At 75.1% G+C, this 57,671-nt stretch carries 45 protein-coding genes (2 of these 45 running past the window's edge); 18 read left to right on the forward strand and 27 right to left on the reverse strand.

What is annotated here, in order from left to right:
• The 6 genes from GA0070609_RS09075 to GA0070609_RS09100 form a co-directional block, all read left to right on the forward strand.
• Nucleotides 1-713: the 3' portion of an LLM class flavin-dependent oxidoreductase gene (locus tag GA0070609_RS09075; protein WP_157748090.1), read on the forward strand. It extends 187 nt beyond the left edge of the window; only the last 713 of its 900 coding nucleotides appear in the window; its start codon lies off the left edge, out of view; its stop codon occupies nt 711-713.
• A 397-nt stretch (nt 714-1,110) separates the two neighbouring features.
• Nucleotides 1,111-2,301 carry an acyl-CoA dehydrogenase family protein gene (locus GA0070609_RS09080; RefSeq protein WP_172899315.1) on the forward strand — a complete coding sequence of 397 codons (1,191 nt, stop codon included), beginning with the start codon at nt 1,111-1,113 and terminating at the stop codon, nt 2,299-2,301.
• A gap of 34 nt (nt 2,302-2,335) precedes the next feature.
• Nucleotides 2,336-2,575 carry an acyl carrier protein gene (locus tag GA0070609_RS09085; RefSeq protein ID WP_157748092.1) on the forward strand — a complete coding sequence of 80 codons (240 nt, stop codon included), beginning with the start codon at nt 2,336-2,338 and terminating at the stop codon, nt 2,573-2,575.
• Nucleotides 2,576-2,606: 31 nt separating this feature from the next.
• Nucleotides 2,607-5,033: an alpha-L-rhamnosidase-related protein gene (locus GA0070609_RS09090; RefSeq protein ID WP_088993404.1), complete on the forward strand. Its 2,427-nt coding sequence runs from the start codon at nt 2,607-2,609 to the stop codon at nt 5,031-5,033.
• Nucleotides 5,030-5,434, forward strand: coding sequence for a hypothetical protein (locus GA0070609_RS09095; RefSeq protein WP_088993405.1), 405 nt, complete (start codon nt 5,030-5,032; stop codon nt 5,432-5,434). Before GA0070609_RS09090 ends, GA0070609_RS09095 begins: the two co-directional genes overlap by 4 nt.
• Before the next feature lie 4 nt (nt 5,435-5,438).
• Entirely contained in the window at nt 5,439-6,629 is a 1,191-nt protein-coding gene (locus tag GA0070609_RS09100) for a cytochrome P450 (RefSeq protein ID WP_088993406.1), read from the forward strand.
• Between the two features lie 7 nt (nt 6,630-6,636).
• Here GA0070609_RS09100 and GA0070609_RS09105 read toward each other — a convergent pair whose 3' ends face one another.
• From GA0070609_RS09105 to GA0070609_RS09115, 3 genes are all read right to left on the reverse strand, one after another.
• The gene (locus GA0070609_RS09105) at nt 6,637-7,884 is read right to left on the reverse strand and encodes a cytochrome P450 (RefSeq protein WP_088993407.1); all 1,248 of its coding nucleotides are present in this window, start codon (nt 7,882-7,884) and stop codon (nt 6,637-6,639) included.
• A 3-nt stretch (nt 7,885-7,887) separates the two neighbouring features.
• Nucleotides 7,888-9,093 (reverse strand): cytochrome P450, encoded by a 1,206-nt coding sequence (locus tag GA0070609_RS09110; protein WP_157748093.1) that lies wholly within the window; start codon nt 9,091-9,093, stop codon nt 7,888-7,890.
• 125 nt (nt 9,094-9,218) lie between these two features.
• Entirely contained in the window at nt 9,219-10,043 is an 825-nt protein-coding gene (locus GA0070609_RS09115) for a thioesterase family protein (RefSeq protein ID WP_157748094.1), read from the reverse strand.
• A 68-nt stretch (nt 10,044-10,111) separates the two neighbouring features.
• On the opposite strand from GA0070609_RS09115, the gene GA0070609_RS09120 reads away from it, so the two are divergent.
• The 4 genes from GA0070609_RS09120 to GA0070609_RS09135 all read left to right on the forward strand — a co-directional run bounded on the left by GA0070609_RS09120 (nt 10,112) and on the right by GA0070609_RS09135 (nt 14,400).
• Nucleotides 10,112-10,579 (forward strand): VOC family protein, encoded by a 468-nt coding sequence (locus tag GA0070609_RS09120; RefSeq protein ID WP_088993410.1) that lies wholly within the window; start codon nt 10,112-10,114, stop codon nt 10,577-10,579.
• A complete protein-coding gene (locus GA0070609_RS09125; protein ID WP_088993411.1) occupies nt 10,576-11,697 on the forward strand; it encodes a class I SAM-dependent methyltransferase in 1,122 nt (373 codons plus the stop codon). Before GA0070609_RS09120 ends, GA0070609_RS09125 begins: the two co-directional genes overlap by 4 nt.
• A 116-nt stretch (nt 11,698-11,813) precedes the next feature.
• Nucleotides 11,814-12,878, forward strand: a complete 1,065-nt coding sequence (locus tag GA0070609_RS09130) for a methyltransferase (protein ID WP_088993412.1) — start codon at nt 11,814-11,816, stop codon at nt 12,876-12,878.
• A gap of 4 nt (nt 12,879-12,882) precedes the next feature.
• A complete protein-coding gene (locus GA0070609_RS09135) occupies nt 12,883-14,400 on the forward strand; it encodes an amidase (RefSeq protein WP_088993413.1) in 1,518 nt (505 codons plus the stop codon).
• On the opposite strand, the gene GA0070609_RS09140 is transcribed toward GA0070609_RS09135, so the two are convergent.
• Genes GA0070609_RS09140 through GA0070609_RS09160 form a run of 5 tightly spaced genes read right to left on the reverse strand, consistent with a single transcriptional unit; the run spans nt 14,362 to nt 19,606 of the window.
• Complete coding sequence (locus tag GA0070609_RS09140) at nt 14,362-14,724, reverse strand: MmcQ/YjbR family DNA-binding protein (protein ID WP_197700241.1); 363 nt, start codon at nt 14,722-14,724, stop codon at nt 14,362-14,364. The genes GA0070609_RS09135 and GA0070609_RS09140 overlap by 39 nt on opposite strands.
• Nucleotides 14,721-16,061: a condensation domain-containing protein gene (locus tag GA0070609_RS09145; protein WP_088993414.1), complete on the reverse strand. Its 1,341-nt coding sequence runs from the start codon at nt 16,059-16,061 to the stop codon at nt 14,721-14,723. Before GA0070609_RS09145 ends, GA0070609_RS09140 begins: the two co-directional genes overlap by 4 nt.
• A complete protein-coding gene (locus GA0070609_RS09150) occupies nt 16,058-17,482 on the reverse strand; it encodes an MFS transporter (RefSeq protein WP_088993415.1) in 1,425 nt (474 codons plus the stop codon). The genes GA0070609_RS09145 and GA0070609_RS09150 overlap by 4 nt, the downstream gene beginning before the upstream one ends.
• Nucleotides 17,483-17,531: 49 nt before the next feature.
• Nucleotides 17,532-18,011 (reverse strand): PaaI family thioesterase, encoded by a 480-nt coding sequence (locus GA0070609_RS09155; RefSeq protein ID WP_088993416.1) that lies wholly within the window; start codon nt 18,009-18,011, stop codon nt 17,532-17,534.
• A complete protein-coding gene (locus GA0070609_RS09160; RefSeq protein WP_231928596.1) occupies nt 18,008-19,606 on the reverse strand; it encodes a (2,3-dihydroxybenzoyl)adenylate synthase in 1,599 nt (532 codons plus the stop codon). Before GA0070609_RS09160 ends, GA0070609_RS09155 begins: the two co-directional genes overlap by 4 nt.
• A gap of 156 nt (nt 19,607-19,762) precedes the next feature.
• Here GA0070609_RS09160 and GA0070609_RS09165 point away from each other — a divergent pair, with 156 nt between their 5' ends.
• Nucleotides 19,763-21,073, forward strand: coding sequence for an acyl-CoA dehydrogenase family protein (locus GA0070609_RS09165; protein ID WP_088993418.1), 1,311 nt, complete (start codon nt 19,763-19,765; stop codon nt 21,071-21,073).
• Here GA0070609_RS09165 and GA0070609_RS09170 read toward each other — a convergent pair.
• Complete coding sequence (locus GA0070609_RS09170) at nt 20,955-21,647, reverse strand: GNAT family N-acetyltransferase (RefSeq protein ID WP_088993419.1); 693 nt, start codon at nt 21,645-21,647, stop codon at nt 20,955-20,957. The two genes, GA0070609_RS09165 and GA0070609_RS09170, sit on opposite strands and share 119 nt — an antisense overlap.
• 47 nt (nt 21,648-21,694) lie before the next feature.
• On the opposite strand from GA0070609_RS09170, the gene GA0070609_RS09175 reads away from it, so the two are divergent.
• Nucleotides 21,695-22,270 carry an NAD(P)H-dependent oxidoreductase gene (locus GA0070609_RS09175; protein ID WP_088993420.1) on the forward strand — a complete coding sequence of 192 codons (576 nt, stop codon included), beginning with the start codon at nt 21,695-21,697 and terminating at the stop codon, nt 22,268-22,270.
• A gap of 9 nt (nt 22,271-22,279) precedes the next feature.
• Here the strand turns inward: GA0070609_RS09175 and GA0070609_RS09180 are convergent, their stop codons facing one another.
• The gene (locus GA0070609_RS09180) at nt 22,280-22,504 is read right to left on the reverse strand and encodes an HAD family hydrolase (RefSeq protein WP_088993421.1); all 225 of its coding nucleotides are present in this window, start codon (nt 22,502-22,504) and stop codon (nt 22,280-22,282) included.
• 163 nt (nt 22,505-22,667) lie between these two features.
• Between GA0070609_RS09180 and GA0070609_RS09185 the strand changes: the two genes are divergently transcribed.
• The gene (locus tag GA0070609_RS09185) at nt 22,668-24,371 is read left to right on the forward strand and encodes a carbamoyltransferase N-terminal domain-containing protein (protein ID WP_088993422.1); all 1,704 of its coding nucleotides are present in this window, start codon (nt 22,668-22,670) and stop codon (nt 24,369-24,371) included.
• Between the two features lie 104 nt (nt 24,372-24,475).
• Here the strand turns inward: GA0070609_RS09185 and GA0070609_RS09190 are convergent, their stop codons facing one another.
• From GA0070609_RS09190 to GA0070609_RS09215, 6 genes are read right to left on the reverse strand one after another with little or no spacing between them, the layout of a single operon-like run.
• Complete coding sequence (locus tag GA0070609_RS09190) at nt 24,476-26,872, reverse strand: CaiB/BaiF CoA-transferase family protein (protein WP_088993423.1); 2,397 nt, start codon at nt 26,870-26,872, stop codon at nt 24,476-24,478.
• On the reverse strand, nt 26,869-27,843 hold the full coding sequence (locus tag GA0070609_RS09195; RefSeq protein ID WP_088993424.1) for a hypothetical protein: 975 nt from the start codon (nt 27,841-27,843) through the stop codon (nt 26,869-26,871). Before GA0070609_RS09195 ends, GA0070609_RS09190 begins: the two co-directional genes overlap by 4 nt.
• On the reverse strand, nt 27,821-28,891 hold the full coding sequence (locus GA0070609_RS09200) for a phosphotransferase (RefSeq protein ID WP_157748095.1): 1,071 nt from the start codon (nt 28,889-28,891) through the stop codon (nt 27,821-27,823). The genes GA0070609_RS09195 and GA0070609_RS09200 overlap by 23 nt, the downstream gene beginning before the upstream one ends.
• On the reverse strand, nt 28,888-29,517 hold the full coding sequence (locus GA0070609_RS09205) for a 4'-phosphopantetheinyl transferase family protein (protein ID WP_088997600.1): 630 nt from the start codon (nt 29,515-29,517) through the stop codon (nt 28,888-28,890). Before GA0070609_RS09205 ends, GA0070609_RS09200 begins: the two co-directional genes overlap by 4 nt.
• A gap of 4 nt (nt 29,518-29,521) precedes the next feature.
• Nucleotides 29,522-30,568 (reverse strand): acyl-CoA dehydrogenase family protein, encoded by a 1,047-nt coding sequence (locus GA0070609_RS09210; protein WP_088993426.1) that lies wholly within the window; start codon nt 30,566-30,568, stop codon nt 29,522-29,524.
• A gap of 12 nt (nt 30,569-30,580) precedes the next feature.
• On the reverse strand, nt 30,581-31,735 hold the full coding sequence (locus GA0070609_RS09215; protein ID WP_088997601.1) for an acyl-CoA dehydrogenase family protein: 1,155 nt from the start codon (nt 31,733-31,735) through the stop codon (nt 30,581-30,583).
• A gap of 38 nt (nt 31,736-31,773) precedes the next feature.
• Here GA0070609_RS09215 and GA0070609_RS09220 point away from each other — a divergent pair, with 38 nt between their 5' ends.
• Together GA0070609_RS09220 and GA0070609_RS09225 are read left to right on the forward strand one after the other, a co-directional pair.
• Entirely contained in the window at nt 31,774-32,529 is a 756-nt protein-coding gene (locus GA0070609_RS09220; RefSeq protein ID WP_269459291.1) for a class II aldolase/adducin family protein, read from the forward strand.
• Between the two features lie 2 nt (nt 32,530-32,531).
• The gene (locus tag GA0070609_RS09225) at nt 32,532-34,160 is read left to right on the forward strand and encodes an AMP-binding protein (protein ID WP_088993428.1); all 1,629 of its coding nucleotides are present in this window, start codon (nt 32,532-32,534) and stop codon (nt 34,158-34,160) included.
• Between the two features lie 26 nt (nt 34,161-34,186).
• Here GA0070609_RS09225 and GA0070609_RS09230 read toward each other — a convergent pair whose 3' ends face one another.
• Nucleotides 34,187-35,581: an acyl-CoA synthetase gene (locus tag GA0070609_RS09230; RefSeq protein WP_088997602.1), complete on the reverse strand. Its 1,395-nt coding sequence runs from the start codon at nt 35,579-35,581 to the stop codon at nt 34,187-34,189.
• 376 nt (nt 35,582-35,957) lie between these two features.
• On the opposite strand from GA0070609_RS09230, the gene GA0070609_RS09235 reads away from it, so the two are divergent.
• The gene (locus GA0070609_RS09235; RefSeq protein WP_157748096.1) at nt 35,958-44,165 is read left to right on the forward strand and encodes a protein kinase domain-containing protein; all 8,208 of its coding nucleotides are present in this window, start codon (nt 35,958-35,960) and stop codon (nt 44,163-44,165) included.
• Between the two features lie 39 nt (nt 44,166-44,204).
• On the opposite strand, the gene GA0070609_RS09240 is transcribed toward GA0070609_RS09235, so the two are convergent.
• The 6 genes from GA0070609_RS09240 to GA0070609_RS09265 all read right to left on the reverse strand — a co-directional run bounded on the left by GA0070609_RS09240 (nt 44,205) and on the right by GA0070609_RS09265 (nt 50,732).
• Nucleotides 44,205-45,074, reverse strand: coding sequence for a hypothetical protein (locus tag GA0070609_RS09240; protein ID WP_088993430.1), 870 nt, complete (start codon nt 45,072-45,074; stop codon nt 44,205-44,207).
• A 144-nt stretch (nt 45,075-45,218) separates the two neighbouring features.
• Nucleotides 45,219-45,791, reverse strand: coding sequence for a GNAT family N-acetyltransferase (locus tag GA0070609_RS09245; protein WP_088993431.1), 573 nt, complete (start codon nt 45,789-45,791; stop codon nt 45,219-45,221).
• 1 nt (nt 45,792) lies between these two features.
• On the reverse strand, nt 45,793-47,820 hold the full coding sequence (locus tag GA0070609_RS09250) for a penicillin acylase family protein (protein WP_088997603.1): 2,028 nt from the start codon (nt 47,818-47,820) through the stop codon (nt 45,793-45,795).
• 97 nt (nt 47,821-47,917) lie between these two features.
• Complete coding sequence (locus GA0070609_RS09255; RefSeq protein ID WP_088997604.1) at nt 47,918-48,697, reverse strand: ABC transporter ATP-binding protein; 780 nt, start codon at nt 48,695-48,697, stop codon at nt 47,918-47,920.
• A gap of 59 nt (nt 48,698-48,756) precedes the next feature.
• Nucleotides 48,757-49,785, reverse strand: a complete 1,029-nt coding sequence (locus GA0070609_RS09260) for a FecCD family ABC transporter permease (protein WP_088993432.1) — start codon at nt 49,783-49,785, stop codon at nt 48,757-48,759.
• The gene (locus GA0070609_RS09265; protein ID WP_231928855.1) at nt 49,782-50,732 is read right to left on the reverse strand and encodes a FecCD family ABC transporter permease; all 951 of its coding nucleotides are present in this window, start codon (nt 50,730-50,732) and stop codon (nt 49,782-49,784) included. Before GA0070609_RS09265 ends, GA0070609_RS09260 begins: the two co-directional genes overlap by 4 nt.
• Before the next feature lie 218 nt (nt 50,733-50,950).
• Here GA0070609_RS09265 and GA0070609_RS09270 point away from each other — a divergent pair, with 218 nt between their 5' ends.
• Nucleotides 50,951-51,982, forward strand: a complete 1,032-nt coding sequence (locus GA0070609_RS09270; protein ID WP_088993434.1) for an ABC transporter substrate-binding protein — start codon at nt 50,951-50,953, stop codon at nt 51,980-51,982.
• Between the two features lie 116 nt (nt 51,983-52,098).
• Here the strand turns inward: GA0070609_RS09270 and GA0070609_RS09275 are convergent, their stop codons facing one another.
• From GA0070609_RS09275 to GA0070609_RS09290, 4 genes are all read right to left on the reverse strand, one after another.
• A complete protein-coding gene (locus GA0070609_RS09275) occupies nt 52,099-52,611 on the reverse strand; it encodes a GNAT family N-acetyltransferase (RefSeq protein WP_088997605.1) in 513 nt (170 codons plus the stop codon).
• 153 nt (nt 52,612-52,764) lie between these two features.
• On the reverse strand, nt 52,765-53,409 hold the full coding sequence (locus GA0070609_RS09280) for a C39 family peptidase (RefSeq protein WP_088997534.1): 645 nt from the start codon (nt 53,407-53,409) through the stop codon (nt 52,765-52,767).
• Between the two features lie 997 nt (nt 53,410-54,406).
• On the reverse strand, nt 54,407-55,414 hold the full coding sequence (locus tag GA0070609_RS09285) for a phosphotransferase family protein (RefSeq protein ID WP_088993435.1): 1,008 nt from the start codon (nt 55,412-55,414) through the stop codon (nt 54,407-54,409).
• 290 nt (nt 55,415-55,704) lie between these two features.
• Entirely contained in the window at nt 55,705-57,318 is a 1,614-nt protein-coding gene (locus GA0070609_RS09290) for an NAD(P)/FAD-dependent oxidoreductase (protein ID WP_088993436.1), read from the reverse strand.
• A gap of 151 nt (nt 57,319-57,469) precedes the next feature.
• Here GA0070609_RS09290 and GA0070609_RS09295 point away from each other — a divergent pair, with 151 nt between their 5' ends.
• Nucleotides 57,470-57,671: the start of a hypothetical protein gene (locus GA0070609_RS09295; RefSeq protein WP_231928598.1), read on the forward strand. 1,040 nt of this gene lie beyond the right edge of the window; 202 of the gene's 1,242 nt are visible here — the first part of the coding sequence; it begins with the start codon at nt 57,470-57,472; its stop codon lies off the right edge, out of view.

Consider the following 57,671-nt stretch of genomic DNA (forward strand, 5'->3'; position numbering starts at 1 on the left):
TGCTGGCCCACCTCGCCGCCGTCACCCGGCGGGTCGAGCTGGGCACCCTGACCACCGGCGGGCACCACCGCCACCCGGGGCCGCTGCTGAAGATCGTCACCACCCTGGACGTGCTCTCCGGCGGGCGGGCCTGGCTCGGCGTCGGGCCGGCCTGGAACGAACGGGAGCAGCTCGCCCTGGGCATCCCCACGTACAGCTGGCCGGAACGGTTCGCCCAGCTGGAGGAGCTGCTCCAGGTCGCGCACCGGGCCTTCGCCGGCGACCGCAGCCCGTACGCCGGTGAACACCTGCGACTGGCGGAACCGGTCTTCTCGCCCCCGCCGCTGCGCCGCCCCCCGATCCTGGTCGGCGGCGCCCACGAGCGCCGGGTCTTCCCGCTGGTCGCCCGGTACGCCGACGCCTGCAACCTGTTCGAGGCCGGCGGCCTGCCGATGCTGCGGCTCAAACTCGACCTGCTGCGCCGCCGCTGCGAGGAGATCGGACGGGACTTCGCCACCCTGCGTAGGACCTCGTTCGGCCCGCTGCACCTGACCCGCACCGGCGCCGGCGACTCGCAGACCGTCCCGGCCGCGCTGGAACGGTTCGCCACCCTGGCCGGCGAGGGCTTCGAGCTGGCCATCGTGGCGCTGGCCGACCCGCTCGACCCGGCCGCGTTCGAGTTGCTCGCCGAGCTGGTCGAGGCACTCGCTCCGGTCACCGCCACGCCCCGGTAGCCCGCCCGCGCCGGTCGCCGCCACACCCCGGTAGCCCGCCCGCGCCGGTCGCCGCCACGCCCCGTGGCCGGCCCGCCCCGGCCACCGTGCGTTGAGCCCCAGCACCTCGGCGTCGGCCATGGTGGCGTGCACCGCGTCCGGGAAGAGCGCGTCGCGGCCGGGCGGACCTGCGCGCCCGGCGGTGTCGCGACCCGAAATGCGGCTCGCGCTGGGCGGTGTCGCGACCGGGAATGCCGCTCGCAGCGGGCGGTTCGGCGGGCCGGTGGGCCGCCAGCGCCGGGCGGCCCCGGTGTGCAATCCGCGCTCCTTGTCGGTCTCCGCGGGCCGTTGGGAGACTGGCTGCGCCGTGACGGTGGGCGACGAGTCGCGTGCCATCTGCGTACACATTGGAGGTCCGATGAGCGTGACCGGTGAAGCGGCGCGGGACACCGCCCGCAGCGGCGCGGACGTCGTCAAGGCCACCGAGCTGCTGGCCCCGGAGTTCGCCGAGCGGGCCGCCGAGGGCGAACGGCTGGGCCAGCTGCCGGCGGATCTGTTCACCAAGGCGCAGGACGCCGGCCTGATCGACCTGATGCTGCCGCGCGCGCTCGGCGGGCTGGAACTGGACCCGCTCACCGTGGTCGAGGTGATCAGCACGATCTCCGCCGCCGACGGGTCGGCGGGCTTCACCATCCTCACCCTGAACGCCACCTGCTACGTCGCCTGGCTCGCCGAGGACGCGGCCCGCACCGTGCTGGCCGGCGAACCGCGGGCGGTGGCCACCGTCTTCACCCCCCGGGGCAGCGCGGTCCCGCAGGACGACGGCAGCCTGCTGGTGACCGGCCGCTGGCCGTTCAACACCGGCTGCCGCAACGCGTCCTGGTTCTGCAACGGGGTGATGGTGCTCGACGGCGACAAGCCGGCCGTCGTACCGCCCGGCCGGCCGGACTGGCGGCTGGTGTTCGCCCCCCGCGAGCAGTGCGGGATCCTCGACACCTGGGACGTCGCCGGGCTCAAGGGCACCGGCAGCAACGACACCGTGATGGAGCGGGTGCGGGTCACGCCGGAGTTCACCGCCAACCCGATCTTCGAGCCGCCCCGGCACGACGGTCCGCTGTACCGGTGGTCGTTCTTCGCCCTGATGGGGGTGCAGTTCGCCGGGTTCCCGCTGGGCATCGCCCGCCGGGCGCTGGACGAGTTCGTCGCGCTCGCGCCGAAGAAGTCCCGCGGCAGCAAGCCGCTGGCCCAGGAACAGTCGGTGCAGCTCGCCGTCGCCCGGTGCGAGGCGGACCTGCGCTCGGCGAAGGCCTTCGTCACCGACGTGATGGGCGCCGCCTGGGAGCGCACGCTGCGCGGCGACGAGATGAGCATGGACGACCGGGTGGCGGTGCGGCTGGCCACCGGCCGGGCGATTCGGGCCGGCGTCGAGGTGGTCGACACCGTCTTCCGGCTCGCCGGCGGGGGCGCCCTCTACGGCAGCTCGCCGCTGCAACGGTGCTGGCGGGACATCAACGCCGGCAGCCACCACGGCTACTTCTCCGAGTACCACGAGACGCGGGTCGGGCGGGCGCTGCTCGGGGTGCCCGTGCCGGACCCCTGGATGATGTGAAGGGCGGTGGCCGATGAGCCAGTCGGATGCCAAGGTGAGCGAGGTCGAGGACCCGGCCGCGGTGGTGCAGTCCATCGTCGACGAGATCGCCGGCAGCCCGGTCTCGCCGGAGCTGAGCTTCTTCGACCTCGGGCTGGACTCGATCCAGCTGATGGACATCTGCAACCGGATCAACGACCGGTACGGGGAGGTGATCGACCTCTTCCTGCTGTTCGAGAGCCCGACCATCAACGAGTGCGCCGACATCGTCCGGGCGCACGGCCACGGCGCCTGATGCGCCACCGCCGCCGCCCGCCGGTGACCCGATGAGCCGCGCCTGGGCCGCCCAGTGGATCTGGTGCCACGACAGCGGCATCGACAAGCTCGGCGAGTTCTCCACCGACACCCGGATCGCGGCCGGCGCGCACGACCGCCGGGTGCTCTTCCGGCGGGTGTTCGACCTGCCGGAGCCGCCGGTGACCGCCCCGCTGCGGATCACCGCGGACTCCCGGTACGTGCTCTGGGTCAACGGGCGGGAGCTGGCCCGGGGACCGGCCCGGTCGCACCCGGCGCGGCTGCCGTACGACACCGTCGACGCCGGCCCCGCCCTGGTCGGCGGCCGCAACGTGCTCTGCTGCCTGGTCCGCTTCTACGGCGAGCCGAACGCCCGGTGGATGCCAGCCGGCCCGACGTTCAGCCACGGCGCCGGCGCGCTGCTGGCCGAACTGGCGCTGCCCGACGGGCCACTGGCCACCGACCGCGCCTGGCGCTACCGGATCGCCGACGCCTGGACCCCGCACCGGCCGGAGGGCGTCGGCGGCTCGGTGCCCGAGGTGCTCGACGGCCGGCGACTCGACCCGGACTGGCTGGCCGTCGACGCCGACGAGACCGGGTGGCGCCCGGCCCGGGTGATCACCGCGCTGCACATCGGCGGCACCGCGCGGACCACCCCGCCGACCGACCCGTACGGGCCGCTGCCGCCCGGTCCCGGCCCGGCCGCGCCCGCCGTGCCGCGACCGGCGCCCCGGGCCCGGCTCCGGCTGGCCCCGCCGCCGGCCGGTGACCCCGGCCCGGCCCGCTACGTGGCCGCCGCCGACGCACAGGCCGGCCCGGTACGCGGCGAGCTGACGTTTCCGGTCGAGCTGGAGCTGACCGCCGACGTGGTCGCCGTGCTGACCGTCGACTGGGGGCAGGTGGTGGCCGGCACCCTGGACCTGCGCCTGCACGCCCCGGCCGGCACCCGGGTGGACGCCCGGATGTGCGAGGAGCTGGACGCCGACGGGCGGATCCCGGCGCACCACCACCCGCACGGGGTGCGCTACGTCGCCCGCGGCCACGCCGACCGGTTCGAGTCCGCCGACCCGGCCGGCGGCCGGTACGCGATGCTGGTGCTCACCGGCGTCGGCCGGGTACGCCTCGACCCGCCGGTGGTGCGCGAACGGCTCCGCCCCCGCCCGCCGGGCGCCTACTTCACCTGCTCCGACGAGCTGCTCGACCGGATCCACCGCACCGGGCTGCGGACCGTCGACCTGAGCGCCCAGGACGCCTACCTGGACTGCCCGACCCGGGAGCAGCGGGCCTGGGTCGGCGACTCGGTGGTGCACCAGTCGGTCGACCTGCTCACCAACCCGGACTGGGGGCTCGCCCGCTGGCACCCCCGGCTGTGCGCCAGCCCCCGCCCGGACGGCCTGCTGCCGATGGCGGTGGCCTGCGACTACGAGCACCGGGGCGACACCTACATCCCGGACTGGTCGCTGCACTGGATCCGGTCCGTGCACAACCTCTACCGCTGGACCGGCGACCGGGACCTGGTGGCGGAGCTGCTGCCGGTAGCGGAACGGGTGCTGCGCTGGTTCGCCGACTTCGCCCGCGGCGGGCTGCTGCACGACGTGACCGGCTGGGTCCTGCTGGACTGGGCCAGCGTCCAGGGCTCCGGCGCCAGCGCGGCGCTCAACGGGTTGTGGGGGCGGGCGCTGCGCGACGTCGCCGAGATGTCGTCCTGGCTGGGCGACCAGGGCCGGGCCCGGTGGGCGGCGGCCCGGCACGCCGAGCTGGCGGCCGCGTACCCGGTCTTCTGGGACCAGCGACGGGGCGCGTACCGCGACTGGTTGCGCGACGGGGTCACCGCCCCGCAGGTCTCCGACCACGCCACCGCGGCGGCCGTGGTGGGCGGCCTGGTGCCGGCGGCGCTGCGCCCGGCCGCGCTGCGTTTCCTGCTGCGGCGCGCCGACCGGGTGTGCCGGGCCTGGTCGTTCCGCACCATGCCGCTGCGGGCCGCGATGGGGCCGCCCCCGCCGGACTGGGACGTGGCGCGCGAGGTGGTCGAGGCACAGCCGTTCTTCCGGTACGTGGTGCACGACGCGGTGGCCGAACTCGGCGCCGCCGAGCGGGTGGCGGCGCTGTGCCGGGACTGGACGCGGCTGTTCGACCTGGGCGACGGCACCTGGCCCGAGACCTGGCTGGGCGGTTCGCACTGCCACGGCTGGTCGGCCACCCCCAGCCGGGACCTGCCGCTGTACACCCTGGGGGTCAGCCCCGACCTGCCCGGTTTCGCGCGGGCCCGGATCGCGCCCCGGCTGGGCGACCTGGCCTGGGCGCGCGGGGCGGTGCCCACGCCGCACGGGCTGATCGAGGTGGCGGTCACCGACCGGGTGGAGGTCACCTCGCCGGTGCCCTTCGTGCTCGACCTGGCCGGCCGGCGCGAGTCGCGCCCCGCCGGCAGCTTCAGCGCCGCCCTGGTGGGGGCGCGATGACCGGTCCCGAACCGGACCCCGGTGCGGTGCGTGACCTGCTCCGGCAGGCGTACGCGCTGGTCTGCGACCGGCTGGACGGTGACATCGCGATCAACGCCGCGCTGCTGACCACGGTGGAGGCCGCGCTCGGCCTGGCCGAGCTGCGGGCGGACCGCTGCGCCGACGCCGAGCAGCGCAGCGAACGGCTCAGCGAGGTCTACCGGTGCGCCCGGGCGGCGGCCACCACTGTCCGGTTCGCCGTGGTGGAGGCCGACGACCGCCGGCGGATCCGCGGGGTCCGGCGGCCGGAGCCGCGGCCGGCGCCACCGGCTCAGGCCGCGTCGACGACGTACGACGGTGGGAACGGGCGCCGGCCGCGGGCCCGGCAGGAGCAACCGGCGGTGGCCGGCGGGGAGGGGTGAGCAGATGCCCGGTGGCGAGCGGGTGGCGGAGCGGGTGACCTTCGACCGGTCCGACCCGGCGTTCCTGCACGACCCCTATCCGACCTGGACCCGGCTACGCGACGCGGATCCGCTGCACCTGACCGCCGGCGGCACCTACCTGGTCACCCGGTACGCGGACGTGACGGCGCTGCTGCGCGACCGCCGGTGCGGCCGGTCGGTGCCGCCCCGGCTGGTGCGCCGGGTGGCCGGCACCGGCCCCACCCTGACCTCGTTCCTGGCCAGCGTGCTCAACCTGGAGGGGGAGCGGCACGGGCGGATCCGCCGGCTGATGCTCACCCCGTTCACTCCCCGGCCGGTGGCCGGGCAGCGCGAGCGGATCGGCGCGCTGGTCGACGGCCTGCTCGACCGGGCCGGGGACCGCTTCGACCTGATCGAGGCGGTCGCTGCCGACCTGCCCATCCTGCTCGTCTCCGACGTGCTCGGCCTGCCGCACACCGACGCCGCCGAGCTGAAGCGGGGGATCGCCGCGCTGATCGACGCGTCCGCGGTCTTCCCGCCGCCGGAGGCGCTGGCCCGCAGCGACGAGGCCAACGCCTTCTTCGCCGACTACTTCGCCCGGATGGTGCGTCGGCCGGCGGCGGACGGCCTGCTGGCCGGGATGGCGGCGGCCTGGCGGGCCGGCCGGATCACCGCCGAGGAACTCTCCGCCAATGCCACCCTGCTGCTCTTCGCCGGCAACGAGACCACCACCAACAGCATCGGCAACGGGGTGCTGGCGCTGCTGTCCCGTCCTGAGCTGCTCGACCGGCTGCGCCGTACGCCGGAGCTGGTGCCGACCGTGGTCGACGAGCTGCTGCGCTACGACAGCCCGGTGCAGACCACCATCCGCTGGACCGAGGCGCCGATCGACCTGCCGTCCGGCCGGTTGCCGGCGCGCCGCTTCGTGGAGGTGTCGCTGGCCGCCGCCAACCGCGATCCCCGGGCGTTCGACCGGGCCGACGAGGTGGTGCCCGACCGGCAGCCGAACCCGCACCTGGCCTTCGGTCACGGCATGCACCTGTGCCTGGGCCTGCACCTCGCCCGGCTCGCCGGCGAGCTGGTGCTGCGCCGGCTGCTGGCCCGCTACGCCACGGTGGAGCTGGACGGGGAGCCGGTGCGCGCCGCGTCGCTGTGGAACCGCGGCCTGCACCGCCTGCCGCTGCGGGTGAGCTGAGCGGGGTTCAGCCGAGGTGGACCGGGAGGCTGGTCAGGCCGCGCAGCGTGAAGCAGGGCACCCGGCGGCGCGCTGGCCCGGCGACGCTCATCCCGGGATACCGGCGGACCAGCGCGGCCAGCGCGGCGCCGACCTCGATCCGGGCCAGGGTGCCGCCGAGGCAGGAGTGCATGCCCCGGCCCAGCCCCAGGTTGCGCGGCGCCTCCGGGCGGCGCAGGTCGAGCCGGTCCGGGTCGGCGAAGACCCGCTCGTCGCGGTTGGCCGAGCCGAGCAGCAGCATCACCTGGCGGTGGGCCGGGATGTCCACCCCGTCGACGTGGTAGACCCCGGTGGTGACCCGGGTGGAGGTCTGCACCGGGCTGTCGTAGCGCAGCAGTTCCTCGACCGCGTTGGGCATCAGCTCCGGTGAGCGGCGCAGCAGGTCGAGCTGGTCCGGGTGCTCCAGCAGGGCGAGCATCCCGTTGGCGATCAGGCTGACCGTGTTGTGGTGCCCGACGATCAGCAGGAAGACCCCGTTGACCAGCAGCTCGGCCAGGGACATGGTGCGGTCGTCGCGGCTGGCCGCCAGCCAGCGGCCGAGCAGGTTGCCACCGGGCACGGTGTCGCGGCGGCGCACCAGCCGGGCGAAGTAGGCGCCGGCCTCCCGGGTCGCCTCCGCGGCCTGCTCGCGCTGGGCGTCGGTGAGCACCGCGTCCGGGTCGGAGGCCACGCCGAACTCGTGCGACCAGCGGCGCAGCAGTGGCTGGTCCTCGCGCGGGATGCCGAACAGCCGGCCGATGATGGCGACCGGGATCGGGTACGCCACGTCGTCCACCAGGTCGATGTCGGTCCGTCCCCGCGCCTCCAGCTCGTCGAGGACCTCCTCCACCGTCTCGGTGATCACCGGGCGGAGCGCGTCCACGGCGGCCGGGTGGAACTCCGGGGTGATGGCCGAGCGGATCCGCCGGTGGTCCGGCGGATCCAGCGCGTTGAGCGGCAGCGGGAACCGGTTGTCCACGCCGCGCGCCCGAAAGTAGCGGTCGTAGTGCTCCAGCCGGGCGAAGTCGCAGCTGAGCGCGGGGTCCTTGAGGCCGCGCACCACGTCGGTGTACCGGGGGACCACCCAGATGTCCGAGCCGGCGTGCAGCGCCGGCGCGGTCTCGCGCAGCCGCCGCAGGAACGGGTACGGGTCGGCGACGTACTCGGGGGTGCCGACCACCGACAGGAAGTCCTCGGCGGCGGTGACGGCCGGGCCGTGGTGGTGCCGGGCGGCCATCGGTCAGCCGACGCTGACGGGAAGCTTCGAGTAGCCCCGCTGGGCGGGCCGGTCGAGCCGGGTGGGTTCCTCCGCCACGGCCAGGTCGGGCAGCCGGCGCAGCAGCTGGGGGAAGGCGATCCGGCCCTGCAACCGGCCCAGCGCCTGGCCCAGGCAGATGTGCGCGCCGGCGCCGAAGGTCAGCGGGTGGTTGTTCGGCCGGTCCGGGTCGAACCGGTCCGGGTCGGGGAAGCGGTTCGGGTCCCGGTTCGCCGCGCCGAGCATCATCTGCACGTGCTGGTTGGCCTTCACGTTCACCCCGGCGACGGTGATGTCCTCGGCCGCCCAGCGCAGCGTCCACTGGATCGGCGACTCCATCCGCAGGATCTCGTCGACGAAGCCGGGCGCCAGGGACGGGTCCTCGCGCAGCCGCCGGGCCTGCTCGGGGCGCTCCAGCAGGAGGACCAGCCCGCTGCCGAGCATGTTCGCCACCGTCTCCCAGCCGGCCATCAGCAGCAGCACCAGGTTGGCGATCAGCTCGTCGTGGTCGAGCCCTTCGACGGCGGTGTCGTTCGCCTCCAGCAGGGCGGTGAGGAAGTCGTCGCGCGGCTCGGCGCGCCGCTCGGCCACCAGCCGGTCGAAGTAGCGGGACAGCTCGGCGGTGGCGTGGTCGGCGCTGAACAGCGCCTCGCCGAACTGCATGTTCTGCACCTTCACCAGCTCGTCCCAGTGCGGGCGCAGCCACTCGCCGTCGGCGTCGGGCACCCCCATCAGGTCGCAGAAGATGCCCAGCGGCAGCGGGTAGGCGAAGGTCTCCATGAACTCGACCGACCCGCCCCGGCTCTCCAGCAGGGTGTCGATGAGCCGGTCCACCCGCTGCTCGATCTTCTCCTGCATGGCGGCCACCCGGCGGGCGGTGAACGCGGCCCCGAAGACCCGGCGGACCCGGGTGTGGTCCGGCGGGTTCACCGAGTGCAGCGAGTTCGCCATCATCCGCATCGACGGGTGCTCGCGCCAGTTGCGGACGTACCGGTCCAGCGACACGGTGCCGTCGAGCAGCAGCCGGGAGTCGCGCATCATCGCGTCGACGTGGTCGTACCCGACGATGATGTGGACCCGTCGGCCGAAGGGGATCACCGGTCCGTGGGCGTGCATCGCCGCGTACGCCGCGTACGGCTCGGCGCGGCCCTCCGGACTGTTCAGCACCTTCAGCGCGCTCGCGATGTCCACGTCCTCCACCTCCGCACTCGGGGCATCCGGGTTGCAAGGTAGACCGAAGGCCGGGACGCGTTCGACTGTGCAACCTCGCCACTTGGACCCCGCCGGGCGCCGGCCGACCCGGCCCGCGGCGGCGGTCAGCTGCCCCGGGAGAACGCCGCCGGTCGGCTGAGCTGGTGCAGCAGCATCTGCTGCTGACCGGCGGCGATCAGCTGGCCGTCGTCCGACCAGACGGCGGCCGTACCGCCGACGAAGCCGTGCGCCGCGGCGGCGCCCCGAGCGTCGACCAGCAGCCACTCCGCGTCCCCGGCGTCGCGGTGGAAGGTCACCGCCAGGTGCGTGGTGAGCGCCAGGGTGCGGTCCCGGTCCGGCATCAGCATCCGGATCGCGGGCCACTGGAGACTGTCCACCAGGATCAGCGCCCGGCAGGCGTCCAGCCACGGTTCGTCGAACGCGGGCACCGGCCGGAACCGGGCCCAGGTGAGCTCGGGCGTCGGGCCGGGCACCACCCGCAGGGTGACGCTGTCGTGCCAGCGCGGCACCCACGCGCCGGCGGCGGCCAGTCGGTCCTTCAGGTCGGGCAGCCGGTCCGGGCCGGGCGCCGCCGGCATCTCGTGCCAGGCCACGGCGGGCCCCTCCGGATGCTCCGGGGTGGCCCACACCTGCGCCTCCAGCAGCTGGTCGCCGCCTTGGAACATGGCCACCCGCAGCGCGGTCGCCCGTTCGGTGACCCGCAGCACGGTGCCGGTCAGCTCCACCCGGCCGAACCGGGCGGGGGCCAGGAACTGGCAGGACATGCTCGCCGGCCGGTACCGATCGGCCAGCCGCTGGCCGGCTCGCAGCGCAACCGCCGCCAGGTACCCGCCGTTGGGCCCTACGAGCTGCCAGTCGGCGGAGAGCGTCGCGGCGAACCGGCCCGGCGCGACGGACTGCACCTCGGTGTCGGACGCGAGATCGCCCACGATGTTCACCTCCGTGTCCGGTTGCTCACGCTAATGTGACTGTTCCATCGAGCGGAATCGAGGACGGCATGGACCGACAGCCGGTGCGGTACGTGGGTGTCAGCCCCTACCTGTACTACGAGGACGCGGCCGCGGCGTTGGACTGGCTCGCGCGCACCTTCGGCTTCGAGGAGCAGGTGCGCTGGGTCGACCCCGACGGCGTGGTCCAAGAGGCCGAGATCCGGGCGGGTGACACCGTCTTCCAGGTGTGCGGGTGCCCCGGGTTCTGGGCCGAGCGGGGGGTGGCCGGGCCGCTGGGCCAGGAGAACATCCTCTACGTCGACGACGTGGACGCCCACTGGGCCAACACCCGGGCGGCCGGCGCCGACCCGCAGGACCCGGAGGACAAGCCGTACGGGGTGCGCGCCTACGGCCTCAAGGACCCGGGCGGGCACTCCTGGGTGTTCTGGCAGCGGTTGACCGACACCGTCGAGCTGCAGCCGGGGTGGCGGGAGATCCGCGGCGGCCAGGTCACCCGGGAGGCCGTGGCGACATGACCCCGGGGGGCGGGGCGCGCGCCCAGGCGCAGGCCCTCGGCGGGCGGCTGTTCCAGGCGAGCCTCGCGGCCGCCGAGCTGATGACCGTCTACCTGGGCGTCCGGCTGGGCCTCTACGAGGCGCTGGCGAAGGGGCCGGCCACCGCCGCCGAGTTCGCCGACCGGGCCGGCATCGCTCCCCGGTACGCCACCGAGTGGCTGGAGCAGCAGGCGGCGGCGGGGATCGTGACGGTCGACGACGTCACGGTCCCCGCCGACCGGCGCCGGTACACCCTGCCGGAGGGGCACCGGATGGCGCTCACCGACACCGGCGGGCCGTGGGCGGTCGCCCCGCTCAGCGTGCTGCCGGTCGGCGGCATCGCCCCCGCGCTGCCCCGGCTGGCCGAGGCGATGCGGGCCGGCACCGGGGTGCCTCCGGACGCGTACGGCGAGGCGCTGCGGGCGGCGCAGGCCGGGATGAACCGGTCGGTCTTCACCGACCTGCTGCCCGGCTGGCTGCGGGGTGCCCTGCCCGACGTCCACCAGGCGCTGCGCCGCCCCGGCGCGGCGATCGCTGACGTGGGCTGCGGCACCGGCACCTCCACGCTGGTGCTGGCCCGCACCTACCCGCTGGCCCGGGTGCACGGCTTCGACCGGGACGCCGACGCGCTGGCGGCCGCCCGGGCCGCGGTACCGGCGGCCGCCGCCGATCGGGTCCGGTTCACCGCCGTCGACCTCGCCGCCTCCGCCGTCGACCCCGCCGAGCACGCCGATCCCGCCGGGGCCGCAGGGTTCGACCTGGTCTGCGTCCTCGACGCGCTGCACGACATGGCGCGCCCGGTGGAGGTGCTCGCCGCCTGCCGGGCCATGCTGAAACCGACCGGCGCCGTGCTGCTGATGGAACCCCGGGCGGCCGAGCGGTTCACCGCGCCCGCCGACGAGACGGAACGCTTCATCTACACCGTCAGCCTGCTGCACTGCCTGCCGCAGAGCCTGGTGGACGAGGGTTCGGTGGGCACCGGCGCGGTGCTGCGCCCCGAGACGGTCCGCCGGCACGCCACCGCGGCCGGCTTCGCCCGCGCCACTGTGCTCGACGTCGCACACCGGTTCCACCGGCTCTACCGACTCGACCTCCACTGAGGACGGTCAACTGCGCGCTGCTCGCAGTTGTGCCCCCGCGTCGATCCCAGCATGGTGCTCAGGGAGAAGTGTCGTCGGCCAATGGATGAGTGAGGTCCGCGGTGTCAGAGACGGTCGTGAGTACCCGGCAGCCAGCCCAGAGCAGTTCGATCGGGAGCATCCGCAGCCAGCAGAACTCGCAGTTCGGGCTGGAGAACGTGGCGAACCTCGTCACCCCGTACGCGGTGCGGGTCGCCGCGACGTTGCGCCTGGCCGACCACATCACCGACGGTGCGACCGACGTGCCGACGCTGGCGCAGCGTTGCGGCGCGAATCCGAAGGCGCTGCGCCGCCTGCTCGTGCACCTGGCGAGCTACGACGTGTTCACCGAGCGGGCCGACGGCGGCTACGACGTCGGGCCGGTGGGTCAGCAGCTGCGCAGCGACCACCCGATGAGCATGCGGGTGCTGCTCGACCTGGACTCCTTCAGCGGCAAGGCCGATCTGTCCCTGTCCGGCCTGCTGGAGTCGGTCCGCACCGGGGAGCCGGTCTACCCGGCGCAGCACGGCAAGCCGTACTGGGAGGACCTGGTCTCCTCGCCGGCGATGGGGGACAGCTTCGAGACCGCGCTGGACACCATCGTCAACTTCTCCTCCCGGTCCCTGCTGCGCGGCTACGACTGGTCGACGGTGAAGCGGATCGTGGATGTCGGCGGCGGCAGCGGCGCCCCGCTGATCCGGCTGCTGAAGAAGTACGAGCACCTCCAGGCGACGCTGGTCGACTTCCCGCAGATGATCGAGCGGGCCCGGCGCAACTTCGAGGCGGCCGGGGTGGCCGACCGCGCCTCGGTGACCCCGGGCAGCTACTTCGACCCGCTGCCGCCGGGCGCCGACGCGTACCTGCTCTCCGAGGTCGTCGACCAGGAGTCCGAGGAGAACGCGGTGCGGATCCTTCGCCGCTGCGCCGAGGCCGCCGGCGACACCGGCAAGGTGATGCTGCTCCAGACGCCGGTGACGAAGTCCAACCGGGCCGTGATGACCGCCCTCGACCTGCGGATGCTCACCAGCGTCGGCGGGCAGGAGCTCAGCGTGGAGCAGTACCGCGAGCTGTTCGCCAAGGCCGGGCTGAAGCTCGACACCACCTACCCGGCCAGCAACATCACCACCTTCTCGGTGATGCTCTTCGTCTGCTCCGCCGCCTGAGCCGATGGTCGCTCTGGCGACCGCCACCGGCGCCCGGCTGGTCGCGGCGCTCGCCGCCGGGGAGGTCGGCAGCGCCGAGCTGCTGGAGGCGTGCCTGGCGCGGGTGGCGGCGTACAACGACGGGTTGAACGCGGTGGTCGCGACGGACCTGGACCGGGCCCGCGCCGAGGCCCGGGCCGCGGACGACGCCCGCGCCCGGGGCCGGCCGCTCGGCCCGCTGCACGGGCTGCCGATGACGGTCAAGGACGTCTTCGAGACCGCCGGCCTGCGCACCACGGCGGGCGCGGCGGAGCTGGGCGAGCACGTGCCAGCGCGGGACGCCGACGCGGTGGCCCGGCTGCGGGCCGCCGGCGCGATCGTCTACGGCAAGACCAACGTGCCGCGCTACGCCGGCGACTTCCAGACCTGGAACGAGCGGTACGGCCTGACCGTGAACCCGTGGCGGCCGGACCGCACCGCCGGCGGCTCGTCCGGCGGCTCGGCGGTGGCGGTGGCCGCCGGGATGAGCCCGATCGAGCTGGGCAGCGACATCGCCGGCTCGATCCGGGCGCCGGCGCACTACTGCGGGGTCTTCGGTCACCTGCCGAGCTGGGGCGCGGTGCCCGGCCGGGGGCACCTGCCGCCGCCACCCGGCGCGCTGGCCACCCCCGAGCTGGGCACCGCCGGCCCGCTCGGCCGCGGCGCCGACGACCTGGAGCTCGCCCTGGACGCGCTGGTCGGCGCCGACCTGGCCGGCGTGCCCGGCGGCCGGCTGCCGGCCAACCGACTGCCCGAGCTGCGCGGGTGCCGGGTGGGGCTCTGGCTGGACAGCCCGCTGGCCCGCACCGACCGGGAGCTGCTGGGCATCCTGCGCCGGCTGGCCGACCGGCTCGCCGACGCCGGCGCCGTGCTGGTCGAGCGGCTGCGCCCGCCGCGGCCGTTCTACGAGATGCACGAGGTGTACGTACGGCTGCTCATCGGCGTGCTGTCGGCGCACTTCACCCCGGACGAGTACGGGCAGTTGCTCGCCGTCGGCGCGGACGACCCGCTGGCCCAGGCGCTCACCCAGTCCTACCGGGACTGGGCCGCCACCCAGGAGCGGCGGGCCCGGATCGAGGCGGCCTGGCCGGCGGTGTTCGACCGGGTCGACGTGGTGCTCACCCCGGTGACCCCGTTGCCGGCGTTCCCGCACGACCTGGACCGCCCCGCCCCGGAGCGGATGCTGGAGATCGACGGTCGGTCGGTGCCGTACTTCGTGCACATGGTCTGGACCAACCTGGCCAGCCTGGCCCGGCTGCCGGCCACCGTGGTGCCGGTCGGGCACACCGCCGCCGGCCTGCCGGTCGGGGCGCAGATCATCGGGGCGCGTTGGGACGACCGTTCCACCATCGGCTTCGCCCGCCTGGTGGAACGGCTCACCGGTGGCTTCGTCGCCCCGCCGTTGCCCGCCGGTTCCGCCGCTCCGCCACCGGCGCGGGGGCCGCACCCGGAGCGGGCCGGGACGTCACTCGACCTCGGCCGCGAGGCGCTTCGGCGCGGTTAGCCGGTACGCCTCGCGGACCAGCTCGCTGACCTCGGCCCAGTCCAGCCCGGGCGCCTCCAGGTCGACCCCCACCCAGCCCCGCGCGCCCAGGTAGCTCGGCACGTGGAACCGGACCGGGTCGGCGCCGACCAGTGCCTGCTGCGCGCCCGGCGCCGCCTTGACGTGCAGCACCACCCGGCCGTCGCCGTGGTGGTCGTCGAGGAACCACAGGAAGGTCTTCTTCCGCACCCGGTAGCCGACGTGCGGGCCCTCGCCGTCGGCTGTCACCTCGGGCAGGGCGGTGGCGATCCCGCGCACCCGTTCGCGCAGCCGGTCGCCGGTCACGACGCGGCCCGTTCCGCGGGGCGGAGCTGGCCCAGCAGCGCCGGCAGCGACCGCCCCGGGTCGGCCAGCACCGCCCGGGCGGTGGCCGCGAAGTCGGCCAGGAAGCGCTCGACCCACTCCGGCGCGAACTGGTTACGGGCGTACGAGAGCCGGGCCTCGATCCGGTCGCCGCGCGGGATGACGGTGAGGTTCAGCCCGAACCGGCTCAGCGCCTGGGGCGGCCGGAAGGTGCCGACCTCCAGCCCGGAGGGGAGGGTGGCCGCCTCCCACGCCTCGGGGCTGCGGTCGGGCAGCATCTGGAACACCACGTCGTTGAGCCGGCCGGGCGAGTGCACCAGCGAGGGCAGTGAGAGCATCTGCGCCGGCACCGCCTGGTGGACCACCGCGTCCAGCACCGTGCGGCGGGTCTCGGCGAGCAGGTCGCGGAACGACCCGGCGGGCGCGACGGTGGTGCGCAGGGCCAGCATGGTGGCCAGGAAGCCGACGGTGTGCTGCAACTCCCGGCGGGTGCGGTTGGCGAAGAACGAAGCGACGGTGAGGTCGCCCTGCCCGGTCCGCGAGTGCAGCAGCAGGTAGTACAGGGCCAGGAAGACCGAGAAGAGCGTGGTGCGCTCGGCCCGGGCCAGCTCGCGCAACCCGTCGCCGACGGGGCCGGGCAGTTCGGCGACGGCCAGCGCCGGCTCCGGCCGGGCCAGGTCGACGACGTCGGCGCGGCCGGGCAGCACCGGCAGCCGAATCCCAGCCAGCCGCGCCTGCCACCACTCCTGCTGGCGGCGCAGCTCACCGCCGTCGGCCGCGGCCCGCTCCCAGCGGCAGAAGTCGAGGTACTGCCAGTCGACCGGACGCAGCGCGGGGTCCGTCCCGGGCGCCGCGCCGAGCAGCCGCACCACGTCGTCCACCACCACTCCGCAGGACCACGCGTCGGAGATCAGGTGGTGCATGTTCACGCACCAGACGGCGTCGCGGTCGCCGAGGCGCCACAGCGTGAACCGGACCGGCGTGGTGTCGACCGGGATCGGCGCGGTCAGCTCGGCGCGCAGTTGCCGGGTCAGCTCGGCCTCCGCGCCGGCCGGCAGCGCCACGGTGCGTACCGGGGCGGGCAGCCGGTCGTGCACCCGCTGCACCAGCTCCCGGCCCCGCCGCACGAGGGTGGTGCGCAGCGACCCGTGCCGGGCGGTGAGCAGCTCCGCCGCCGCCCGGACCCGTCCGGTGTCCAGGTCGCCCCGGATCCGGAACAGGGCCGGGCAGCTCACCGACGAGGATTCGGAGCGGTAGTGCTCGAGGAACCAGACCAGCCGCTGCCCGATCGACGCGGGCGCCTCGTCGGTCACCGTCATGGCGTGCCCGCGCCCTCGGGGAGGGCCCGGGGCGCGGAGAACGCCGCCACCCCGGCGAGCAGCACGACCCCGGCGGCGAGCAGCATGGCGTTGGTGTAGCCCGCCGCGGCGGTGGCGAACGAGGCGGCGAAGGTGGCCAGCACCGCCACGCCCAGCGCGCCGCCGAACTGGTTGGCGGTGTTGACCAGGCCGGAGGCCAGGCCCGAGCGCTCCTCGGCGACGCCGGCGGTCGCCGTGCTGGTGGCCGGCACGAAGATGGCGCCGATGCCGATGCCCATCAGGATCGTCGGCACCAGGACGTGGACCGGGTAGCTGCCGCCGTCGGGGGCGAGCGACAACCAGACCTGCCCGGCCGCGGCGATCGCGGCGCCGGCCAGCATCGGCGGCCGGGGGCCAACCTTGGGCAGCAGCATGCTGCCGGCGAACGAGCCCATCACGATGCTGAACGACAGCGGCAGAAAGGCGAGCCCGGCCTGCAACGGGCTGAACCCGTAGACGTCCTGGAGGAAGAGCCCGAGCAGGTAGTACATCGGCAGGCTGGCGGCGTTGGCCAGGAACGCCACCGCGTTGCCGGAGGACACGGTGCGCAGCCGGAAGATGTCCAACGGCACGATCGGGGTGCGTACCCGCCGCTCGATCGCGACGAAGGCGACCAGCAGCGCGACGCCGGCCAGCAGCGGCACCAGGGTACGCGGCGAGCCCCAGCCGTAGCTGCTGGTGGACGCGGCGCCGAGCACGACGAGCAGCAGACCGGCGGTGACCGCCGCCGCGCCGGCCAGGTCGAACCCGGGTCGCTGCGCCGGCCGGCGGGTCTCCCGCAGGCCGACCAGCGTGCCGGCGAGCAGGAGCAGTCCGACCGGCACGTTGATCCAGAGCACCCAGCGCCAGTCGAGCAGGTCGGTGAGCAGCCCGCCGATCAGCGAGCCGAGCGCCGCGCCGACCACCCCCGCGGTGATCCAGGCGCCGATCGCGCCGGCCCGCTGCTTCGGGTCGGTGAAGTAGGTGGTGAGGATGGCCAGCGTGGTGGGCGCGATGATGGCCGCGCCGACGCCCTGCCCGGCGCGGGCCGCCACCAGCCAGGCGCCGTTCATCGCCAGCCCGCCGAGCAGCGACGCCACGATGAACACCACCAGCCCGACGACCAGCATCCGGCGGATGCCGAACATGTCGGCGGCTCGGCCGCCGAGCAGCAGCAGGCCGCCGAACGCGAGCAGGTAGGCGTTGACCACCCACTGCAGGCCGAGGTCGCTGAGGCCGAGGTCGTTGCGGATGGTGAACAGCGCGACGTTGACGATCGAGGCGTCGAGCAGTTCCGTGAAGGAGGCGCCACAGGCGATGAGGAGCACGAGCCAGGCGCCACGGGCCCGCAGCGGCGGGGTGGGCGGGGCGGAAACCGTGCTGGTCGATTCGTCAGTCGTCACCGGGCTCCTCCGAGGACAGTGCGGACAATCGCCATCCGTGTCGGATGGCTCACGGTAGGTTACTCGACGTCCCCTCCGGACGGCTGACCCGCGCGCGCAGCCGCGCCGCGGTCTTCTCCGAGATCACCCGGAAGGTGCCGGTGGCGGTGGCGAGCACCTCGGCGTCGGCCCGGAACACCGCCGTCGCGCGCACGTCCGTCCCGGCGACCTGGCCGATCTCGGCCCGGGCCAGGTACGGCACGTCGACCCGCAGCGGCCGGTGGAAGTCGGTGGAGCTGGCCAGCGTGATCGCGATCCGGCCGGTGGTGGTGACCACCGCCCAGGCCATCGCCTCGGCCAGCACGGCCATCGCCAGTCCGGAGTGGACGTACGTCGGGGCGCCGCAGTGCAGCTCGTCGAAGCGCACGGTGGCCTCGACGTGGCCGTCGGCGTCGTCGTACCAGAGCGGGACCGCCAGGCCGCGCGGGTTGCCGGGCGCGCAGACGAAACACCGGGATCCCGGCGCCTCCCGCAGCCGTCGCAGCGTCATCCCCGGGCCCCGGCCCCGAGCTCGCGCAGCAGCCGTTTGTCGACCTTCCCGACGCTGGTGCGCGGCAGTTCGTCCACCACCTCCAGCCGGTCCGGCAGCTTGTAGCCGGCCAGCCCGCGCCCGGTGAGGAAGGCGCGCAGCTCGTCCAGCCCGACCGGTTCGCCGCGCGGCACCAGGTAGACGCAGATCTTCTCGCCGAGGGTGGCGTCCGGCACGGCCACCGCCGCGCACGCGCGCACCGCCGGGTGGGCGCCGACGTGGTCCTCCAGTTCGGTGGCGCCGATCTTCTCGCCGCCGCGGTTGATCACGTCCTTGATCCGGCCGCGGACGGCGAGGTTCCCGTCTCCGGTGATCCGGACCAGGTCGCCGGTGCGCAGGAAGCCGTCGGGCGTGAACGCCTCGGCGTTGTACGCCGGCGCCCGGTAGTAGCCGCGCAGCGTGCACGGGCCCCGGACGAGCAGCTCGCCGACCTCCCCGGGCGGCAGGGCCACGCCGTCGGCGTCGACCACCCGGTACTCGTCCGCGGCGGCCAGCGGCCGGCCCTGGGTGTGCGCCACCACGTCCGGCGGGTCGGTGAGCCGGGTGTAGCTGAGCACCCCCTCGGCCATCCCGAACCAGTGGGTGAGCCGGCAACCCGCCGCCATCACCCGGTACGCCACCTCGGGTTGCAGGTTGGCGCCGCCGACCTGCAGCAGCACCGGCCGCAGGTCCACCTCGAGCAGCGGGGCCAGGTCCACCCAGACCGGCAGCAGCGGCGGCATCAGCGTGGTGAAGGTGACGCCCTCGGCGGTGATCAGCCCGAACGCGTCGTCCGGGCTCGGCGTCGGGCTGAGCACCACGGTGCCGCCGACGGCCAGGGTGCCGAGCACCCCGGGGCAGCCGAGCGCCGCGTTGTGCGCCGCCGGCAGCGCCGCCAGGTAGACCGAGCGCTCGTCCACGCCCAGCGCCTCGGCGCAGGCCCGCAGCTGGAAGGCGTAGTCGTCGTGGGTGCGGGGGATCAGCTTGGGCAGTCCGGTGGTGCCCCCGGAGAGCAGGAAGAAGGCGATGTCGTCGGGCGCCGGCCCGGGCAGCGCCAGCGGCTCGGCGTCCACCTCGGACAGTGCCTGGAACTCGCCGGGCTCGCCGACGATCAGCACGTGCGCCAGGGCCGGGTTGGCGGCGCGCAGTTCGGCGGCCAGCGGTCGGTAGTCGAAGCCGGCGAACCGGTCCGGTGCCACGTAGGCGCGGGCGCCGGTCAGCTCGGCCAGGTGGCCGAGCTCGGCCATCCGGTGCGGCGCCAGCGCGTACACCGGCAGCGCGCCGAGCCGGAACAGAGCAAGGGAGAGTTGCACCAGCTCGGCGACGTTGGGCAGCTGCACCAGCACCCGGTCGCCGCGGCGGATGCCGAGCGCCGCCAGGCCGGCGGCGGTGCGGTCGGCCCGCCGGTCCAGCTCCGCGTAGCTCCACCGCCGGTCGCCGTGCACCAACGCGGTGCGGTCCGGGTCGGGCACGGTCCGCCCGATGGCGCCGAGTGTCTCGCCCCGCCAGTAGCCCTCGGCCCGGTAGCGCCGGGCGAACTCCGCGGGCCAGGGCACGAAACCGTCCAGTGCGTCCACGCCCCGCACTATCGGCGGCGACCGTCGGGGCCGGCAAGGGTGGTCATTGCGCGGCGGTCGGACGCGGCCGCGGGCGGCAACGGCGCTCGTTGCGCCGCTCGCCGGTGCGTCCGTAGGGTCCGACTCGCCCGCGTCCCGAGTCATTGGAGGTACGCCATGACCCGACCGCTGTCGGCGAGGACCCCGGCCGGTGCCCGGATGGTTGAACTGGCCGAGGAGCACGCGGCGGACTTCGCCACCCGGGCCGCACGCTATGACGCGGAGAACACCTTCGTCCGGGAGAACTTCGCCGCGATGCGGGCCAGCGGTTTCCTCGCCGCCACCGCGCCGGCCGAGGCCGGCGGGCTCGGCGTCGACTCGCTGCACGACCTGACGGTGGCGGTGTCCCGGCTGGCCCGCGGCTGCCCGGCCACCGCCATCGCCGCGAACATGCACCTCGGCTTCACCTTCGACATCAGCCGCACCCTGCGCCGGTCCGCGGACGACGCGCCGTTCACCGCCCAGCTGCGCATCCTGGTCAAGCTGCTGGGCCGGGGCCGGCTGGTGATGTCGCACGCCGGTACCGAGCCGGGTGGCGCGTTCTCCTTCCCGACCACCGAGGCCCGGCCGGCCGAGGGCGGTTACCTGATCAGCGGCCACAAGACCTTCGCCACCAACTCGGCGGTCGCCGACGCGTTCACGGTCTTCGTCCGGGTGCCCGACGGCGCCGGCTGGTACCGGATGGGCAGCGCGGTGATCCGGCGCGGCACGCCTGGCCTGACCGTGCTGGACAACTGGGACGCGGTCGGGATGCGCGGCTCGGGCAGCAACGACGTGGTGCTCACCGACTGCTTCGTGCCGGCCGACATGGTGCAGTTGGGCGGTCGGGTGGGTGAGCCGACCACGGCGATGTGGCCGGGGCTGGTCGCGGTGAACTTCCCGCTGGTCGGGGCGTACCTGGGCATCGCCGAGGCGGCGCACGAGCTGACCGTGACGGCCGCCCGGACCCGCAAGCGCAAGCCGTACGACCACCTGCTGGCCGAGCGCCCGGCGGTGCAGGTGCAGCTCGCCGAGATGGAGGTGGCGCTGGCCACCGCCCGGGCCACCCTGGGCCGCACCTGCGAGGCGATGGACGAGTTCCTGACGCTGCCCGAGGACGAGCTGACGATGGACGCGGTGCACCGGGCGGTGATGGATTACCAGTGCACCAAGCTCATCGTCAACCGGGCCGCCACGGAGGTGGTCGACCAGGCGATGACGGTGGTCGGCGGCGGGTCGTACCTCACCGGGCACCCGCTCGGCCGGCTCTACCGGGACGTGCGGGCCGGCGGGTTCATGCAGCCCTACTCGCCGATCGAGGCCCGGGAGTTCATCGGCCGGGTGTCGCTGGGTCTGGATCCGTTCGCCGAGCTGCGGACGCTGGTGCCGCCGGCGCCGGCGCCGGACGCCGCCCCGGCCGCTGCAGGAACCACAGCGGAATCCCGATGACCCGCACGGTGCGCACCACCTGCCAACCGAGCGCCTGGTAGAACCGCACGTTGGCTTCGGTGTCGGTCTCGCACCAGCCGTCGTGCCCGTCGGCGTCCAGCACGGCGGTCAGCTCGCGTACCAACCGCGCGCCGACGCCCCGGCCCTGGAACCCGGGCTCCACCGCCACCGGCCCGAGGTGCCAGTGCGGCTCCGGCAGGTCGTTGACCGCGTACGTCGCCTGCACGTAGTCGGCGCGGCCCGGGTCACCGGGCGGCGGCTCCGGCCCGCCCGCCACCTGGGCGGCGCGCGGGCCGTAGGTGCTGCCGACGCAGGCGCCCGGCGGGGTGGCCCCGGCGACGCCGACCAGGCAGCCGCGGTGGAAGGCGCCGACCGCCGGGCCCGGCGGCCGGTGGAAGAAGGCGGTCCAGATCGGTTGCATGTGCGCCAGCCGGTCGAACGGGTCGGCGCCGCACATCGCCAGCGTGGTGGGGTTGTCCCGCATCGCCCGGGCGACCAGCCCGCCGGCCAGCCGGCGCTCGTCGGGGCGCAGGCCACGGACCTCCAACCGGGGCGGGTCGCCGTGGTCAGCCATGTCGCGGAACGTAGCAGCGCCGCGTCGGGCCGTGCCAATGTGTGGCAATGACGTCTGTCGACAGTGGCCCGGTCCCGTTCACCGTCCTGGTCGGCAACCCGCGGCCCCGGTCGCGCACCCGGGGCGTGGTGCTGACGGCGGCGGAGCTGCTGCGCGAGCGGCTGGCCGAGACCGGGGTCGGGTTGGCCGCACCGACCCTGGTCGACCTCGCCGAGCTGCCGGCCGGGCTGATCGTGGCCGAGGACCGGTGCACCGCGGTGCGCGAGGCGTACGCGGCGGTGACCGGCGCGGCGCTGCTGCTGGTCGCCTCGCCCACCTACAAGGGCAGCTACACCGGGCTGCTGAAGCTCTTCCTTGACCTGCTGCCCCGGCACGGCCTGGCCGGCACGGTGGCGGTGCCGATGATGACCGCCGCCGACCGCGGCCACCGGCACGCGGTGGAGAGCTACCTGCGCCCGCTGCTGGTCGCGCTCGGGGCGGCGGTGCCCACCGCGGGGCTGTCCGTGCTGGAGTCGGAGTTCGGCGCCGTCGAGCGGGTGCTGTCGGCCTGGTCGGCCGGGGCGACGCCGGCGCTCGGCGGGTTGCTGGACCGGCGCTCGCGCCCGCTGCTCAGCCGCGCCTGACCGGCCGCGTCAGGGGTGTTGGCCCTCGTCGATCCAGCGGCGGAACAGTGCCACGTCCTCGTCCGGCCACGGCGCGTCGCACGGCATCGAACCGTCCGCGAGGCGCTCGTGGATGGCCTCGGCCCACGCGCAGACGTCGGCGTGGTCGGACAGGTCGAAGGCGTGCGGCATCTCGAGGTCCAGCTCGCGGAAGAGCGGCAGCACGTCCCTGGCGAAACTCACCGGCTCCGGCACGCCTGGCAGTGTCGCCGCGGACCGCACCGCCGTTCAACTGCGGAGTCGCGTCACTCGCCCGGGCCGCGGGCGGTTCTGCGCGCCTTGTCGCCCCGGCTGGGCCGCGCCTATGTTCCACCACGACCCAGGTCGCCGCCGACCGGTCGCGCCGGGAGGAGAAGCGATGTCTGCACCCCTGATCTGCGGGCTCAAGATGACCCACGACGGCGGCTTCGCAATCGTGGAGGGCGACCGCCTGCTGCTCTCGGTCGAGGCGGAGAAGCTGGAGAACCGGGAACGGCACGCCACCTTCAACCGCTCCGCCGACATCGCCGCGCGGCTGCGCGACGCCGGGGTCTCCCCGGCCGACCTGACCAGTGTGGTCATCGACGGCTGGGCCCGGGGCCGGGAGAACGAGAGCTGGGTCGAGGTGATCGACGACGCCGGCACCGCCCGGCCGGTCGAGGTGGCCGGCTACGACGACGCGCCGGCGGACTCACCCCGGCTGCTCGCCGGCCGGGTCGGCACCAGCCCGCTCTTCGGCCCGACGCCGACGCCGTTCCGCAGCTTCAGCCACGCCACCGACCACGCCTTCGCCAGCTACTGCACCAGCGACTTCGCCGCCCGGGACGAGCCGGCGCTGATGCTGGTCTGGGACGGCGGGATGGCGCCGAACCTCTACCACTACGACCCCCGGCGGCGGACGGTGCGCGCGTACGGCCCGGTGGCGGAGGTCTCCGGCGGCATCTACCCGATCTTCGCGTCGCACTTCGGCCCGTTCCGGGTCGACCACTCGCGGCGGCTCGCGTCCAACCCCGGCCCGGGCATGGAGGCGCTGCTCCCGGTCTCCGGCAAGGCGATGGCGTACGCCTCGCTCGACCCGCCGTCGGAGGAGGCCGTCAAGCTGATGGAGGGCGTCACGGCGGCGATGCTGCCGATCGACCGGGCCATCAAGTCGTACGGGTGGAGCCGCCGGGTGCAGCAGGAGGCCGCCGCACTGGGGCTCTCCGACGCCGCGCTGCTCGCCTCCTTCCAGGAACACCTGTTCCGGGTGCTCGTCGACGGGCTCAAGCAGAAGCTCGCCGAGCTGCCCGAGCTGGACGGCCTGCCGATCTGCCTCTCCGGCGGCTGCGCCCTGAACATCAAGTGGAACGCCGGGCTGCGGGCCAGCGGCCTCTTCGCCGACGTCTGGGTGCCGCCGTTCCCCAACGACGCGGGCTCGGCGATCGGCGCGGCCTGCGTGGAGATGATCCGCAGCACCGGGCGGTCCGCGCTGCGCTGGTCCGTCTTCGCCGGCCCGCCAGTGACGCCGACCCGGCGGACGCCGGCCGGCTGGTCCAGCCGCCCCTGCGAGATCGAGGAGCTGGCCAAGCTTCTGGAGGGGCAGGGCGAGCCGGTGGTCGTGGTGCACGGGCCGGCCGAGCTGGGCCCCCGGGCGCTCGGGCACCGCAGCATCATCGCCCCGGCCACCAGTGCGGCCATGAAGGACCGGCTCAACGCCATGAAGGGGCGGGAGTGGTACCGGCCGGTGGCCCCGATCTGCCTCCAGGACCGGGCGCCGGAGGTGTTCAGCCCCGGCACCCGGGATCCGTACATGCTCTTCGACCACTCCGTCCGTCCGGAGTGGAAGGACCGGATCCCGGCGGTGGTGCACCTCGACGGCAGCGCTCGGCTGCAGACCGTGGACGCCGACAACCCGACGATGCACCGGCTGCTGACCGCGTACGAGCGGCTCACCGGCGTCCCGGTGCTCTGCAACACCAGCGCCAACTTCAAGGGCTCGGGCTTCTTCCCGGACGCGGCCTCTGCGATGCGCTGGGGCCAGGCCCGCTACGTCTGGTCCGAGGGCGTGCTGCACTGGACCGACGCGGCGCCCGCCGCCGGCTGACCCGCCGGCCGTTCTCCGCCGCCCTCCCGCCCCCCGGAGGGCGGCGGCGCGCGTCCAGATCGCCCCCGGGCTCAGCGGTGGGCGGGGTGGCTCGGGGCGCGCGGTCAGCGGCGGCCGGCGGTGCTGGTCGAGCGGCGGCGCGGCTGGCGCGGGCGGGTGCCGACCGCCTCGGCCGCGCGCAACGCCCGGATCCGCCCGGGGTCGTAACCGAGCCACTCGGCGAGCACCTCGTCGGTGTGCTGGTCGAACAGGGGAGCGGGCCGGGCCGGCGGCAACGGATCGCCGGACAGCCGCACCGGCGGCGTGAGGTACGCCCGCCGCCCGGCGACCGGGTGGTCGATCTCCTCCACCAGCCCGGCGGCGCGCAGCGTGCCGTCGGCGTACCGCCGGCGCAGATCGGCCACCGCCTCGGCGACGACCCCCTCGGCGCGCAACCGGGCCAGCACCTCGGCGGTGGTCGACCCGGCGGCCCAGCCGGCCACCGTCTCCGGCGTCACGGTCGAGCCGGGCCGCCGGTCGACGTACGCGACGTGCCCGTCCCGGGTGGCGACGACGCCCGAGCCGGGGACGCCCGGCTCGGCGTCGCCGAGCCGCGCCGGGTTCCGGCCCTCCCGGGAGGCGAGCATTAGCCCCTCGCCGAGCTGCAACCAGAGCGTCTCCTGCTGGGACAGGTCGAGCCAGTCACCCCGCCCGTGCCGGGCCCGGCCGGCCAGCGCGGCCAGCACGGCGAGCACGCCGTGCACCCCGGCCACCGCGTCCGGGTAGTAGACCGGGCTGACCGCTGCCGGTTCGGCCGGCGATCCGTACCGGGCGGCGAAGCCGCCCATCCCCTCGGTGAGCATCCCGTAGCCGGCCATCGACCGGTACGGCCCGGTCGCCCCCAGCGCCGGCATGGTGACCACCACCAGGCCGCGCTCGACCTGCCGGCGTACGTCGTCGGCCACGCCGCGCTTGACCAGCACGTCGTGGGTCATGTTCACCACCAGCACGTCGGCGACCGCGAGCAGCTCCCGGAAGACGTCGGCGCCGGCCGGGGTGGCCAGGTCCACCGAGATTCCGCGCTTGCCCCGGTTCAGGCTGTTGAACTGGGCGGAGGCGTCCCAGGTGCACTCCTGCGGGTCCACCCCGTCGGGCACCGGCACGCCGAGCTCGCGCCACCGGTGCCGGGTCCGCCAGCCGTCCGGACGGTTGCCCACCTCGACCCGCACCACGTCCGCGCCGAGCGTGCCGAGGAACCGGCCGGTGAGCGGCCCGGCCCAGGCCAGCGTCAGCTCCAGCACGCGCAGCCCGGCCAGCTCCGGCGGCCGGGGTGCCGCCGCCGGGCGGGGGTGGTCGGGGCGGAACCAGGCGGCGTCCCCGCCCGGTTCGGCGAGCCGGACCGGCACCCCCTCCGGCAGTCGCGGGCTGCGCCACGGGCGGGCCGCCACCCGGCCGCCGGTCGCCCCGGTCAGTGGGGCGAGGAAGCCCCGACCGGCCAGGTGCGGGTCGGTCAGCGCGTCCCGGGCGGTGAGCACCATCGCCGCCGCCCAGCCGGCGTCCAGCGCGGCCCGGAAGATCTCCGCCCGGGTGCGCGCCGCGTACCAGGGGCGCAGCTCGGCGGCGAGCAGGTGCCGGTTGCGCCACCGGTGCGCCCAGACGAACCGCTCGTCGTACGGCAGGTCGGGTCGGCCGTAGACGGCGCACTGCCGCAGCCAGTCCTCCGCCCGTACGGTGCCCGGGATCACCTGCCCGTCCGCGCAGGCGAACACCCCGGACGGGAAGGTACGGACCAGGTGCCCGGCGTTGCGGCGGGCCTCGTCGGGGTCGTCCGGACGGCCGGAGCTGGCGGTGTAGAGCAGCCCGGCGCCCTGCGCCTCGTACGCGGTCAGCAGTGCCCCCAGCCAGCTGACCCGTGCCCCGGCCGCCCGGCGGGCCAGCCCGGCCAGCGCGGCCGTCGCCGCGTACGCCCCGGCCAGGTACTGCGACTGCCAGCCGGGGAACCGGTGCGGCACCCCGTCGTCGTCCACGCTCACCGCCAGCAGCCCGGACGCCGCCTGCACCAGCAACTCCTCGTCGGTGGCCAGCCCGGAGGTCACCGTGACCACCAGCGGCCCGTCCACCGGCGGCCCGTCCACCGGCGGCCCGTCCACCGGCGGCCCGTCCACCGGCGGCCCGTCCACCGGCGGCCCGTCCACCGGCGGCCCGTCCACCGGCGGCCCGTCCACCGGCGGCCCGTCCACCGGCGGCAGCGTCCCGTCGTCCAGCACCACGTCCGCCCAGCCCAGCGCCGCCGGCAGCACGTCCCGGCCGACCAGCCGCTTGCCGGCGTTCAGGTGCACGAAGACCGGGCTCGGCGAGTGCTGCGGCCCACCGTCGACCGGCAGGTCGCGCGCCGGGTCGCCGCCGGGCGGCTCCGCCTTCACCACCGTGGCGCCGAGCATGGCCAGCAGCCGGCCGGCGTACGGGCCGGCGACCCCGGTGGCCAGCTCCAGCACCCGCAGCCCGTGCAGCGGGCCGGTCACCGCTCGCCGCCCGGGAAGAAGTGATGGTGGTCCGAGCCGGTGATCTCGTAGATCGCGGTGCCGCGGCGGCCGTCGTCGGTGACCACCGCGAGGTGGTGCTGCCCGCCGCCGCGCCGGCCGTAGCGGGCGTTCCACTCCCCGCTGCCGGTCACCCCGATCCGCCGGCCGTCGGCCAGGTCGAAATCCACCCGGCCGGCGAGGCCGTGCACCGCCGCGCCGGCCCGCCCGTACCCGACCGGCCGGCCGTCGGCCCCGGTCCAGTGCAGCCGGTGCCGGAAGCCGGTGACCGGCACCGGCTCCCGGTCGCCGGCCGGGGCCCAGCAGCCCGCGCAGTAGGCCCGGCCACCGTCCGGCCGCTCCCAGCACCAGACGCCGAGCATCCCGTCGCCGAGCTGCACGGCCAGCCACATCCACAGCGGCACCCGGGCGTGGTCCCGCACCCCCCAGGAGTGGTCGCGCTGCCCCCACCACCGCCGCACCGGCCGGTGCTCGCCGTCGACCGAGTACCAGCCGTCGAACCAGCCGGACTGGAACAGGTGCCGCTGGTCCCACACCAGCCGGTCGCCGACCGACATCGACCCGCGGGGCAGCAGGTACGGCCGGGTGCGCGCGGTCCACGTCAGGTCGAAGCCGACCGGCGCCTCGCCCTCGGCCACCGCCAGCCGGATCCGCCGGTACGGCGCGAGCACGTCCACCCGGGCCGGACCGACGGCGGTGGTGCGCGGGTCGCCCCCGTACCGGCGGGTGAACCGGGCGAACCGCAACCGCCCGTCGATCCGGCTCAGCTGCAGGCAGTCGAACCCGTCCCGGGTCGGCTGGCTGGTCAGGTTGAGGATCAGCACGTCGCCGGGGTGGTCCGGCCGGTGCGCCACGAAGTAGCAGCTCTCCTGCCAGTACGCGGGCGGGTCGGCGGGCGGCGGCCCGAACGCCTCGTCGGGCAGCGCCTGCTCACCGGTGCTGGTCGAGGACATCGAACGCCTCCAGATCCGTCACGTGGGCCGCGTGCCGCTCGGCCAGCGACACGAACATGGCGTCGCTGGCCGGGTCCGCGGCGACGAGCATCGCGCCGACCACCGTCATGTGGAGCCCGGCGAGCGCGCCCAGCCGCCACGCGCGGCGGCACTCCGCCTCGGCCCAGCGGACCCCGGCGGCGGCCAGCGACCGCCGGTAGAGCCGCAGCAGCTCCTCCTCGCGGTCCCGCCGGACGTCCTCCGGCAGCGCGCCGCCGACCAGGTACGCCGCGTCGCTCGGGCCGGGACCGACCGCCACGGTCTGCCAGTCCACGACGGTCAGCGGCGCGCTGCCCGGCCCGTCGCCGAAGAGCAGGTTGTCCAGCCGGAAGTCACCGTGCAGCAGGGTGTACGGCGGCTGCTGCGCGGCGGCCCAGCGGCGGACCCGGGTGCCGAATCCGGTCACCACCGCCCGGGCCCGGGGCGACAGCCGCGCGCCGAACCGGGCCAGGAACCCCTCGGCCGTCACCCGGTACGCCGCTGCCCGGCGCCGGCCGGTCGCCGGGCCGGGCACCGGCAGCCACTCCTGGCCGCAGAGCCCGGCGCCGCCCCAGAACCGCGCCTGCAGCCGGGCCAGCTCACCCAGCGCCAGCGCGACGTCGTCGGCGGTGGCGCCGCGTACCTGGTCGCGGGGGCGGGCCGGGGCGGCGTCGTCGAGCAGCAGCACGAACTCGCCGGTCCCCGGCGCCGCCTCGGCCAGGTGGCAGCGCGGCACCCGGATCGGCACGGCCGGCGCGAGCCGACGGTAGAAGAGCAGTTCCCGGCGGTACGCGTCGCTGTCGGTGCCGGTGCGCCGGGTGCGCTCGTCGGCGGCGGCGAACTTGCCGATCAGCGTTGCTGGCCCGGCCCCGGCCGGTGACCAGCGCAGCCGCAGCCGGACGCAGCGGCTCAACTTCCCACCGCCGACCGGCGCGGACTCCACGGCGGTCACCCGCGCGCCGGCCGCCGCCGTCGCGCGCAGGGCACCGGTCAGCCAGGTCGGGGTCACCTGCTCCGGGGCGGGGATCACGCCGGCACCGCGGCGGCGGTGAGCACCAGCCCGTCGCCGATCCGGAACCGGCCGGTGATCCCGCGCAGGCAGTCGGGGGCCGGCACCAGCAGCTCCACGGTGAAGGTGCCGGCCGGGTCGAGCCGGACCAGGGCGTCGCGGAAGCCGAGCCAGCGCCCGGTGACCGGGTGCCAGACCTTGTAGACGCTCTCCTTGGCCGAGAAGAGGACCGTGTCGAGGGCCGCGCCCGGCGGCTGCCCGCGCAACCAGCGCCGCTCCGCCGGCAGCAGGACCCGCTCGGCGACCCGGGGCGGCAGCGGCCGGTGCGGCTCGGCGTCGACGCCCACGGCGAGCAGGTCGGCGCGGCGGGCCACGGCCGCGCCCCGGTAGCCGCGGCAGTGGGTGATGCTGCCGACGAAGCCGGCCGGCCAGCGGGGCGCGCGGTCGGCACCGCGCGGGATGGCCACCGGCGGCACGCCGAACCGGGCCAGCGCCCGCCGCGCGCAGGCCCGCCCGGTGAGGAACTCGCCGCGCCGGCCCGCGCCGGCCCGGGCCACCGCCTCGGCCTCCTCGGCCAGGGGCACGGCGGTCGGGTCGTCGTCGGGCCGCTCGGCGACCCGCACGGCGGCCGGCAGCAGCTCGCCCAGCACGTCAGCTCCCGAGCAGCGCCCGGGCCAGGTCGGCCCGGTGCCGGGTCGACGGCGCGTCGAAGGCGCGAATCCAGAGCGCCCGCCGGTACCACCGGTGCACCGGGTGCTCCCAGGTCATCCCGATCCCGCCGAGCACCTGGATGGCGTGCTCGCAGCCGCGTACCGCCGCGTCGCGGGCGGCGACCACGGCGGCGGCGACCGCCTCGTCGACGGTCCCGTCCGGCCGCCCGTCGGCCCGCCCGGCCAGCCAGGCGGCCCGGTAGACCAGCGAATGCGCCAGCTCGACGGCCACGTAGCTGTCCGCGACGCGGAAGCTGACCCCCTGGAACGCCCCGATCGGCCGGCCGAACTGGGTACGGGTCCGGGCGTGCGCGACGGCCAGGTCGTACGCCCGGCGGGCCACCCCCAGCGCCTCGGCCGCCAGCAGCGTGTACGCCCGCCGGCGCAGCCGGCGCAGCGCCACCGGGGTGCCGGCGACGTCGGCGACCGGCTCGGCCGGAGTGTCCGCGCAGCGCAGGTCCGCCGGGCGGCGCAGCCCGTCCAGCCCGGCGCGGTCGACCACGGTCACCCCGACCGCGTCCCGACGGACCCGGAACAGCGCCACGCCCTCGGCGGTGCCGGCGGTGAGCAGCACCTCGGTGACCGCTGCCAGGTCGGGCACGAGCCGCTTCACCCCCGACACCCGCCAGCCGTCCGGGCCGGTGACCGCCCGTACCGCGCTGGTGCGGTGCGCGACGGCCAGCGTCGCGCAGTCGTCGTCGTGGCAGGCGACGGTGGCCGGCGCGGTGCCGGGCAGCGCCGCGCTCAGCGTGCTCCACCAGGGCACCGGGTGCAGCGCGTAGCCGGACTCGTCGGCCAGCACCGCCTGCTCCACCAGGCCGAGGTCGGGGTCCCGCCAGCCCAGGTCGATCAGCGGCGCCCAGCCGTCGGGGTCGTGCCCGGGGCCGTCGGCGAGCGCGGCCACCCGGTCCGGCGGGTAGCGCTCGGCGAGGTAGCCGCGGGTCACCTCCCGCAGGTGCCGCTGCTGCTCGGTGAAGCCGAACTCCATCCCGCCCCCTCGTCAGCGCCAGCGCGGCAGCCCGGCGACCCGCTCGGCGATGAGCCCGCGCAGGATCTCCGAGGTGCCGCCCTCGATGGTGTTGCCCCGGCTGCGCAGCAGCTGCCCCTGCCAGTAGCCGGCCCAGTACGCGTCCGCGCCGTCCAGCGCCGCGCGCTCGCCGAGCAGCCGGACCGCCAGGTCGCAGACCCGCTGGTGGACGTGCGACCAGTGCAGCTTCAGCACCGCGCTCTCCGGACCCGGCTCACCGGTGCGCTGCAACCCGGTCAGCGCCCGGTAGCCGGTCCAGCGCAGGGCCTGCACCTCGACGTGCAGTTGGGCCACCTCGTCGCGGACCAGCGGGTCGTCGGCGTGGCCGGTGGCCCGCACGGTGGCCAGCAACCGGTCGAACTGGACGCTGAGCCGGGCGTTCAGGGTGATGCCGAAGGTGCCGCGTTCGTGGGCGAGCGTGGTCATCGCCACCGCCCACCCCGCGTCGACCTCGCCGACCACGCAGTCGTCGCCGACCCGCACCCCGGCCAGCAGGATCTGGCCGAACTCCGCGGCGCCGTTGATCTGCCGCAGCGGCCGTACCGTCACCCCGGTGGCCCGCATGTCGAGCAGGAAGCAGGTGAGGCCCCGGTGCCGCGGCCCGTCCGGCCCGGTGCGGGCCAGCAGCAGGCAGTGGTCGGCCAGTGGGGCGTACGAGGACCAGAGTTTCTCCCCGTCGACCACGAACCCGCCCGGCACCCGGCGCGCGGCGGTGCGCACGGCGGCCAGGTCGGAGCCCGCCTCCGGCTCGGAGAAGCCCTGACAGAACACGTCGTCGCCGGCGAGGATCGCGGCCAGGTGGCGCTCCTGCTGCGCCGGGGTGCCGTACCGGATCAGGGTCGGGCCCACCATGTTCAGGCCGATCACGTTGAGCTGTTCGGGGGCGCCGGCCAGGGCGCACTCCTCGGCGAAGATGCCCTGGTGCACGGGGGAGAGGCCGCGACCGCCGTAGGCCACCGGCCAGGTGAGGCCGGCGTAGCCGGCGGCGTGCACCTGCTTGGTCCAGTCCCGCAGCGCGGCCGGGTCGCCGGGCGCACCGTCGGGCGCCGGCTCGGGTAGCCGTTCGCGCAGCCAGGCCCGCAGCCCGGCGCGGAACGCGGCCTGCTCGGTGCTGTCGTTCAGGTCCACGAGCGACACCGTAGCCACGCGTCGTGGCACCGGCTACCGTGCGCGACATGAACGCTCCGCGCACCGAGCGGTCGCCCGAGGAGGAGCGGCAGCACCGCAAGCGGCAGCTCGCCGCGACCCTGCGGATCTTCGCCCGGCTCGGCTTCGACGAGGGCGCCGGCGGGCACGTCACCGCGCGCGACCCGATCCGGCCCGACCACTTCTGGATCAACCGGTTCGGCCAGCACTTCGGTCACGTGCGGGTCAGCGACCTGCTCCTGGTCGACCACGCCGGCGCGGTGGTGGCGGGCACCGGCACCATCAACCCGGCCGGGTACGCCATCCACTCGCAGATCCACCTGGCCCGGCCGGACGTGGTGGCCGCGGCGCACACCCACTCCACGTACGGGCGGGCCTGGTCCACCCTCGGCCGGCCGCTGGACCCGATCACCCAGGACGCCTGCGCGTTCTACGAGGACCACGAGGTGCACGAGCACTACTCCGGGGTGGTGCTCGACCCGGCCGAGGGCAAGCGGATCGCCGGCACGCTCGGCGACCGCAAGGCGGTGATCCTGCGCAACCACGGCCTGCTCACCGTCGGCGGCAGCGTGGCCGAGGCGGCCTGGTGGTTCGTCTCGATGGACCGCTGCTGCCAGGTGCAGCTGCTGGCGGAGGCGGCCGGCCGGCCGGTGCTGGTCGACCCGGACGACGCCCGGGCCACCCGGGACACCATCGGCACCCCCGCGTTGGGCCGGTTGAACTTCCGGCCGCTCTACGCCGACGTGGTCCGCGCCGAGCCGGACCTGCTGGACTGACCGTGGCCCGACTCCTCGACGAGCTGGTGCGGGACCGGGCCGGCGAGCCGGCGCTGGCCGACCGGCACCGCCGGCTCGACTGGTGGGCGCTCAACGACCGGGTGAACCGGTGGCTGCGGGTGCTGCGCGACCACGGCCTGTCGGTCGGGGACACCGTGGCGGTGGTGGTCGGCAACCGGGTCGAGGTGTTCGAGGCGTTGCTCGCCGGCCTGCACGGCGGCCTGCGGGTGGTCCCGGTGAACTGGCACCTCACCGCGCCGGAGCTGCGCCACATCCTGACCGACTCGGCCAGCCGCGCGGTGCTGGTGGACGCGTCCCGGGCCGCTGTCGTCGCCGCCGCGCTGCGGCCGGACGAGTGCCCGGTCCGGCTGCTGGTCGGCGCCGCCGAGCCGCCCGGCTCCGCGCCCGTCGAGGCGTCGCCCGGCTCCGCGCCCGTCGAGGAGTCGGCGGGCCACGGCGCGGCGACCGGGTTCACCCCCGTCGAGCCGTTGCTCGCCGCCGCCGACGGGGCGGAACCGCCGGGGCAGGTCTGCGGGTCGGTGATGCTCTACACGTCGGGCACCACCGGGGCGCCGAAGGGCGTGGTCAACGGGGTGTTCCGGCAGGGCGAGCCGCTCGCCGGGGTCGGCCGGCTGCTGGCGTACGCCGGACTGGTGCTGAAGGTGCCGGCCACCGGCCGGGCCCTGCTGGTCGGCCCGTGGTACCACTCCGCCCAGCTGTACTTCGCGCTGCTGCCCCTGCTGCGCGGCTGCGAGCTGCGCATCGAGGAACGGTTCGATCCGGAACGCACGCTGCGACTCATCGACGCCGAGTCGGTCAACCTATGCCACCTGGTGCCCACCCAGTTCGTCCGCCTGCTGCGGTTGCCGGAGCCGGTGCGCCGCCGCTTCGACGGCGGCAGCCTGCGCCGGGTCTGGCACGGCGGCGGGCCGTGCGGGCCGGAGGTGAAGCGCCGCATGATCGAGTGGTGGGGCCCGGTGGTGGTGGAGTACTACGCGGCCACCGAGGGCGGCGTGGTGACCCTCATCGAGGCCGAGGAGTGGCTGGCCCGGCCGGGCAGCGTCGGGCGGGCCGTGCCACCGACCCGGATCCTGGTGGTCGGGCCGGACGGCGCGGAACTGCCCCCGGGTCGGGTCGGCCGGGTCTTCTTCCGGCGTGGCGCGGCGCAGGATTTCCACTACCACGGCGACCCCGCCAAGACCCGCGAGGCGCACCTGGCGCCGGGCGTCTACACCTACGGCGAGCTGGGCTACCTCGACGGCGACGGCTACCTCTTCCTCACCGGACGGCACAGCCAGACGATCGTCTCCGGCGGGGTGAACGTCTACCCGGCCGAGGTGGAGGCGGCCCTGCTGGCCCACGAGGCGGTGCAGGACGTGGCAGTGCTGGGGGTGCCCGACGAGGAGTTCGGCGAGCGGGTGTGCGCCCTGGTGCAACTGACCGGGCAGGGGCTCGCCGCCGCCGACGCGCCGGCCACGCTGGACCGGCACTGCCGCACCCGGCTGGCCGGGTTCAAGGTGCCCCGGGTGTGGCGGGTGGTCGACCGGCTGCCCCGCGACGAGACCGGCAAGCTGCGCCTTGAGGCGCTGCGCTCGCTCGCGCCGCGCCCGCCGGCCGCCGCGCGCACCTAGCCCCGGGTGTCGCCGGCGGCGCGCGCTCACCCGAGCCGGGTCTTCTGCACCTTCCCGAGGGCGTTGCGGGGCAGCGCGTCAACCAGGTGCACCCGGCGCGGTCGTTTGTGGACCGACAGCAGCCGGGCCACGAAGTCGATCAGCTCCGGCTCGGCCACCCCGTCGCCGACCACGTACGCGGTGACCTGCTGGCCCAGCACCGGGTCCGGGGTGCCCACCACCGCCGCCTCGCGTACCCCGGGGTGGGCCAGTAGCGCCTCCTCGACCTCCCCGGCGCCGATCCGGTAGCCGCCGCTCTTGATCAGGTCAGTCGACGCGCGCCCGACGATCCGGTGCCGACCGTCCGGGCCGATGGTGGCGATGTCGCCGGTGCGGTACCAGCCGTCGCCGGTCCGGGTGGCGGCGTCCGCGTCCGGCCGGTTGAGGTAGCCGTCGAAGAGCGTCGGCCCCCGGACCAGCAATTCGCCCATCGCCGAGCCGTCCGCGGGCAGCGGGTCGCCGTGCTCGTCGACCAGCCGGGTGCCGACCCCGGGCAGCGGCCAGCCCACCCAGCCGGCCTCGCGGGGGCCGTCCGCCCGGGCGCTCACCGTGATCAGGGTCTCGGTCATCCCGTACCGCTCGGCCACCCGGTGCCCGGTGAGCGCGCGCAGGCCGTCGAAGACCGCCGCCGGCAGCGCCGCGCTGCCGGAGACCAGCAACCGGGCCCGGCGCAGGGCGCGGGCGGCGGCCGGGTCGGCGCAGATCCGGGACCAGACGGTCGGCACCCCGAACAGCAGCGTCCCGCCGGCGGCGGCGTACCGCTCGGGGTGGGGGCGCCCGACGTGGTCCAGCCGGCTGCCGTGCCGCAGCGGTCCGAGCAGGCCCAGCACCAGTCCGTGTACGTGGAACAGCGGCAGCCCGTGCACCAGCAGGTCGTCCGGGGTCCAGGCCCAGGCGTCGGCGAGCCCGTCCAGGCAGGCGGCGATCGCCCGGCGGGAGAGCAGCACGCCCTTGGGTAGCCCGGTGGTGCCGCTGGTGTAGAGGATCAGCGCGGGCCGGTCCGGGGCGGGCACCGGGTGGCTGGTCGAGGAGCGCAGGTCCGGTGACACCGGGACCACCGGCAGGTCGCCGCCGACGTCGTGCCCGGTCGCGGCCAGCACCGCGGCCGCCGCGGAGTCCCGCAGGATGTGCTCGCGTTCCATCGGGCCGGCGTCGGGCGGCAGCGGCACCACGGTGACGTCGGCCAGCAGCGCGCCGACGATCCCCACCACGGTCTCCAGTGACGGGGTGGCCAGCACGGCCACCCGATCCAGCCCCCGGACGCGGTCGGCGACCGCCGTGGCGCTGGCCAGCAGCCGCGCCCGGGAGATCGACCGCCCGGCCACCCGGACCGCGTCCGGGCGGTCGTCCGCGGCCGTGGACAACGCCGTCAACAGGGTCACGTCGTGGACCTCCCAGACGCGGCGGGCGGTCGCCGGGGCGGCGGACCGGAGCCCCCGGTGGCGCGGGCCCGGCCCGACCGTAGCCACCACCGGACCGGGCGCACCACCCCGCCCGGGCCGCCGCCGGGCGTGGTCGTTCCCGGTCACGGCGAGCCGGCGGCGCCGGATCGACCGAGGGCCGGACGCCGAGCGTCCAGTCTGTAGGGTCTGTGGTGCGGCCCCGCGCCGCGGCCGGCTCCGCGCCGGTCTGCGAGGCGGCCTACTGTCGGGATTCTGCCTGTGCGAGCCCGCCGGTCAGCAGCACAGTGGAGGGACGGCGCATCGGCGGGCGTGGCGCCGACGGCTGCCGCGCATCCTACCGGGCCTGGGGGTGAGCTTGAGCATCACGGAGGAGGAGCCGCCCCGGACGGATGTCGCGGCGCAGGCGCTCGTCGCCGTCGTCGACGCCGACGCGCACGACGCGCTGGCCGCTGTCCCGGGGTCGATCCTGCGCGACGCCGCGGTGGCGGCGGCCCTGCTGGTGCGCGAGGCCGCGCTGCTCGCCTCCATCGTCACCCCCGACGACCGGCGTCGCGACGAGGCCGGGTCGCGGGCCGTACGGCTGCTCGGCCGGCTCTGCGACGCGGCGTACGCGGGCGAGGACCACCAGCTCAGCCAGCTGCTCGACTGGTTCGCCAGGGCGTGGCTGGGCCGCCCGTTCAACGGTGCCATCTACGGCGACCGGCACCTGCCCGAGGCAGTGCACGCCCCGCTCGCCGCACTGACCGAGCAGGCCGGCGAGGCGCCGGTGATGATCTGCGCGGCCGCACACCGGGAACTGGAACGGGTGCTGGCCGAGCTGGAGCGGGACGCGTCCCGGCTCAGCGCGATCGACCGGGAGGTGACCGGCCCGCTCTTCGTCCGGCCGGTGCGCGAGGTGATCGAGGCGGCCCGGGCCGGGCAGCCGCACGACGCCGGCCTGCTCGCCGAGCGGCCGGAGGACCTGGTGGCCGCCGTCAACCGGACGCTGCGCGAGCCGATCCCGACGAACGGCCGGCGCTGGCCACTGCTGGTACGGGCGACCGAACAGATCCAGGACCACGTACGGCGGTCGATCGAACTGGGGCGGCTCGCGCAGGGCGCCGTCGCGCCGCCCGCCGTGCCCGGTGACACCCTGCCCGCCCCGCTGGACGAACTCGTGGCCGTCGCGCTCACCGCGGCCGAGCCGCCGCCGGTCGGCGAGCGCCTCCCGGAGACGCTGGCCCGGGCCGCGCTGGCGCACGCCGGTACGCCCGAGCTGGGTTGCCGGGTGGCCGGCGTGCTGGAGGGCCTGGACATCGCGACGGCCGAGGTGGAGGAGGCCCTGTCCCCGTTGCAGGACCTGCACGAGCGGGTCCTCGAATACGCCGCCCGCTGTCCCGACGACGCCGAAGTGGAGGAGGTCGCCGCGCTGATCGGCGCGGGCATCGCCGACTGCGACCTCGGGTACGCCCGCGACGGCCTCGACCTGCTCGCCGTGACGGTGCGCGGCGCGGAGCTGCGGCGGCGGCTGACCCGGACCGGCAACCGGATCGAGGCCATGCCCCCGGACCTGGCCGGCGGCGCCGGCCCGCACCTGCGGGCCGCCCGGATCGCCGTCGCCGAGCAGCGGTTCGAGGACGCCGAGTTCCACCTGACCGAGATCGACGGGCTGACCGGTCCGCGGCCGCGGACCGGCCCGACCCCGCGTCCGCCGGCGGCGCCGGCGACCCCCTCGCTGGCGGACTTCAAGCGCCGCCGCGACGGGTCCGACGTCCCCACCCTGTCGGCGATCGAGCAGGCCGTCGCCGACGGCGACCGCGACGAACTGCTCGCGCTGGCCCGCCGCCTCGGTCGGCCCGACACCGTCGAGCTGGTCGACGCGATGATCGACCGGTTCGCCACCGACGGTGAGGTGGCCGAGGCGCTGCTCTCCGGCCTGCCGCCCCGGCAGCGGCCCGCGGTGCTGCACCGGCTGGCCGAGGTGCGCCGCGCCCGTGGCGACGAGGCCGGCGCCGAGGAGGCGGCGCGGCGCAGCCGGCCCCCGGTCCCACCGGCCGAGCTGACCGTGGCGTCCCCGCTGCCGGCCGCCGACCTGCTGGTGCCGCGGATCAACTCGTCGACCGGCGCCGACGACGCCCGTCCGTCCGCGACCGAGCTGGCCGACGCGCTGGCCGACGAGACCCGCGCCGGCTCCGCCATCTCCCTCGGCTGGGCGGTCGGCCAGTACGTCTTCGCCGGTGACCCGCTGCGCGGCCTGGAGCTGTACCGCGAGTGCGCGGAGCGCTTCTACGGCAACGCGACGTTGGCGTGGAACCTGGGCTGCGCGTACGCCGCGGTGGGCTGCCGGGACGAGGCGGTCGGCGCGCTGCGGTACTTCCTCGACATCATGGCGGACCGGGTCCCGGCGGAGCAGCGCGCGGCCCTCACCGAGTTCCTCCGCCACAACGGCGTGCCGGCGCCGGAACCGACACCGCCCCCGGTGCCGGTGGCCCTGCCGCAGCACGTCATGCAGGCGCAGGAGAAGGCCGCGAAGGCCCTCTACGAGCAGGGCCAGGCCGAGGCGGCGCTGCGCCGGATCCGGCGCCTGCTGCGGCTGGCCCCGCACTCGCCCGGCGCCTTCCTGCTGCTGCGGATCTGCCGGGAGCAGCGCTGGCTGGACCAGGCCCGCGAGGCGGTCGCGGAGATCGCGGCGGCCGGGGCCGCGAACTGGCGTCACCACTACGAGCTGGCGCGGATCGCGGTGGAGGTCGACGCCGCCGACCTCGCGGAGGAGCACCTGCGGACGGCCGCCGACCTCGGCGCGTCGATGGACGAGCTGTACCGGTTGCGGCAGCGGATCGGCGCCGGCGGGCCGGTGGCCGGGGCGCGGCTGGACGGCGCGGCGGAGCCGGCGACCGGCGCCTCGGCGCTGCCCCCGCTTCCGCAGCCCCGCGACCTCGTCCGCGAGGTGCGCGCCGCCATCGCCGACCCATACGACCCGTCGCACCTGGTGGGACTCGCGCGCCAGGCGCTCATGGTGATGCCCTCGGCCGCCACGGTGATCGTCGACGAGGTACTGGCCGCGCCGCACGCCGACGAGCTCGTCGGCGAGCTGGTGCGGTTCCTGCCGGCCGAGGGCCAGCTCACCGCCGTGCTGGTGCTGGCCCCCGAGCTGGGCCGCGCCGGCCGCACCCGGGACGCGATCGACCTGCTGCGGGGCGTGGAGACCGTGGCCCGGCCGACGGAGCTGCCCCGGGTGTGGTTGACCCTGCAACGGCTGATGCGGGACGCGGGCATCGACCCGGACGGCGAGCCGGGCGGCTGGCTCCGGTTGCCCGCCACGCCCGGACCGCCCCGATCGGACGGTCCCGCGCTCGCCCCGCCACCGTGGATCACCGAGATCGCCGTCACGTCGGGCACCCCGCCCGCCGTCCACCGGGCCCATCAGGTGCAGCTCGAGCAGGGTCCGGCGGCCGCGGCGCAGCTGTGGCGGGACGCCGTCGCCGCCGGCTTCGGGCTGGCGCTGCCCAACGCCCTCGGCACGCTGGTGCTCACCGGCCGGGCGGCCGAGGCCGTGGCGCTCTACCGGCAGACCTCCGACCGCCTCTACCTGGTGGCCAGCGCGGCCTGGAACCTCGGCTGCGCCTTCGCGTACCTCGGTGACCTGGAATCGGCCGGCGCCGCCTTCGAGTACCACACCCGGGTCACCTCCCGGACGTACCTGCCCGAGCAGCGGGCCGCGCTGGAGCGGCTCTTCGCCGAGTTGGGCCGCCCGCTGCCGATGCCGGTCGCCCACCCCGGGTGGCGTCCCGTCCCGTCGCCCCGGTCGGCGCCGGCGGGCGGCGTGTCGGCTGCCCGCGCCGTCGAGGCGTTCCGGCGCGCCCCGGACGCGCACCGGTTCATCGTCGCCAGCTCCGCCCTGCGCGCCGAGATGGCCGATGCCCCGCCGGACCGTCGGCGGCTGCTGCTGGCCCAGATCGAGGAGATGTTCGCGGAGCTGCCGTCGCCGACGGCCCACCCGTACGCCGAACACATCCGTGCCCTGGCGCTCGCCGGAGAGGACCAGCGGGCGTGGACGATGGTGCTGGACTGCCTCGACCGGTTCGACCTCGCCGCGGAGCTGCTCGCGCCGGCCCTGGCGCTGGCCACCGGCCGGGCCCGGGTGACCCAGCTCGAGGAGATCCTGACCCGGCAGGCGGACGGCGGGGACTACACCCGCTACCTCACCCTGGCCAAGCTCGCCCGCAAGCGGGGCGACGGCCCGGCCCGCCGGCGGTACGCCGAGGCCGCGCTGCTGCACAACCCCTCCTCGGCGGAGGCGCGCAAACTGTTGGGCAGGGGCGCCCCGCCGGCCGAGAACAGGCCGATCTGGGAACGCCGGTCCGCCCTCGAGGACCTGGTCCGGTCGATGACCACCCGAGAACCCGTCGAGGTGCTCAAGCAACTGCCGGACTACTCGGCCGAGATCAAGCGGCTGGAGAGCCGGGCGGTCGACGTGCTCACCCCGTACCCTCCGTGCGACGAGTTCCTGGACATCGAGGACGAGGCCCGACCCGCGGTGGACGCCGGGATCCGGGCCGCGCGCCACGAGGACTGGCCGCTCGCCGCGACCGAGTTCGGCGCGGCGCTGCAGCTCCAGCCGCGGCATCTCGGCGTGGCCCGGAACACCGCTGGCGCGTTCATCCGCCTCGGGCGGCTGTCGGACGCCCGGGCCATCGCCGAGTCGATCTCCTACAGCCACCACGGCAGGCTGCTGCTCGCGCAGCTCGCGTACGCCGAGAAGGACCTGGACCGGGCCGCCGACCACCTGGCCGAGCTCTCCGTGGCCGGCGTTCCGGAGGCGAACGCGTACGCGTTCGGCCTGGCCGGCCTGCGCCTGCACCTGCAGAACCGGCCCCGGGAGGCCGCCGAGGCGCTGCTGCGCCGCGCCGAGGACGCCCTGCCCGGCCGCCCCGAGTTCTCCACCGCGATGGCCGCGGTGATCGCCGACAGCCACGGTCACGACGATCTCGTGCGGCGGGCCGTCGGCCTGCTGTTCACGCCGCGCCTGACCAGCCGACAGGCGGTCGACTGGGCGATCGAGCGGCAACGGTTGGAGGCGCTCGGCGCGCCGCACGCGCCCGAGCTGCGCCCCGCCGACCTGGAACGGTTGGTGGACCACTTCGCCGGCCAGGATCCGGTCCGGCTGCGGAACTTCCTCGACCGGCTGGCGGACCGGCTGCCCGCCGCCCGCAACCGCGAGGTGCGGCTGCTCCGCGCGCGGGTCGCCGAGGAGTGCGGCCTCATCGAGGACGCGTTCGCGGCCCGGTTCGGTCTGCTCGACCCGAACGCCCGGGACCGGCGGGCCATGCTCGACGACCTCACCGCGTTCTGCGAACGCACCCTCTACCTGGAGGGGCTGGACCGGGTGCTCGAGGTCAAGCGGGAGTGGCAGCTGCTCACGCCGGTGGACAGCGACCGGGCGGAGGCGCAACGCAGCAGCATCGAGTACCGCAGGTCGGTCTACCGCGAGAAGATCAACGCCACCCTGTGGGAGATCCAGCGGATCAGGACCGACGACGACATCGCCCGGGTCGAGCCGCCCCTGGCCGCGCTGACCGACCGGCTGCTCGGCTTCACCGAGGGCACCGGCGTCGCCCAGGCGGTCCACCGGCTCGCCGGGTTGTGGCGGCGCTGCGTGGAGCTGCTGCCCCAGGTCGGTGGCCCGGTCACCGACGTCGGGCTGCGCAGCGAGCTGCTGACCGTGCTGCGGCAGATCCGCTCGCTGCAGACCGGCCTCGGCTCCCCGGTGGTCGAGGAGGCGGCGGCCACCGTCGGCAAGTGGCTGTACGGGCGGTGGGAGCAGATCGCCCGCGACCAGCGCAGCTCCACCGGGGCGATCGAGGTGAACGTGCTCGCCGCCACCCGGATCGTCGGCGGGCCGGTGGAGGCGGTCGTCGAGTTCACCGCGCACGTCGAGGTCCGGGAGCTGCGGGTGCGGCTCGGCGGCCAGACCACCAACCTCGGGCGGATGGACGCCGAGGAGCAGCGGACCGAGGGGTTCTGCGCGGACGTCGCCGCGGACGACGTGAGCCTGACGGTGACCTTCCAGACCGCCGACGGCCTGCGCGACGAGATCGTCCGGCAGCTCGCCCTCGAGGTGGGCGACCAGCACGAGCATCCGGTCCGGTCGCTGTTCACCCCGAACGTCACCGCGACCGGGGACATGTTCTTCGGCCGCAACGCCGAGCTGGAGAAGCTGCGCCTGGAGTACGGCGAGGCGCACACCCGCAACGCCACCATCCGCAGCCTGACCGGGCCGCGGAAGGTCGGCAAGACCTCCCTGCTGCAGTGGCTGGAGACGGACGGCCCGCCGGAGAGCTGGAAGATCCCGTACGTGCTGCCGATCTACCTGGACGTCAGCTCGTTCCCGTCGGGTGCGCACCCGCTGGGCCGCATCGGCCGGGCCATCGCCTCGGCCGCCGAGGCGCTCGCCGCGCAGGGCCGGTTCACCGACCCGGTCCCGCCGCCGCCGGCCGAGCCGGACGACGCGCAGGCGTTCATCCGCTGGTGCCGGCGGCTGCGGGCCGCCTGCGCCGAGCGGCTCGGATTCCTCGTCATTCTCGACGAGGTGCAGGAACTGCTGAAGGACCTGCACGCCCGGCAGGAGCTGGGTCCGGTGGCCGCCAGCCTGCGGACGATCGCCAACAGCGGAGCCGTCGCCCTGCTGCTCTGCGGTTCGTGCACCGGCGCCACGCTCAAGGCGCTGCTCGCCGGTACCGCGCTGCAGGACGAGTTGCAGACCGAGACGCTCGGCTACCTCGACCGCCGGGCGACCGAGCAGGTCTTCGAGGAGGGCTTCGCCGGGACGGCCCGCATCCTGCCGGAGGCCAGGGCCGAGGTGTGGCGGCTGACCGAGGGCCACCCGAACCACATCCACCACATCGGCAAGGACGTCGCCCTGCGGCTCACCACCGATCGCCGACGGCTGGTCACCCGGAGCCTGGTCGGCGAGGTCGGGCTCGCCATGGCGAAGACGTCGGCCGCCACCATCGGCATCGTCAAGCTGGACACCGAGGGGCCGGACGGTCGTGACCTGCTCGTCCAACTCGCCAACCGGGCGCAGGGGGCCATCGACCTCGGCGAGACGGCCGAGCTGAAGCGCGAACTCGACGCGCGGCACATGGACCAGATCGATCGCTACCTGCTGATCGGCCTGCTGCGGGTGGACCGCGAGCAGTACCGGTGGGCGAACGAGATCATCAACCTGCACGTCCAGCACTTCGCGGAACGGCAGTTCTCCCAGTTGCGGTTCACCATCGAGGAGAGCCACCTGCACGCGAGCCAGTACGAGACCCAGCGGACGTACTCGCTGGGGCCGTGCCGTACCCGGCTGGTGATGCGGGAGGGGCAGCTGTTCACCGCGAAGCGGGTGACCCACACGACCGACACCGGCGGGCGGTCGCGGGCCGACTCGTCGGCGCTGACCGGCGACGAGACCGCCAAGCTGGTCGACGAGTTCCTGACCTACCTGTCCCGCACGCCGCTGACCGGGGTGCCCCGGTACGTCGGCCGGGAGGGGGACTGGTTCCTCTTCGACCACGCCGAGGGCCGCTCGCTGGCGGAGATCGCCCGGATGCAGCGCGACGTGCCGACCGAGCCGTACAAGCTGGTCCGGTGGATCGCGGCCGCGTGCGACGTGGTGGAGCGGGTGTTCCGGCTGCGTGGGATCACCCATGGCAACATCAAGCCGGGCAACGTGATCGTGGACGACACCACGGTCAGCGTCGTCGACTGGGGTCGCGGCACCCAGGACGGGTCGGCCAACCCGATCAGCGGCGGCACCCCCGGCTACCTGAGCCCGGGCTATCTGCGCCGGCTGGACCAGGACGAGGGCGGCGCGCTGCCGACCGACGACGTCTTCGCCCTGGGCGTCGTGCTGTACCAGATGCTCGACCCGAACGGCGAGCTGCCCTACGGCACCGAACTCGCCGACCTCGACACCGCCGGCCGGCCGGCCGGCGCCCGGCCGTTGCCGGTGGAGTTGCCGCTGATGGCCTGCCTGACCCGGGCCATCGCGCTGCGCGACGAGGACCGCTACGTGACGGCCGGCGACTTCGCCCGGGACCTGCGGTTGGCGGTGCCGGAGGCGGCACCGGAACGGCCGGCCGAGTTTCCACCCGCGCCCGCGCCACCCCGCACGGCGGGCCAGAGCCTGATCATCCACAGAGTCGAGGAGATGAACGTGACGAAGGACGGGATCAGCATCGAGGGCAGCTCGGTCACGGGTTCGGTGGTGGGAAACCGGAACCGGATCGGGACCTTCGCGGTCAACGCCGGGGTGGAGACCTCGGAGCTGACGGCCCGGATCGCGCAGCTCGAGTCCGCCGTCGAGGCGCTGCGCGCCGAGCTGCCCGCGGGGGTCGCCGACGGCGTGGCCCGGGACCTGGCGGCGTTCACCGGCGAGGCGACCGCGGAGGCGCCGCGCCCGGACCGGCTCCAGCGCATCGGCGCGGACATCGTGGACGCCGCGGAGACGGTGCCGGCGTCCACCCCGCTCTTCCAGCGGGTCGGGTTGCCCGTGATCACCCTGGTCAACGAGATCATCAACATGATCGCCGGCTGACCGCCGCGCGGGGCCGGGGCGCCCGCCCCCGTTCGCGTCCTACCGGGAGACGTGCTGCGTCTCGGCGAACTCGTCGTCGCCCTCGTTCCAGCGCATGACCACGGCGAACGCGCGGCCGTCCCCGAGCGCGCCCATCAGTGGCCAGGAGAACTCGCTGCGCGGGATGATGTCCGGGGTTTCGTCGCCGTACAGCCGGGGCGGGGTGCCCTGGCCGGCGAGGCTCTCGACGCTGACCCGCACCCGGTGCGCCGCCGCCTCCCCGGCGTTCGTGACGACCAGCCGTTCCCGCCGGGTCCGGTACCGCACCGCACCGCGGTCGTCCCGGTACTGCTCCCGCTCGCTGTCGTACCGCGCGCGCAGCACGGCGCGTTCCCGGCCGCTCGGGCGGCGGGGCACGGCGCCGAGGCCGAGCAGGTCCAGATCGCCCTCGATCGCCTGCCGCACCTGGTGCCCGAGGTCCTCCGGGCTGGCGTACGTGCCGAGCAGCCCCAGTTTGGACAGTTGCTCCTGGAACGACCGCAGCGCATGCACCTGCTCCAGGTCCGCGTCGCGCGGGATGGGTTCGGTGGAGAAGTAGACGTGCACCGGTTTGCCCGCGGCGTGCGACCGTTCGATCTCCTCGGCGGTGCCGGACACCGCCGCCGCCGTCGCCATGCCGAGCCGCGAGTCGAACAGGGCGATCACGATGTCGGCGCGGTCGACGAGCTGGTCGTTGATGACGCTCTGCGCGCTGCCGCCGAGCCGGGGCACCGCGTTGGTCTCCCACCGCCGGGGGAGCAGCACCACCTGTTCCCGCTCGGCCCGGGCGGCGTTCCAGCCGTGCAGGGCCTCGGTCACCGCGTCGCGTTCCGCCGTGGTGTCTCCCGGCGAGGCGATCAGCACCCGCAACACGTGCGCACTGAAGGGCATGGCGACCAACGTAGCGGACCGCGACGACGGCCGGACCGGGCCCGTCAGCCGCTGGCCGCGCCACCCGTCCGCGGCTGGCCAGTGACCGCGCGTCCCCGGCCGGATCCCCGCCCGGGCCCGGCCATCGGGCCGGTCATGCCGTCGTCAACCGGGCGCGTCGGTCCGTTCCAGGAAAAGCAGTTGGGCCCGCTTCTCGGGCAGGTCCACCTGCGGGCCGGCGACGAATCCGCAGCGCAGCAACCGGCGGATCGCCCGCTCGTTGCGCGCGTCCGGCTCCACCACGATCCGGCGCCGGTCCGGATCGGACAGGACGAAACGGAGCATCTCCGCGACCACGGTGGCGGTGAACCCGTGCTCGGTCGACGTCGGCGGGCCGAGCAGCAGGTGGATGCCGTAGTCGCCGGGGCGTACGTCGTAGCACTCGCCGACCGGGTCGGCGTACGGGTCGTAGGTCTGCAGCAGCGCGACCGGCACGCCGTCCCGGTGCACCAGGTACGCGTGGTGCGTACCCAACGAGTCCAGGTACCGGTAGATCTCCGCGACCCGCTCCCGGTCGGCGTCGAGCATCCCCCAGAACCGGGCCCGCTCCTGGCTCACCCAGCCGTGCAGCAGGTCGATGTCGGTGTCCGGGTCGACCGGCCGGATGGTCACCGCCCCGAAACCGGGAACGTCCCGGGCGTACCGGTGCGGATCGGCGACGCGCTGCTCAGCGTTCATCTCACTCCTCGGTGAGCTGGTCCCAGTCGGTGATCACCCGGGCCAGTCGCCCGGCCAGCCAGAGCGGCTGCTGGTCGTGGTGGTGCGGGTCGTCGGGCACACCGGAGGCGCCGTGCGGCACCACCCAGCGGCTCTCCTCGCGCCGGGCCAGGTCCCAGACGTACCGGGCGACCGGGGCGCGCAGGCAGGCGTCGGTCACCCCGGGCACGCTGGAGGTGGCCAGCACGCAGTCGTGGTCGCCGGCCAGCTCCGGCCCCGGCGCGGCGTCCGGCTCGGGCAGCGCGCGCCACGGCGCGAGCCGGTGCCGCTCGCCCCAGCTGCCGCCGGGGTCGGCGGCCACCTCCTCGACCGCCGCCCGCACCAGCGCTGGCCGGTCCACCTCGGGCAGTCCGGTCCGCAGCAGCGCCTCCAGCGCGTAGCCGACCCGTGGGGCGAGCGCCAGCCAGGGCCGGAACAGCTCCGGGTAGGCCGGCGGGTCGGCCAGCGCGGCCAGCGCGGGGTGGGCCACGAACCGCCGGACCACCGCGGCGCGCAGCGCGGCGAAGGCGCCGGCGTCCACACTGCCGGCGTCCATCCGGCGGTCCCAGCGGCGCAGCCGCTCGCGCAACGCCGCGGCCAGCGGGCTCAGTCCGGTGAGCCCGTCGAGCAGTGCCAGCAGCGGCTCGGCCGAGGCCAGGTGGGTGTCGGTGTGCACCCGAACCATCTCCTCGGCCCGCCAGGCGGTCGACGCGTCGAGCAGGTGGCGGATCCGGTCGGCCCGGTGCGGCGGGGCGAACTCCACCCCGAGCGGCGCGGCCAGGCCGCGCTGGTTCGCCATCACCGCGACGCCGTCGACCTCGGCCCGGGGGAGCGGGCGGTGCCAGCCCTGCCAGGCGTGTCCCGGCTCCCAGGCCGGCACCACCCGCAGCCGGTTGTCCGGGTGCCGTACCGGCACCGCGCCGGCGACCCGGTGCAGCAGGCCCCCGGCGGTGTCCGCCGCCTGCACCACGTTCACCGGCTCCACCCAGTGGTCGAAGGCCGCGTCCACATCGGCGACGGTACGCGCCCGCAGCAGCGCGGGCAGCGCGGCGAAGCCGAGCTCCCCGGTGACCCGGGGCGGGTAGCGCAGGCTGACCGCCGTCCCGTCGTCCGGGCCGCCGGCGATCACCGGGCCCCGGTCGGTCTCCACCACCTCGACCTCGACCGGCGCCGACCCGGCCACCTCGATCGTCTCCAGGTGTGCCCGGACCGGCCGCCAGCCGTCCGGCCCGTACGCTTCCACCGCCGCGCCGCGCCGGCGCAGCCGCTCGGCGTACAGGTCCTGGTAGTCGGCCATCGCGTTGGTGATCGCCCAGGCGACCTCGCCGGCGTGCCCGAAGTGGCCGATCCCGGGCACCCCGGGCACGGCCAGCCCCAGCACGTCGTACTCCGGGCAGGCGAGCCGGACCTGCTGGTAGATGCCCGGGTCCTCGACGAAGCGGTGCGGGTCGCCGGCGAGCAGCGCCGCCCCGCTCGCGGTGCGCTCACCGGCCACCAGCCAGCCGTTGCTGCCGGAGGTGGCCGGCCCGTCGGTGTGGAAGAGGGTGACCGCGGCGTCCCCGAGCCGCCGGGCCACGTGCTCGCGCCACAGCTTGCCGGGGAAGCCGGCGAAGAGGATGTGGTGGCTCAGCCAGAGCGCCAGCGGGGTCCACGGCTGCCAGCGGCCGGGAGCCAGGCCGGTGGCGGCGAACTCCGGGGCCCGGGCGGCGCCCTCGGCGAGGCCGGCGTTGACCCCGTCGACGTAGTGCCCGACCCAGCTCGCGGTGGTCGGGTCGAGGCCGGCGTGGCAGCGCCGGGCGGTGTCGTCCAGCCGGACCCGGCGGGCGAACCGGTCCCACTCCACCGCCTCGGCGCCGAGGAACGCCGCGCTGGTGCCCTGCGACCGGTGCCGCTCGACCTCCAGCTGCCAGGCCCGGTCGACGGCGGCGTTGCGGCCCTGCGCGAAGGCCAGCTCGTCGGCGCTGTCCGCGCGCAGGTGCGGCACCCCCCAGGCGTCCCGGTAGACCCGGATGCTCATCGCCGGCTCCCGCCACCGGCCGGACGATCGGGCGCGCCACGCCGGGCTGCCCGGTCGGTCACCACGCCACCGCACCGCGCGGTCGGGTCGCTCACGGCGCCACCGCACCGGCTCGACGGCGGGCGGCGGGCACGACCAGCGGGGTGCCGCTCTCCGGGTCCTCGATGACCCGGCAGGGCAGCCGGAACACCTCCTCGACCAGCTCGGCGGTGACCACCTCGGCCGGCGGCCCGGCGGCCACCACCCGCCCCTCGCGCATGGCGATCAGATGGGTGGCGTAGCGCGCCGCGTGGTTCAGGTCGTGCAGCACCGCCACCAGGGTGCGGCCCTGCTCCTCGTGCAGCCGGGCGCAGAGGTCGAGGATCTCGATCTGGTGGGCGATGTCGAGGTACGTGGTCGGCTCGTCCAGCAGCAGCAGCGGCGTCTGCTGGGCCAGCGCCATGGCGATCCAGACCCGCTGCCGCTGCCCGCCGGAGAGCTCGTCGACCGCGCGGTCGGCGAGGTCGGCGACGCCGGTGGCGGCCATCGACTCGGTCACGATCCGCTCGTCCTCGCGCGACCACTGCCGCAGCAGCCGCTGGTGCGGGTAGCGGCCGCGGGCGACCAGCTCGGCGACCCCGATCCCGTCCGGCGCGATGGACGACTGCGGCAGCAGCCCGAGGGTCCGCGCGACGCTGCGCGCCGAGCGCCGGTGGATGTCCTCCCCGTCCAGCAGCACCGCCCCGGCGGCCGGCCGCAGCAGCCGGGACAGCGCGCGCAGCAGGGTCGACTTGCCGCACGCGTTCGGGCCGATGATCACCGTGAAGGACTGGTCCGGCACGGCGACCGTCAGGTCCTGCGCGACGGTGCGGCGCTCGTAGGCGAGCGTCATCGCCTCGCCGCTGAGCCGGTGGGCCTGCATGGTCGGTGCTCCGTTCTCGTTCGTGGTCGTCACAGCCGGCCGGCCTTCCGTTCGGTGGCGAGCAGCCAGACCAGGTAGCCGCCGCCGATCACGCCGGTGACCACGCCGACCGGCAGCTGGTGCCCGCTGAACGCCCGCTGCGCCACCTGGTCGGCGCCGACCAGCAGCGCAGCGCCGACGGCCATCGCGGGCAACAGGCTCGGCCCCGGCGCCCGGGTCAACCGGCGGGCCAGGTGCGGCGCGGTGAGCGCCACGAACGAGACCGGCCCGGCGGCGGCCGCGGCGAGGGAGACCAGCAGTACCGCCGCGCCGAGCAGCAGCAGCCGCACCCGCTCCACCGGTACGCCCAGCGCGCTGGCGGCGTCGTCGCCCAGCTCGATCATGCGCAGCGCCGGCCCGCAGCAGAGGAACACCACCGGCACCAGTACCGCCAGCGCGACCAGCAGTGGCAGCGCGTTGGCCCAGCCCCGACCGTCCAGGCTGCCGGTGAGCCAGAGCACGGCCCGGGCCGCGTCCATCAACGGCGCCCGGGTCAGCAGGTAGCCGTTGACCCCGGTGAGGATCGCGGTGACCCCGATGCCGACCAGGATCAGCCGGAAGCCGGGCAGGCCGTGCCGCCAGGCCAGGGCGTGCACCAGCACCCCGGTGACCAGCCCGCCGGCCACCGCGGCCGCGCCGAGCGCCAGGCTGCTGCCGCCGGCCACCACCACCAGCAGCGCGCCGGTGGACGCGCCCTGGGTGAACCCGAGCACGTCCGGACTGCCCAGCGGGTTGCGTACCAGCGACTGGAAGACCGCGCCGGCCAGGGCCAGCGCGGCGCCGACACAGACGGCGGTGACCAGCCGGGGCAGCCGCAGCTCGGTGACGATGAACTCCTCCGCCGGGCTGCCGCCGCCGGCCAGCGTGCGCAGCACGTCGGCGGCGCTCATCGGGTAGTCGCCGCTGCCCAGGGCGAGCACGCCGAGGGCCGCGGCGAGCAGCGCGCAACCGGCGCCGACGACGAGCGCGCGCGGGCGCAGGCGCAGCGACACCCCGCCCGGGGTCCGCAGGACGATCACGGGTGGGCCACCCTTCCCCGCCGGATCAGCCACAGGAACAGCGGCCCGCCGAGCACCGCGGTCACCATGCCGACCTGGAGTTCGCCGGGGCGGCCGAGCACCCGGCCCAGCACGTCCGCGCCGAGCAGCAGCACCGGCGCGAGCAGCGCGCAGTACGGCAGCAGCCAGCGCAGGTCCGGCCCGGTCAGCGCGCGGACCAGGTGCGGCACCAGCAGCCCGACGAAGACGATCGGACCGCAGGCCGCGGTGGCCGCCCCGCAGAGCAGCGTGATCGCGGCGATCACCACCGCCCGGATCAGCGCCGGGCGGGCGCCCAGCGCCCGCGCCGAGTCGTCGCCGAGGGCCAGGGCGTTCAGCGGGCGGGCCGCGACCAGGGCGACCAGCAGGCCCGCGCCGATGAACGGCAGCACCCGCAGCACCGTCGCGGTCTCGGCGCTGGCCAGCGAGCCGACCGTCCAGAACCGCAGCCGGTCCAGCGACGCCGCGTCGAGCAGCATCACCGCGCTGACGTACGAGTAGAGGGTGGCGTTGAGCGCCGCGCCGGCCAGCGCGAGCCGGGCCGGGGTGGCCGCCCGGCCGCCGCCGACCGCGTACACGCCAGCGGTGACGGCGGCGGCGCCGAGCAGCGCGAACCAGACGTAGCCGTCGATCGCGGTGACGCCGAGGAAGGCGGCGGCGGTGGCGACCGCCGCGGCGGCGCCGGCGTTGATGCCGAGCAGGCCGGGGTCGGCGAGCGGGTTGCGGGTCAGCGCCTGCATCACCGCCCCGGCCACCCCGAGGGCGGCGCCGGCGAGCAGGCCGAGCAGCGTACGCGGCAGCCGCATCCGGTGCACGACGGCGTACTCGGCCGAGTCGGGATCGAGCAGCCCGTGCCACACCTCGGCGAGCGGCAGCTGCTTGGCGCCGACGGCGATGCTGAGCACGGTGACGGCGACGAGCAGCAGCAGGGCGACGACCAGACCGGCGGCCCGCAGTGCGGCACGGCCGCTTCGGGGCGGCGGCGGCACGGCCGGGGTCACGGACAGGTCACCGCTGCATGGTGACTGGATGACGGACAGTGTGAACTCCGATTGGGGGGCGCCGAACTTGACAGGCGATTAGGTTAGGTTAACCTAACCGGGCTGTCCACGGTCACCCCCTCCGACCCTGATCGAAAGACGACGTCATGCCTGATCCCGTGTCCGCCCGTCGACTCTCCCGCCGCGGCCTGCTGGCCGGTGGCGCCGCCACCTTCGCCGCGCTGCTCGCCGGCTGCGGTGGCGACGGTGACTCCGCATCTCCGGCGGCCAGCAAGGGTTCCGGCCCCTGGTCGTTCACCGACGACCGCAACGAGAAGGTGAGCGCCGGCACCCGGCCGACCCGCGTGGTGGCCTTCACCGGGACCGCGGCGGCGCTGGTCGATTTCGGACTCGACACGCAGGTGGTCGGCGTCTTCGGGGAGACGAAGCGAGCGGACGGCACTAAGGACCCGCAGGCTGGCGACCTGAACGTGGAGAGCGTGGAGATCCTCGGCAACGTCTGGGGTGAGTTCAGCGTCGAGAAGTACGCGGCCCTGCGCCCGGAGCTGCTGGTCACCCACATGTACGACCCGGGCGCGCTCTGGTACGTGCCGGACGAGAGCAAGGACAAGATCCTCCCGCTGGCCCCGAGCGTGGCCGTCACCACCGCCCGGGTGCCGATGACCAAGCCGATCGAGCGGTACGCCCAGCTCGCCGAGTCGCTCGGCGCCGACCTGTCGGCCAAGAAGGTCACCGACGCCAAGGCCCGCTTCGAGGCCGCCGCCGAGTCGGTCCGGCAGGCGGTGAAGACCAACCCGGGCATCAAGGTGATGGCCGCCTCCGGCAGTCCCGACCTGTTCTACGTCTCCAACCCGAAGGTCAGCACCGACCTGATGTACTTCGCCGAACTCGGGGTCGACATCGTGGTGCCCACCAAGCTCGAGACGGGCGACTACTTCGAGGCGCTGAGCTGGGAGAACGCCAACAAGTTCCCGGCCGACCTGATCCTGCTGGACAACCGCAGCACGGCTCTGCAGCCCAAGGACCTCGCCGCCAAGCCGACCTGGGGGCAGCTGCCGGCCGTCAAGGCCAACCAGGTCACCCCGTGGGACGCGGTGCCCCGCTTCTCGTACGCCGGCGCGGCGCCGCTGCTGGAGAACCTGGCCAAGGCGATCCTGGCCACCAAGAAGGTCAGCTGACAGCGGTCGCCGTCCGCGACCGGTTCCAGTTCCGGCGTCACCCGCCCGTCACAGGCCCGCGCCGACCTCGGTCGGCGCGGGTGGCGGGCGGTAGCGGTCGGGAGAGGGCCCGAGGGTCAGGCGGCTCCCGGGACGGTGGCGTTCGGGAACTCCTGGTACATGACGTGCAGGCCGACCCGGCCGAGGGTGGGGTGCCGGAACGCGCCCGGCACGGTGCCGACCACCGCGAAGCCCTCCCGCCGGTACAGCTCGACGGCGGCGGTGTTCGTCGCCACCACCGCGTTGAACTGCATCCCGGCATAGCCGCGCGAGCGGGCCCAGTCCAACGTGTACCGGCACAGGGCCGTGCCCACACCCCGGCCACGCGCCTCCCGAGCCACCATGAAGCTCGCCGTGGAGACGTGCGAGCCGGGCCCCGGGCGGTTGGTGCCCATCTTGGCGGTGCCGAGCACCGCCCCGCCGTCCACCGCGACCACCGTGAGTCCCGGCGGCTGCTCCACCCACATGTCGTACGCCTGACCGGCGGTCATCGCCGGGTCGTAGGGGAAGGTCTCCTGCGCCCGGATCACCTCGTGGAGGATCGGCCACACCTGGGGCCAGTCGGACTGCGTGAACGGCCGGATCTGCACGGCGAGCACCCTAGAGGCCGCCCACCGGAGCCGGCAAAGCCTTTCCGCCGGCCCGGTGCGCTGCCGGCGCTCCGGATCTCCGACCTCGGGACACGGCGAAGGGCCGGCCCCCGGGTTGGGGGTCGGCCCTTCGTGGTGTTGCTTGTTCGCGTGTCAGGCGGCGTAGCCGCGGGTGGCGATCCAGTCGGCGAGGTTGTCGATGCTCATCCGGTAGCTGGCGGTGTTCGGGTTCGCCGAGTCGGCGATGGTCACCGTGTTGCCGCCGTCGCGGTAGCCGACGACGCTGATGTAGTGCCCGCCTTCGAAGGAGTGGGTGTTGCCGTCGGTGTCGGTGGCGGTGCCGGCGATGTTGGCGACCACGGCGCGGCCTTCGTCGACGGCCTTGACCACGTCGGCGCGCAGCTTGTCGGTCTGCTTGTCGTCGGCGGCGCGGTCGCGGATCTCGACGCTGCGGTAGACGTCCTTACCGGTTTCCTTGTTCAGGACGGGGGTGATGTCGTTGATGGAGTTGGTGCCGGCCTCGGTGGTGCCCATTTCCTCGGCCATGGCGTCCATGTTGATGTTCTTGCCCTGCACGGACAGGGCGTTGCGGGCGGCGGCGGGGCCGCAGTAGTAGAAGTTCGGCTGGGCCTCGTAGCGCACGCCCAGTTCCCGCTCACCGTTCTTGCGGTCGGTGGTCACCGAGGTGGTCGGCTTCTCGGCCGCGAAGACGGCGGTGCTGGGGGCGGCGATGGCGCCGCCGGTGAACGCGAGGCCGGCGGCGGTCAGGGCGGTCTTACGCAGGATGTCGGTACGCATGGTGATCACAAGCCTTTCGATCCGGGGGAAACACGGCACACCCAAGGGGGATGGGTGGGCCGCGCGGTGAGGAAAGGGTCGTGCGAAAGGGTGGATCGCTCCGGGCGACGCCGGGCGACCGGGGGTGTAACCCATCCGGGCAGGCCCGCCATTTCCGGGGGCTCCGAGGCCGGGTGTATCGGCGGCCTGCTTCGGCCGTCCGGGGTTGTTCAACGACCCGGGCCGGCCGGCCATTCCGGGCGACTCCAGGGGGCCTGCTCGACCCGTCCGGGGATTGGTCAACGACCCGCGGCCGGTAGGCATTCCGCCCTGCAATCCGGCCGGGCCGCTCCACCCGCATGCCAGCACCGCGGGGGTGTGGCGCGGGTATGCCATGTTCAACGACCCCGACCCGCCCCCGATTCCACCCCCAGCGTGGCCCCGCCCACCCCACAGCCGCACCCAAACTACCCAACCGGCACAGCCGGACACACACCGAAACGGACATTCCGGCCCTCGCCCGGCATCACGACTGCACCGGCCCGCCGGCGCAAGCGTGGGCCGACCGGCACGCTGTGGAGCTGATGTCGCCAACGACTCACCACGCACCCTGGTGATCCACACCAGATACGGGACGTGCGGGTGTCCTCGAGCCATCAATGGCGCCACATGCCGCAACCGGAGTCGATCACGACGGAAGGACCAACGCGGCGTGAATCGGCCAGGCACACGCAAGATGACACAACCGCATATTCATGACGCAGCGGCATCACGGCCGGCGCGGACCGCCCGCCCGGGCCACGACACGTCCGGCCGCCCGGGCCACGCGAACTGCACGAGCAGTCCATCACGCGGCATCACGGCCGGCGTGGACCGCCCGCCCGGGCCACGACACGTCCGGCCGCCCGGGCTACGCGACCTGCACGAGCAGTCCACCGCCACGACCAGGAGCGGCCGCAAAACCGTCCGCCGCCCCTTCAGGCCACCACCACTCGCCCGTCAGGTCACCGCGCCGGGATCAGTCGTGGGACAGGGCGGTGAGTTCTTCGTCGAGCAGGCGGGCGAGCCCGACGCGCCGGTCGGGGTGGCTGTCCGCGGTCATCCCACGGCTGGGCATCTCGACGGTCATCAGCAGGTAGAGGTGCATCCGGTAGAGCCCGAGGCGGCGCCGAAGGTTGGCGTCGAAGACCGGCGGGTCGTCCGCAGCGGCGGCGTACCCATGGAGGAACGGATGGTCCGGCTCGTCCTCCGCCCGGCGGAGCAGCAGGGGGGAGACCAGATCCACCATGGGATCGCCGAAGAGGTAGCGCTCCCCGTCGACCAGCCCGCACATCCGGTACGAGCCGCCGCCGGCCGGCTCGGCGAGCACGTTGCCGTCCCAGCCGTCGAAGTGCACCAGCGCCGGGCGGCGTACCTGGTCGAGCAGCCGGCGGTGCCGCCGCACCACGGACCGGATCCGCTGCGCCGGCACGGGTACGCCCCAGTCGACGCCGTCGGCCAGCAGCTCCTCGATCATCGCCGTGAACGCCTCGGCCCAGGTCGACCCGCCGGTACGTCCGTCGTCGTAGCCGAAGCGGTCGCCGGTGACCCGGTGCACCTCGGCCAGCGCCGTTCCGAAGTCGTACCGGGCCCGGTCACCGTCCCCTCCGGACGCCGCCAGGTCGCTCAGCGACCGGCCGGGCAGCCGGCCGGTGACGAGCCACTCGCCCAGCACCGGATCCACACCGTGGTGCAGCACCGGCGGTACGGGAACCCGCGGCGCGTGCGTCGCCACCAGCCGGAAGTAGCGGGCCTCGGCGGCGGTGAGGCCCTGCTCGTAGCGCAGCAGCGGGACGGTGGGCGGCGGGGCGACCTTCACGACAACCTCACGGCCGTCGTCGAGGCGGACCCACCAGACGGCGGCGAAGCCGCCCCCGGCCAGCGGGCCGCAGGCCGCCACGCCACGGTCCGGCCCGAACGAGGCACGGACGTAGTCGGCCAGGTCGGCGGCGGAGAGGACGCGCTGGGTGGGACTCGGCCCGCTCATCGCGCGCCCGGCCGCGCCATCCGTGTCACCGGGCCAGACTAGTGCGCGCCCCCGCGCTCCGTCCGCCCCGCGCACCCGCCGACCGGTACCCGGCACCGGCGCTGCCCGTCGCGCTCAACCCTTGCGCGAAGCCCTTGCGCTGCGACGTTTGCGCCCAGCCCTCTTCGCCCAACCTCCTGCGCCTGGTACCCGACGTGTTTGCTGCGAGCGGCGCCCGGGCGGCTGAGTCGTCTGCGACATCAGCTCCAAAGGGCGCCAGCCCCTACTCCAGCGACCGGCCAGCCTGTGCGTCAGCCGAGGCGTATCTGTGCCGGCTGCTCGACCGGTGCCTTCCGCGCGCGACCGTCACCGTCGGTCCCGGCGGTCCCGGCGGTCCCGGCGGTCCCGGAGGTCCCGGCGGTCCCGAGGGGCGGGGCCGGCATGACCGGCGCGTCCCGGCCGGTGCCGTGCCGGCTGTCGCCGTCGCCGCGCCCGTCGCCACCCGCGGACTCCTCGTGGTAGTCCTGCTCGACGTTGACGGACCAGACGTCGTGGCGGGTGCCGCAGGCGATATTCTCCGCGGTGAGCATGGCGGTCAACATCGAGTGGTCCTGATTGTTGTACCGGTGCATGCCGTTGCGGCCGACCGGGTGCACGTTGGGCACCTCGCGGGCCAGCCACTCCCGGATCACGTCGACGTTGTGCTGGTAACGCTCGTCGTAGACCGGGTACGCCTTCGGCATCCGCACCACGTAGCCGGCCTCGACGACGCCCGGCCGGACCAGACCCAGCCGCTCCAGCTCGGCGGTCGCGGCGGCGATCAGGTCGGCGTCGGGCGTACGCCAGGTCTCGTCGTCCTCGAAGACGAAATACTCCAGGCCGAGGCAGGTGCGACCGTCCTTGACCAGGTGCGGCGACCACGATCCGAAGTTCTGGATCCGGCCCACCTTCACCGCCGGGTCGTGCACATAGATCCAGTTGTCCGGGAACGAGAACTCCTCGGGCACCACCAGCGCGACGGTGAGGAAGTCCCGGTACCGCAGGTCGGCCGCGGCGGCCAGCACCTCCGGCGGGGCGGCCGGGCGCAGCGCGGCGACCAGCTCGGAGATCGGCATCGAGGAGACGACGTGCTCCGCCGGCTCGGTACGCTGCCCGCCCGCGCCGTTGACGGTCACGGCGACCGCCCGGCGGTGCTCCGGGTCGCGGTGCACGGCGGTCACCCACGTCCCGGTGTCCACCCGACCGCCCCGGCGGCGCACCTCCTCGGCGCAGCGCTCCCACATCATGCCGGGCCCCAGTTTCGGGTACTGGAACTCCTCGATCAGGCTGGTCACGTCCTTGCGGTTGCGTTTGGGCAGCACGGCGTTGCGGACCGCCTTGGCCAGCGACAGGTTCTTAATCCGCTGGGCTGCCCAGTCGGCCTGCAACTGGTCGGCCGGCATGCCCCAGACCTTCTCCGTGTACGTCTTGAAGAAGATCGAGTAGAGCCGCCAGCCGAACCGGGCCGAGACCCACCCCTCGAAGTGCGACTGGTCCTTCGGCGGGCGCAGCCGCGCCCGGGCGTACGAGCCCATGCAGAGCGCGGCCTCGCGCAGCCCGAGGTTGCGCAGCGCGTTGGTCGCGTTCAGCGGGTAGTCGTAGAGCGCGCCGCGGTAGTAGATCCGGCTCATCCGGGGGCGGAGCAGGAAGTCCTCGTCGGGCAGGACCTCGTGCCAGAACTCCTCGACCCGGGGCACCTTGGTGAAGAACCGGTGCCCGCCGATGTCGAAGCGCCAGCCGTCCCGCTCGACGGTGCGGCTGATCCCGCCGACCACCTCGTCCGCCTCGAACACCCGTACCGGGGCGCCCCGCCGGAGCAACTCGTACGCCGCGGTCAGTCCCGCCGGCCCCGCGCCGATGACCACCGTGCCGCGTTCGTCAGCCATGACCTGCCACTTTCTGCCGTTGTGGACGGGCCGGCTTACCCACCCTGACGGCGATGTCACCCCCGGGTTCCGCAGGCCGGCCGACGTGTCAACGGCCGCGGAACGGGGATGTGGCACCGTTCGTGGCCGGGTGGCCGGATCCGGGAGAGGCATGGGCGACAGGGGGCGGGCCGACGCGGCCGAGCGCGGCGCGTTCACCGGCCGCGCCCGGCAGCTGGCGGCCGGGGCGCGGCGGGCGGTCACCCGGGTGCCGGCCCCCTGGCCGTACGTGGTGGCGGTCTTCGTCGGTACGAAGGTGGTGCTCAGCCTCCTCGGGCTGCTCGCGCTGAGCGCCTTCGACGAGGCGCCCTGGG

This window comes from Micromonospora echinaurantiaca, from assembly GCF_900090235.1.
Taxonomy (GTDB): domain Bacteria; phylum Actinomycetota; class Actinomycetes; order Mycobacteriales; family Micromonosporaceae; genus Micromonospora; species Micromonospora echinaurantiaca.

Excerpts from the sequence above, each read along its gene's own strand:
- GA0070609_RS09080 (WP_172899315.1), top strand. The coding sequence starts at position 1,111 with ATGAGCGTGACCGGTGAAGCGGCGCGGGACACCGCCCGCAGCGGCGCG.
- GA0070609_RS09090 (WP_088993404.1), top strand. The coding sequence starts at position 2,607 with ATGAGCCGCGCCTGGGCCGCCCAGTGGATCTGGTGCCACGACAGCGGC.
- GA0070609_RS09095 (WP_088993405.1), top strand. The coding sequence starts at position 5,030 with ATGACCGGTCCCGAACCGGACCCCGGTGCGGTGCGTGACCTGCTCCGG.
- GA0070609_RS09100 (WP_088993406.1), top strand. The coding sequence starts at position 5,439 with ATGCCCGGTGGCGAGCGGGTGGCGGAGCGGGTGACCTTCGACCGGTCC.
- GA0070609_RS09105 (WP_088993407.1), bottom strand. The coding sequence starts at position 7,884 with ATGGCCGCCCGGCACCACCACGGCCCGGCCGTCACCGCCGCCGAGGAC.
- GA0070609_RS09120 (WP_088993410.1), top strand. The coding sequence starts at position 10,112 with ATGGACCGACAGCCGGTGCGGTACGTGGGTGTCAGCCCCTACCTGTAC.
- GA0070609_RS09125 (WP_088993411.1), top strand. The coding sequence starts at position 10,576 with ATGACCCCGGGGGGCGGGGCGCGCGCCCAGGCGCAGGCCCTCGGCGGG.
- GA0070609_RS09135 (WP_088993413.1), top strand. The coding sequence starts at position 12,883 with ATGGTCGCTCTGGCGACCGCCACCGGCGCCCGGCTGGTCGCGGCGCTC.
- GA0070609_RS09145 (WP_088993414.1), bottom strand. The coding sequence starts at position 16,061 with ATGACGGTGACCGACGAGGCGCCCGCGTCGATCGGGCAGCGGCTGGTC.
- GA0070609_RS09155 (WP_088993416.1), bottom strand. The coding sequence starts at position 18,011 with ATGACGCTGCGACGGCTGCGGGAGGCGCCGGGATCCCGGTGTTTCGTC.
- GA0070609_RS09165 (WP_088993418.1), top strand. The coding sequence starts at position 19,763 with ATGACCCGACCGCTGTCGGCGAGGACCCCGGCCGGTGCCCGGATGGTT.
- GA0070609_RS09170 (WP_088993419.1), bottom strand. The coding sequence starts at position 21,647 with ATGGCTGACCACGGCGACCCGCCCCGGTTGGAGGTCCGTGGCCTGCGC.
- GA0070609_RS09175 (WP_088993420.1), top strand. The coding sequence starts at position 21,695 with ATGACGTCTGTCGACAGTGGCCCGGTCCCGTTCACCGTCCTGGTCGGC.
- GA0070609_RS09185 (WP_088993422.1), top strand. The coding sequence starts at position 22,668 with ATGTCTGCACCCCTGATCTGCGGGCTCAAGATGACCCACGACGGCGGC.
- GA0070609_RS09195 (WP_088993424.1), bottom strand. The coding sequence starts at position 27,843 with ATGTCCTCGACCAGCACCGGTGAGCAGGCGCTGCCCGACGAGGCGTTC.
- GA0070609_RS09210 (WP_088993426.1), bottom strand. The coding sequence starts at position 30,568 with ATGGAGTTCGGCTTCACCGAGCAGCAGCGGCACCTGCGGGAGGTGACC.
- GA0070609_RS09240 (WP_088993430.1), bottom strand. The coding sequence starts at position 45,074 with ATGCCCTTCAGTGCGCACGTGTTGCGGGTGCTGATCGCCTCGCCGGGA.
- GA0070609_RS09245 (WP_088993431.1), bottom strand. The coding sequence starts at position 45,791 with ATGAACGCTGAGCAGCGCGTCGCCGATCCGCACCGGTACGCCCGGGAC.
- GA0070609_RS09255 (WP_088997604.1), bottom strand. The coding sequence starts at position 48,697 with ATGACGCTCGCCTACGAGCGCCGCACCGTCGCGCAGGACCTGACGGTC.
- GA0070609_RS09270 (WP_088993434.1), top strand. The coding sequence starts at position 50,951 with ATGCCTGATCCCGTGTCCGCCCGTCGACTCTCCCGCCGCGGCCTGCTG.
- GA0070609_RS09280 (WP_088997534.1), bottom strand. The coding sequence starts at position 53,409 with ATGCGTACCGACATCCTGCGTAAGACCGCCCTGACCGCCGCCGGCCTC.
- GA0070609_RS09285 (WP_088993435.1), bottom strand. The coding sequence starts at position 55,414 with ATGAGCGGGCCGAGTCCCACCCAGCGCGTCCTCTCCGCCGCCGACCTG.
- GA0070609_RS09290 (WP_088993436.1), bottom strand. The coding sequence starts at position 57,318 with ATGGCTGACGAACGCGGCACGGTGGTCATCGGCGCGGGGCCGGCGGGA.